43 protein-coding genes and 6 pseudogenes (2 of these 49 only partly in view) are annotated in these 57,671 nt (G+C 58.7%); 38 read left to right on the forward strand and 11 right to left on the reverse strand.

The window, feature by feature from the left end; all coding sequences use genetic code 11:
* From bioD to ACZ89F_RS22995, 4 genes are all read left to right on the forward strand, one after another.
* Window positions 1–183 carry the 3' portion of a dethiobiotin synthase gene (gene bioD / locus ACZ89F_RS22980; RefSeq protein ID WP_476094370.1) on the forward strand. It extends 453 nt beyond the left edge of the window, so the window shows 183 of its 636 coding nt (coding positions 454–636); its start codon lies beyond the left edge, outside the window; it ends in the stop codon at window positions 181–183.
* Complete coding sequence (locus ACZ89F_RS22985; protein WP_476094371.1) at window positions 183–1,448, forward strand: adenosylmethionine--8-amino-7-oxononanoate transaminase; 1,266 nt, start codon at window positions 183–185, stop codon at window positions 1,446–1,448. Before bioD ends, ACZ89F_RS22985 begins: the two co-directional genes overlap by 1 nt.
* Window positions 1,445–2,428, forward strand: coding sequence for a beta-ketoacyl-ACP synthase III (locus ACZ89F_RS22990; RefSeq protein WP_476094372.1), 984 nt, complete (start codon window positions 1,445–1,447; stop codon window positions 2,426–2,428). Before ACZ89F_RS22985 ends, ACZ89F_RS22990 begins: the two co-directional genes overlap by 4 nt.
* Window positions 2,429–2,777: 349 nt before the next feature.
* A complete protein-coding gene (locus tag ACZ89F_RS22995; RefSeq protein ID WP_476094373.1) occupies window positions 2,778–4,424 on the forward strand; it encodes an MFS transporter in 1,647 nt (548 codons plus the stop codon).
* Between the two features lie 198 nt (window positions 4,425–4,622).
* Here ACZ89F_RS22995 and hemN read toward each other — a convergent pair whose 3' ends face one another.
* Window positions 4,623–5,951 (reverse strand): oxygen-independent coproporphyrinogen III oxidase, encoded by a 1,329-nt coding sequence (gene hemN, locus ACZ89F_RS23000; RefSeq protein WP_476094374.1) that lies wholly within the window; start codon window positions 5,949–5,951, stop codon window positions 4,623–4,625.
* Window positions 5,952–6,827: 876 nt separating this feature from the next.
* On the opposite strand from hemN, the gene ACZ89F_RS23005 reads away from it, so the two are divergent.
* From ACZ89F_RS23005 to ACZ89F_RS23050, 10 genes and pseudogenes are all read left to right on the forward strand, one after another.
* Window positions 6,828–7,985 (forward strand): porin, encoded by a 1,158-nt coding sequence (locus ACZ89F_RS23005; protein ID WP_476094375.1) that lies wholly within the window; start codon window positions 6,828–6,830, stop codon window positions 7,983–7,985.
* 777 nt (window positions 7,986–8,762) lie between these two features.
* Window positions 8,763–10,070: a TolC family outer membrane protein gene (locus tag ACZ89F_RS23010; RefSeq protein WP_476097342.1), complete on the forward strand. Its 1,308-nt coding sequence runs from the start codon at window positions 8,763–8,765 to the stop codon at window positions 10,068–10,070.
* A 568-nt stretch (window positions 10,071–10,638) separates the two neighbouring features.
* Entirely contained in the window at window positions 10,639–11,391 is a 753-nt protein-coding gene (locus ACZ89F_RS23015) for a carbonic anhydrase (protein WP_476094376.1), read from the forward strand.
* A 529-nt stretch (window positions 11,392–11,920) separates the two neighbouring features.
* A complete protein-coding gene (locus tag ACZ89F_RS23020) occupies window positions 11,921–12,250 on the forward strand; it encodes a hypothetical protein (RefSeq protein WP_476097478.1) in 330 nt (109 codons plus the stop codon).
* A pseudogene (locus tag ACZ89F_RS23025) lies at window positions 12,238–12,401 on the forward strand (transposase domain-containing protein); the annotation flags it as partial. The gene ACZ89F_RS23020 and the pseudogene ACZ89F_RS23025, both read left to right, overlap by 13 nt.
* A 756-nt stretch (window positions 12,402–13,157) precedes the next feature.
* Entirely contained in the window at window positions 13,158–13,829 is a 672-nt protein-coding gene (locus ACZ89F_RS23030) for a winged helix-turn-helix domain-containing protein (protein WP_476094377.1), read from the forward strand.
* A 92-nt stretch (window positions 13,830–13,921) separates the two neighbouring features.
* A pseudogene (locus ACZ89F_RS23035) lies at window positions 13,922–15,335 on the forward strand (type II and III secretion system protein family protein).
* Window positions 15,336–15,345: 10 nt separating this feature from the next.
* Window positions 15,346–15,792 (forward strand): CpaD family pilus assembly lipoprotein, encoded by a 447-nt coding sequence (locus ACZ89F_RS23040; RefSeq protein ID WP_476094378.1) that lies wholly within the window; start codon window positions 15,346–15,348, stop codon window positions 15,790–15,792.
* Between the two features lie 5 nt (window positions 15,793–15,797).
* The gene (locus tag ACZ89F_RS23045) at window positions 15,798–15,914 is read left to right on the forward strand and encodes a hypothetical protein (RefSeq protein ID WP_476094379.1); all 117 of its coding nucleotides are present in this window, start codon (window positions 15,798–15,800) and stop codon (window positions 15,912–15,914) included.
* 303 nt (window positions 15,915–16,217) lie between these two features.
* Window positions 16,218–16,624: pseudogene (locus tag ACZ89F_RS23050) on the forward strand (transposase); the annotation flags it as partial.
* Window positions 16,625–16,675: 51 nt separating this feature from the next.
* Here ACZ89F_RS23050 and ACZ89F_RS23055 read toward each other — a convergent pair.
* From ACZ89F_RS23055 to ACZ89F_RS23065, 3 genes and pseudogenes are all read right to left on the reverse strand, one after another.
* Window positions 16,676–16,857 (reverse strand): annotated as a pseudogene (locus tag ACZ89F_RS23055) (IS110 family transposase); the annotation flags it as partial.
* A 132-nt stretch (window positions 16,858–16,989) separates the two neighbouring features.
* A complete protein-coding gene (locus tag ACZ89F_RS23060; RefSeq protein ID WP_476094380.1) occupies window positions 16,990–18,642 on the reverse strand; it encodes an HrpF/NolX family T3SS translocon protein in 1,653 nt (550 codons plus the stop codon).
* A 291-nt stretch (window positions 18,643–18,933) separates the two neighbouring features.
* A complete protein-coding gene (locus ACZ89F_RS23065) occupies window positions 18,934–19,635 on the reverse strand; it encodes a nodulation protein NolW (RefSeq protein WP_476097343.1) in 702 nt (233 codons plus the stop codon).
* A 185-nt stretch (window positions 19,636–19,820) separates the two neighbouring features.
* On the opposite strand from ACZ89F_RS23065, the gene ACZ89F_RS23070 reads away from it, so the two are divergent.
* Window positions 19,821–20,327 carry a nodulation protein NolB gene (locus ACZ89F_RS23070; protein ID WP_476094381.1) on the forward strand — a complete coding sequence of 169 codons (507 nt, stop codon included), beginning with the start codon at window positions 19,821–19,823 and terminating at the stop codon, window positions 20,325–20,327.
* A gap of 9 nt (window positions 20,328–20,336) precedes the next feature.
* Entirely contained in the window at window positions 20,337–21,200 is an 864-nt protein-coding gene (sctJ, locus tag ACZ89F_RS23075; protein ID WP_476094382.1) for a type III secretion system inner membrane ring lipoprotein SctJ, read from the forward strand.
* A gap of 127 nt (window positions 21,201–21,327) precedes the next feature.
* Here sctJ and ACZ89F_RS23080 read toward each other — a convergent pair whose 3' ends face one another.
* A complete protein-coding gene (locus ACZ89F_RS23080) occupies window positions 21,328–21,690 on the reverse strand; it encodes a hypothetical protein (RefSeq protein WP_476094383.1) in 363 nt (120 codons plus the stop codon).
* A gap of 146 nt (window positions 21,691–21,836) precedes the next feature.
* Here ACZ89F_RS23080 and sctL point away from each other — a divergent pair, with 146 nt between their 5' ends.
* The 9 genes from sctL (at window position 21,837) to ACZ89F_RS23125 (ending at window position 29,832) form a co-directional block, all read left to right on the forward strand.
* Window positions 21,837–22,460 carry a type III secretion system stator protein SctL gene (gene sctL / locus ACZ89F_RS23085; protein ID WP_476094384.1) on the forward strand — a complete coding sequence of 208 codons (624 nt, stop codon included), beginning with the start codon at window positions 21,837–21,839 and terminating at the stop codon, window positions 22,458–22,460.
* Window positions 22,457–23,815 (forward strand): type III secretion system ATPase SctN, encoded by a 1,359-nt coding sequence (gene sctN / locus ACZ89F_RS23090; RefSeq protein WP_476094385.1) that lies wholly within the window; start codon window positions 22,457–22,459, stop codon window positions 23,813–23,815. The genes sctL and sctN overlap by 4 nt, the downstream gene beginning before the upstream one ends.
* Entirely contained in the window at window positions 23,791–24,339 is a 549-nt protein-coding gene (locus ACZ89F_RS23095) for a hypothetical protein (protein WP_476094386.1), read from the forward strand. Before sctN ends, ACZ89F_RS23095 begins: the two co-directional genes overlap by 25 nt.
* 61 nt (window positions 24,340–24,400) lie before the next feature.
* On the forward strand, window positions 24,401–25,420 hold the full coding sequence (sctQ, locus tag ACZ89F_RS23100) for a type III secretion system cytoplasmic ring protein SctQ (protein WP_476094387.1): 1,020 nt from the start codon (window positions 24,401–24,403) through the stop codon (window positions 25,418–25,420).
* Entirely contained in the window at window positions 25,413–26,078 is a 666-nt protein-coding gene (gene sctR / locus ACZ89F_RS23105) for a type III secretion system export apparatus subunit SctR (RefSeq protein ID WP_476094388.1), read from the forward strand. Before sctQ ends, sctR begins: the two co-directional genes overlap by 8 nt.
* Window positions 26,079–26,107: 29 nt before the next feature.
* Window positions 26,108–26,356: an EscS/YscS/HrcS family type III secretion system export apparatus protein gene (locus ACZ89F_RS23110; RefSeq protein ID WP_374120420.1), complete on the forward strand. Its 249-nt coding sequence runs from the start codon at window positions 26,108–26,110 to the stop codon at window positions 26,354–26,356.
* A gap of 8 nt (window positions 26,357–26,364) precedes the next feature.
* A complete protein-coding gene (gene sctT / locus ACZ89F_RS23115; protein WP_476094389.1) occupies window positions 26,365–27,183 on the forward strand; it encodes a type III secretion system export apparatus subunit SctT in 819 nt (272 codons plus the stop codon).
* Window positions 27,180–28,217 (forward strand): EscU/YscU/HrcU family type III secretion system export apparatus switch protein, encoded by a 1,038-nt coding sequence (locus ACZ89F_RS23120; protein WP_476094390.1) that lies wholly within the window; start codon window positions 27,180–27,182, stop codon window positions 28,215–28,217. The genes sctT and ACZ89F_RS23120 overlap by 4 nt, the downstream gene beginning before the upstream one ends.
* 979 nt (window positions 28,218–29,196) lie before the next feature.
* Entirely contained in the window at window positions 29,197–29,832 is a 636-nt protein-coding gene (locus tag ACZ89F_RS23125) for an effector protein NopP (protein ID WP_476094391.1), read from the forward strand.
* Between the two features lie 726 nt (window positions 29,833–30,558).
* On the opposite strand, the gene ACZ89F_RS23130 is transcribed toward ACZ89F_RS23125, so the two are convergent.
* On the reverse strand, window positions 30,559–32,553 hold the full coding sequence (locus ACZ89F_RS23130; RefSeq protein ID WP_476094392.1) for a hypothetical protein: 1,995 nt from the start codon (window positions 32,551–32,553) through the stop codon (window positions 30,559–30,561).
* A gap of 2,468 nt (window positions 32,554–35,021) precedes the next feature.
* Here ACZ89F_RS23130 and ACZ89F_RS23135 point away from each other — a divergent pair.
* The 3 genes from ACZ89F_RS23135 to ACZ89F_RS23145 all read left to right on the forward strand — a co-directional run bounded on the left by ACZ89F_RS23135 (window position 35,022) and on the right by ACZ89F_RS23145 (window position 38,760).
* Complete coding sequence (locus ACZ89F_RS23135) at window positions 35,022–35,912, forward strand: SctD/MshK family protein (protein ID WP_476094393.1); 891 nt, start codon at window positions 35,022–35,024, stop codon at window positions 35,910–35,912.
* 223 nt (window positions 35,913–36,135) lie between these two features.
* Window positions 36,136–38,187 (forward strand): type III secretion system export apparatus subunit SctV, encoded by a 2,052-nt coding sequence (sctV, locus tag ACZ89F_RS23140; RefSeq protein WP_476094394.1) that lies wholly within the window; start codon window positions 36,136–36,138, stop codon window positions 38,185–38,187.
* Window positions 38,188–38,250: 63 nt separating this feature from the next.
* Window positions 38,251–38,760: a tetratricopeptide repeat protein gene (locus ACZ89F_RS23145; RefSeq protein ID WP_476094395.1), complete on the forward strand. Its 510-nt coding sequence runs from the start codon at window positions 38,251–38,253 to the stop codon at window positions 38,758–38,760.
* Window positions 38,761–39,219: 459 nt separating this feature from the next.
* On the opposite strand, the gene ACZ89F_RS23150 is transcribed toward ACZ89F_RS23145, so the two are convergent.
* From ACZ89F_RS23150 to ACZ89F_RS23160, 3 genes are all read right to left on the reverse strand, one after another.
* A complete protein-coding gene (locus tag ACZ89F_RS23150; RefSeq protein ID WP_476094396.1) occupies window positions 39,220–40,743 on the reverse strand; it encodes a hypothetical protein in 1,524 nt (507 codons plus the stop codon).
* 696 nt (window positions 40,744–41,439) lie between these two features.
* Window positions 41,440–43,023, reverse strand: coding sequence for an alpha,alpha-trehalose-phosphate synthase (UDP-forming) (locus ACZ89F_RS23155; protein ID WP_476094397.1), 1,584 nt, complete (start codon window positions 43,021–43,023; stop codon window positions 41,440–41,442).
* A gap of 1,509 nt (window positions 43,024–44,532) precedes the next feature.
* Window positions 44,533–44,766 (reverse strand): hypothetical protein, encoded by a 234-nt coding sequence (locus tag ACZ89F_RS23160; protein WP_476094398.1) that lies wholly within the window; start codon window positions 44,764–44,766, stop codon window positions 44,533–44,535.
* A 70-nt stretch (window positions 44,767–44,836) separates the two neighbouring features.
* Here ACZ89F_RS23160 and ACZ89F_RS23165 point away from each other — a divergent pair.
* The 7 genes and pseudogenes from ACZ89F_RS23165 to ACZ89F_RS23195 all read left to right on the forward strand — a co-directional run bounded on the left by ACZ89F_RS23165 (window position 44,837) and on the right by ACZ89F_RS23195 (window position 51,773).
* Window positions 44,837–46,172, forward strand: a pseudogene (locus tag ACZ89F_RS23165) (serine hydroxymethyltransferase).
* Between the two features lie 54 nt (window positions 46,173–46,226).
* The gene (metK, locus tag ACZ89F_RS23170) at window positions 46,227–47,402 is read left to right on the forward strand and encodes a methionine adenosyltransferase (RefSeq protein WP_476094399.1); all 1,176 of its coding nucleotides are present in this window, start codon (window positions 46,227–46,229) and stop codon (window positions 47,400–47,402) included.
* A gap of 101 nt (window positions 47,403–47,503) precedes the next feature.
* Window positions 47,504–48,496, forward strand: coding sequence for an adenosine kinase (locus ACZ89F_RS23175; protein WP_476094400.1), 993 nt, complete (start codon window positions 47,504–47,506; stop codon window positions 48,494–48,496).
* A gap of 463 nt (window positions 48,497–48,959) precedes the next feature.
* Entirely contained in the window at window positions 48,960–49,700 is a 741-nt protein-coding gene (locus tag ACZ89F_RS23180; protein ID WP_476094401.1) for a DNA-processing protein DprA, read from the forward strand.
* A 121-nt stretch (window positions 49,701–49,821) separates the two neighbouring features.
* Window positions 49,822–50,352, forward strand: a complete 531-nt coding sequence (locus tag ACZ89F_RS23185) for a phosphoribosyltransferase (protein WP_476094402.1) — start codon at window positions 49,822–49,824, stop codon at window positions 50,350–50,352.
* A gap of 657 nt (window positions 50,353–51,009) precedes the next feature.
* Window positions 51,010–51,557 (forward strand): annotated as a pseudogene (locus ACZ89F_RS23190) (zinc-binding dehydrogenase); the annotation flags it as partial.
* Between the two features lie 69 nt (window positions 51,558–51,626).
* A complete protein-coding gene (locus ACZ89F_RS23195) occupies window positions 51,627–51,773 on the forward strand; it encodes a hypothetical protein (RefSeq protein ID WP_476097344.1) in 147 nt (48 codons plus the stop codon).
* Window positions 51,774–51,848: 75 nt separating this feature from the next.
* Here ACZ89F_RS23195 and ACZ89F_RS23200 read toward each other — a convergent pair whose 3' ends face one another.
* Entirely contained in the window at window positions 51,849–52,901 is a 1,053-nt protein-coding gene (locus tag ACZ89F_RS23200; protein ID WP_476094403.1) for a cytochrome-c peroxidase, read from the reverse strand.
* Between the two features lie 573 nt (window positions 52,902–53,474).
* Here ACZ89F_RS23200 and ACZ89F_RS23205 point away from each other — a divergent pair.
* Window positions 53,475–53,939, forward strand: coding sequence for a Ros/MucR family transcriptional regulator (locus ACZ89F_RS23205; protein WP_476094404.1), 465 nt, complete (start codon window positions 53,475–53,477; stop codon window positions 53,937–53,939).
* Window positions 53,940–54,143: 204 nt separating this feature from the next.
* Here ACZ89F_RS23205 and ACZ89F_RS23210 read toward each other — a convergent pair whose 3' ends face one another.
* Window positions 54,144–54,356, reverse strand: a complete 213-nt coding sequence (locus ACZ89F_RS23210; RefSeq protein WP_476094405.1) for a cold-shock protein — start codon at window positions 54,354–54,356, stop codon at window positions 54,144–54,146.
* A 1,670-nt stretch (window positions 54,357–56,026) separates the two neighbouring features.
* On the opposite strand from ACZ89F_RS23210, the gene ACZ89F_RS23215 reads away from it, so the two are divergent.
* Both ACZ89F_RS23215 and ACZ89F_RS23220 read left to right on the forward strand, forming a co-directional pair.
* The gene (locus ACZ89F_RS23215; protein WP_476094406.1) at window positions 56,027–57,229 is read left to right on the forward strand and encodes a cytochrome P450; all 1,203 of its coding nucleotides are present in this window, start codon (window positions 56,027–56,029) and stop codon (window positions 57,227–57,229) included.
* Window positions 57,230–57,320: 91 nt separating this feature from the next.
* A protein-coding gene (locus tag ACZ89F_RS23220) for a cytochrome P450 (protein WP_476094407.1) crosses the window boundary here: on the forward strand, window positions 57,321–57,671 show its start. It continues 942 nt past the right edge of the window; only the first 351 of its 1,293 coding nucleotides appear in the window; it begins with the start codon at window positions 57,321–57,323; the stop codon falls past the right edge of the window.

Genomic DNA, 57,671 nt, shown 5'->3' on the forward strand with positions numbered 1-57,671 from the left:
ATCCCGCTTATCGGCATCGCCTTCATCGGCGAAGAGGTAGCCGATACGCAAAGGACAATCAGCGAATTCGGCGCGGTGCGTCAACTCGGCAGGCTGCCACACCTAGCTCCGCTGACGAGCGAAACGTTGCGGAAGGCGATGGTTGCCGGCTTCGACCTCGCCCAGATTGGCGGAGGCGAATGATGTCGCGGTCGCCGGTCTGGCACCCATTCACCCAGCACGCGATCGAGCCGGCCATGCCGTCCGTTGTCCGCACTGAGGGGGCTTGGCTACAGACGAATGACGGAAAGCGAATCCTCGATGCAATCTCCTCCTGGTGGGTGGTCACTCACGGCCATCGCCATCCCCGCATCATGGAAGCAATCCGGAATGCGACCGAGATGCTCGACCAAGTGATCTTCGCGGGTCTCACCCATCAGCCGGCAGAGCAATTGGCCTTGGCGCTGATCGAAATAGCGCCCGAAGGCCTCAACTGGGTCTTCTATTCCGACAGTGGATCGACCTCCGTCGAAGTCGCGCTGAAGATGGCGCTCGGCTATTACCGCAACATCAGCGCGCCGCGTTCGCGCATCGTCGTCATGGAACACAGCTATCATGGCGACACAATTGGCACGATGAGCGTCGGAGCCCGCGGCGTGTTCAACGCCGCCTACGAACCGCTGATGTTCGAGGTCGATACCATTCCCTTTCCGGCCGCAGGGCGCGAGCAGGACACGTTAGATCGGTTCGAGGCAGTCTCCCGCGACCGGCGGGCAGCCGCGCTGATCGTCGAGCCGCTCGTGCTCGGCGCCGGCGGCATGCTGATGTATCCGGCCTGGGTTCTGACCGAATTGAAAAAGATCGCCGAAGCCTCCGGCACGCTGCTGATTGCCGACGAGGTGATGACCGGCTGGGGGCGCACTGGGACCATGTTCGCCTGCGAGCAGGCGTCCATCTCTCCGGACATCCTGTGCACCTCGAAAGGCCTGACCGGTGGCGCCATCCCGCTGGCGGCCACGCTCGCCACCGATGCCATTTTCCAGGCCCATTACTCCGAAGACCGGCAGAAGACCTTTTTCCACTCGAGCTCCTACACCGCCAATCCGATCGCTTGCGCGGCCGCACTCGCCAATGTCGAGATCTGGCAGGACGAGCCGGTGACCGAGCGGATTACGGCCTTAAGCGCCGGGCAGGCCGCCGGGCTTCGACGCTTTCGCAACAACGCCAACTTCACAGATTGTCGGGCGACCGGCACGATCGCAGCTCTCGATCTGTGCGCCGCCTCGGCCGGCTATCTGGCCGAGATCGGACCAAAGCTGCGCGCTTTCTTCCTGGAGCGCGGCCTGCTCGTGCGCCCGCTGGGCAATGTGCTCTATGTTCTGCCGCCCTATTGCATCACCGGAGAGGAGCTCGATGAATTGTATGACGCGTTCGAAGAGGCCGGCGAACGCTTCGGTCCGAGGGCATGAGCAGATCGTCGCGTTTTCTCGGGTTCGGCCATCATGCGCCGGCCCGAAAGGTGGAGAACCCGGAAATCGAGACCCGTCTCGGACTCGAACCCGGCTGGATCGAACAGCGCACCGGGATCCGGTCGCGCTTCTGGGCAACGGATGAAGATACGCTGTCGGGCCTTGCGGCGCATGCCGGCGACATGGCGTTGGCGAACGCCGGCATCAACCGTGGCGACATCGGCCTGCTGTTGCTTGCGACGTCGACGCCCGACCATCTCCTGCCGCCGAGCGCGCCACTGGTCGCACATCAGTTGGGACTAGGCCGCGCCGGTGCGGTCGACCTGACAGGCGCCTGCGCCGGCTTCATCTATGCGCTGGTGTTCGCGGACGGGTTCACCCGCCTGCATGGCAAAGCGGCCCTTGTCATCGCCGCCAACATCCTCAGTCGCCGCATCAATCCTGCCGAGCGCGCAAGCGCCGTGTTGTTTGCCGATGCCGCTGGCGCCGTGGTGATTGGTCCGTGCGAGGAGTCGGATCGGGGCATTCTCGGCGCCGCGGTGGCTTCGGACGGCTCGGGCTACGGGCTGATCCAGATTCCCGCCGGAGGAAGCAACACACCGTTCCACGGCGGCCTGGACCTCGAGCAGACCCGCATGACGATTGCCGACGGCCGCGAAGTGTTCGCCAAGGCCGTGGAGATGATGTCCCGCTGCTCGCAGGACGCGCTCTGTGCTGCCCGAATGCGGTCGCAAGACATCGATCGGTTCGTGCCACACCAGGCCAATATCCGCATTTTCGATGCCGTCGGGCGCTACATTGGGATCGCCGACGGTGCTGTCGTCAAGACAATCGCCGAATACGGCAACTCTTCCGCCGCGACGATCCCGCTCTCGCTCTCGCTATCGCATCGGGCGCAGCCATTTCGGCCCGGCGAAAAAATTCTCCTTGCGGCGGCAGGTGCCGGTCTCAGCGGAGGCGCCATCGTCGTTGGAATTTAGCCGTACGGCCATGAACAGGATTGGTCACGAATGACATTAGCAAAACGGGCCCAATGCGAAAAAGTAGTCGCAGGCAAACCTCATGGGTGCTGGTTCGGTGACGCGAGAGCGATGACCTGCCGGCGATTCTTTTCGAGCAGGACGATCGGCAAGGCTACCTTGTTGGGCGCGAGGACTGGTTGGCCAGTCTAGGGGAGCGGAGGTGACCGAGCTCATGCACGGCTTCTTCATTGCGATGAAGTCATCCTAAATCGATAGGCTGCCCCTACCCCTCCATTGATCAACATCGTAACGGCAGTAGTGGCAGCCGTGAATTGAGTAACAGGCCCCTCGAAGGCAACCGATCGTCATGCAGTCCGAAACAAATACTCATATGCCCATCTCAGCGACGCTCGCTCCATTTCGAAACCAAGTGTTTCGCTCGATCTGGACGGCCACCCAAATATCCAGCCTCGGGTGGCTCGTGCAAACGGTCGCCATCAGCTGGCTGATGGCCACCATTTCAGCGTCCGATTTGATGGTTGCACTCGTGCAGGCCGCATCCACATTGCCGGTATTCTTCCTCTCAATCCTTGCCGGAGCCATCGCCGACAACTTCAGCCGCCGACGGGTGATGTTTGCGGGGCACTGCCTGATAGCGTTGGCATCAACGACTCTGATGATTTCCGTGGGACTGGGATTTGCCAGTCCATGGCTAATTCTCGGATTAAGTTTCCTGGCCGGCTGCGGCTTTGCCTTGAATGATCCGGCCTGGCACGCTTCTGTTGGCGATATCCTTCCCAAGCGCGACATCCCAGCTGCGGTGACGCTTATGTCTGTCGGATACAACATTGTGCGCAGCGTTGGTCCGGCTTTGGGGGGCGTGGTCTTGGCATTTTTTGGACCGCTGGCCGCTTTCGCCCTGGCCGCGCTGAGCGATCTGGCGCCTCTAAGCGCAATATGGCGCACTAAATGGAAAGTTCGCTCTTCGCCTCTCCCTCGTGAGCGAATGACGATGGCAATTCATGACGGAGTGCGCTTCACGGCGATGTCCTTGGAGATCAGGGCCGCGATTGTCCGTGCAACGCTTTTCGGGTTGGCAAGCATCTCCATCCTTGCGCTGCTCCCGCTCGTCGTCCGGGATCAGTTGAAGAGCGGGCCGATCGTCTACGGCATTTTGTTGGCCGGTTTCGGAATAGGGGCTTTCTTCGCGGGGATGAGCAATAACTTTCTAAGGCGGATCACGTCTCAAAACAGGCTGATCGCATTCGCCTCTCTCGCCTGTGCGGCATGTTGCCTTTGCCTTGCACTGACATCGTCGGTCCCTGTGGCCGCCATTTCGCTGGCGCTCGGTGGCGCGGGTTGGCTTATCACCTGGACGGGCATTGACGTATCGGTGCAGCTGGCAAGCCCAAGGTGGGTCGTCGGCCGCACACTCTCGATATACTACGCCTTGAGCGCAGGCGGTATGGCGGCCGGCAGCTGGATCTGGGGTACTGTAGCACAGAACTACTCCTTAACCTGGGCCTTGGAGGGCGCCGCAGGCGCTCTGTTGCTGGTTGCAGCTGCGGGAATACTGTTGCCGGTCCGTCCGTGGGAAGAAACGGATCAGGAAAGTTCGGATTTTCACCCACCGGAGTTGGCACTCGAGTTGAAGCCCAGGAGTGGCCCCATCGTCGTGAAGGTCGAATATCTTATATCCGAACAGAATATCGAGACCTTTCTGGGCTACATGCGCGCAAGGCGCCACGTTCAGAGCCGTGCCGGTGCACGAAACTGGACACTCCAGCGAAACATTCAAACGCCTTCGATTTGGACGGAGACATTCCGCACGCCAACCTGGATGGATTTTCTTCGGCTGAATCATCGGCTCACGGCAGCTGATCAGGAAGTCGCACAGCGTCTCCTAGCACTGCATGATGGAGAGCTTCCTCCGCAGACAGTGCTTTCGATTGAACGAACGACTGAGGCAGCTCGTACCCGTCCCTCAACAATGTTTTCTCGTCCTCCGCGGTGACGTCACGACGAAGAGAGCACATGGTTCACAATGTGCCCAAGCGGCGATGAAAAGGTCGTGCAAGAACCAAGCCTTAACCCACTAAGAACCATAACGCCGTAGACGGCCAGGGGCGGCCCCCGCTGCCGTTGCTCTGAAGGCCGGCCAGCTTTCCGCCCTGGCGGGTGGTAATTCCATTGGGTTCCCCTTGGCCTTCGCTCAGCGATTCGCGAGAAAAGCATCGAATGCGGCAGCAACAGCACGAACCACAAAGCGATGTTCCTGCCGCACGCGGATGAAACCATCTTCGATGTCCACAATCCCATCCTTGGCCAACATCGCCAAGCGTTCAACGGAATCGACAAAACGGAGCGGATCAAATTGGTGGGCGGCACAGATGGCCGGCACGTCGGCCTCCAAATCGCACATCAGCCGCTCGATGATTGCGGCTCGCACGCGATCTTCGTCGGTGAGACGATAGCCCTTTGACGTCCCCGGACGGCCCGCCGCGATGTGCCGGGTATAACGATCCCGTGTGACCTCGTTCTGGACGTAACCCCCGCCGATTCGGCCGATAGCGGACGCGCCGAAACCGATCAGAGTTTTGCACGTATCGGCCGAATAACCCAGCGAGTTGCGGCGCAGGCGACCGGCTTTCTGCGCCAGGGCAAGTTCGTCGTCCGGCAAGGCGAAATGGTCGAGCCCGATCTCTCGGTAACCGGCGGCTATCAGCGTCTCGGCCACGGCCGCAGCCTGTTCGGCACGGGCATCGCTATCCGGTAGAGCTGCCTCCTCGATCAGGCACTGATTCTTTATCACGGAAGGAATGTGCGCGTAGCCGAACACCGCGACCCGGTTGGGGCGCATGGCGACCGCCGCCGTCGCGGTCTGGACACAGGACTGCACAGTCTGTTTAGGGAGACCGAAGATGAGGTCGAAATTGATACGGCTGATTCCATGCCCGCGGAGATTTTCGACGGCGGCCGCGGTCTGCGCCTCACTCTGGACCCGGTTGATCGCTTTTTGAACTTTGGGGTCAAAGCTCTGCACGCCAAGGCTTGCCCGGTTCACGCCGGCTACCCCTAAGGTTTCGGCCATCTCGGCCGTGAACGCGCGTGGGTCGATCTCGACTGCGACGGCGGTCGCTTTCCTGAACGCGAAGCTGCGGCGCAGGAGTACCATCAAGTCCAAGAACTCCGCTGGCCCGATGAGGGTCGGTGTTCCGCCGCCGAAATGGACGTCGCTCACGGGCAGCGCCTGCGGCGCTTGCTCAGAGACCAAACGAATCTCCTCACGCAGCACCGTCAGATAGTTAAGAATCGGCCCATCCCGGCGGGTGATTGTGGTAGGGAAGCCGCAATACCAGCAAATCGATCGGCAGAACGGAATGTGGACATAGAGCGACACCGAATCGCCGGCAGGCAGGCCCCTCAGCCATTCCTCATAATCCTCCGCACCGACCGTCGTGGAGAAGTCCGGCACAGTCGGATAGATGGTGTACCAAGGCAGTCGGGCCTCGCGATATTTTGTCAGGATCGAGGTCTGCAATAGCTATCGTCCCATGCCGCGGACCAACATCCTTGTCGCTGCACTCTCCTTCTGTCCTTGAGCTATGTCAGTCCGTCCGGCTTTTCGCCGCGAACTTGTATGGGTTAATGTCAGTCCTGACACGGCGATTTACTACCGCTCCCCTTCAGGCTGCCCCTTTCTCGACGAGACGCCGTAGCGCGGTATCGCTATATGCTGCGAGATGACCGGGATCATTTTGCCTTGCTCTCCGACTGGTAGCGCGCCCTCGGGTAGCGATTACCAGCATCTGGCGAGCTCTTTTTTCGATTGCCCGCCAAGACCATTTGGCTCTCGCGCGCTGTCTATCAGGGGATGTGGTCGACGTAATCACCAGGTCCGCCGCGATCCTAAGAGCCTGCTGACCGGTCGCTGAAAGCAGCTGCGCCCCTAGGCGCATGATCGACGCCAGATCGGGCTCGGCGCAAAGCGCCAGGTGAGTCGCACAAGGCCAGAATTCGCATGTGCCGCTGCAAAACGGAACGCGCCATGCTCGGCACCGCGCAACGGGGCTTCCGCCTGACTTACCGATCGGCGACGGCGCATGATGTTTCGACCCAGAGGCTTCACGGCGAACAAATGCTGTCGGAATCCAACGAAAGTGTCACAGATCGAACAGACGAACCGTGCCCCTACGTCTGCTTTCGCGCGCAGCCTGCCCCCCAAATCAAAAAGAAGGGAGCGCGACGAAGTTGCGCCGGCCATCCAAGTGTCAGCACGGAGTTACGTCTTCAGGATGGCACGTCGCTTGCTGCTCTGCATTGAAGACCGACGGATGCACATCTTTTTTTGCTCGCGGGATGGCCAACGGCTCGCCCTTTGACGCTCACCGCATTTAATTTTGATTGGAGATCCAGAATGAATGTAAGGAGCCTTTTTCTCGGCTCAGCTGCGGCCCTGATCTCCGTTTCGGTCGCTTGCGCAGCTGACGAAGTCTCCGCGCCGGACCCGACCGAATACGTCAAGATCTGCGACGTCTACGGTTCGGGATACTTTTATATCCCCGACACCGAGACCTGCCTGCGCATCGGCGGCTACATCCGTTACGACATCGGCCTCGGCGATGTCCGAAATGACGGGGCAAGAACCTCCGATCTGAGAACTGGCGAGGCTCAGGGGACTTGGCGAAAGAACGCGCGTTTCACGTTCAAAACTTGGACCGGCCAAGAGACCGAGCTCGGCGCGTTGAGGACCTATACCGAAACCCTCATCAACTTCGGCAACCGCAACGCTTATTCGGGTCCGGAGAGTCCTCAGAACCATGCATTCAACAGCGGCGTCAAGTTGGCTTCCGCCTGGATGCAGCTTGGTGGCCTCCGAATTGGTAAGGACGGGCCGGCGTTCGACACGTTTACAGGCTACGCTGGTAACGTCCTCGATAACATACTCGTTCCGTACGGCGACTTCGATGCCAACGTGGCTCAGTACTACTTCGATGCCGGTAATGGCTTTTCTGCAGTGGTTTCCCTCGAACAAGGATCGGGTGCAGTCGGTACTATCGACAGCCATGTTCCGCACGTCGTCGTCGGCGTGAAGCAGACGCAGGGGTGGCGCGCGATCACCGGCGTGATCGCTCGTGATAGCAACTACGAAGCTTGGGCCGGCAAGGTCCGCGTTGACGTCCAAGTCACAGATGACCTGTCGCTATTCGGAATGTTTGGCTACGGCTCCATTGGCAATCTCAACGATGACCCAACCAACCCGGTCGCCGCTCATGGTCGCGGCTTCTACAAAACCTGGGGCGGCAACTGGGCTTTCTGGACCGGCGCCACTTACGAGTTCGACGAGAAAACCTCGTTCAACCTTCAGCTATCGGGTGATCAGTTCAGGAACGCTGGTGTGGCTGCAAACATCGCCTATCTGGTCGTTCCAGGTTTCACAGTCACAGCCGAAGTCGACTATTACCATTACGGCCACTTCGGCCTCTGCACGGCCGACCGTTCCGGAGTGAATTGGACTGGCGCCTGCAAAAAGAACAGCCTCGCCGGCATACTCCGTTTCCAAAGCTCATTTTAACCGAACGAAATCTGCGTCTTGGTGGTTGACGGAAAGCTGCAAGTCCTAGTGCAAGCACCACGGCATCAATGGAACGACAAAGCAGCGTGTGAGTGATCACGTTCGGTCGAGCGCTGCCGATCTCGTTCGAGATTGACAAGTCTGCCTTCATGCGCCGGCGTTGCAGGCCGACCTGGGCGAATATCAGAACACGTCAATAACCACTGTCCGACATTGGCTGTTGCCCGTCCACTCTATCGCCTAAGCCGAATTTGGGGCCTCAATCTCCTCGTTGCGTTCGACGCTCTGAAAGTGAGCGCGCGCACACGGCCGCGGCACGAAGCATAAACCTGGGTGAGGTGGTTGTGAGTGCGGCCATCGCGCGCGCAGTCGCCCCAGGGTCCTCCCTTATTGATGAATCGAGCTCCGCTCCACCAGGAGGTCGGAGACGATCTTGGACAACAGTCGCAGGTGTCGCGATCGAGCCGCCCTTTGGTGCGAATGTCTCGTCCAACGGCAGCTCAGGGAATGTGCTGAATGTATCCATGATTTGGATGATCCAGTTCCAAACAATCTATTTGTTCAATTTATCAGCCTTCGCGAAAAGCTGACCGCGGTACCACAGCGTTGCAGGCGCAGATACGCACGCAGGTGGCGCCTCAGCCACTCGACAGCGTCTTAGTTGCGGCCCGGGCATTCTGGGTGCGTTCAACGCGGGGGGCGTGCACCCCTGGCCCGTGATTGTCCAGCGTTCATAATTGGAGAAAGAATTTGCGACCAAGTAAGAGACTGGCCGGACTGGCATTCTTGATTATAGCGACTGTACCGCTCTCCTCGAACGCTTCGGCCGAGAGCATTTTGAGGGCCCTATCGAAGGCATACGAGAACAATTCTTCTCTGAATTCGGCCCGCGCCAATGTTCGCGTCACCGACGAGAGCGTGGCAATCGCAAAGTCAGGGTGGCGCCCGACGATTGAGGGTTTCGCGACCATCGATCAGTCCAGCAGCCATGTTAACGGGAAGAATAAAAACAAGCGCACGACGACCGGCGAATATGGCGTGCAGGTCAAGCAGACGCTGTTCGACGGTTTTCAGACTAGGAACAATGTCGCGGCCGCCGAATCGCAGGTAAGAGCTTCGGTAGAAAGCCTGCGCGACACCGAAGAGAACATCCTGTTCAAAGCAGCCCAGGCCTATATGGACGTCGTTCGCGACCGGCAGGTAGCGGTGCTAACGCATCAAAACGTGCGGTTCCTGACCGAGCAGGCGCGAGCTGCGCGTTCACGCTTCAAGGTCGGCGAAGTCACGCGAACTGACGTCGCTCAGGCCGACGCTTCGCGCGCCTCTGCCGTGGAGCAATTGGCCGCCGCCCGCGAGCAGGTCCTGGTAAGCGCGGCGACTTATCGTCAGTTAGTCGGCCACGAGCCGGGGAGGCTCAGGGCCGCTTCGCCGCTGTCGAAGCTGTTGCCGGCGAGCCTCGATGCGGCACTCGTGACTGCATCACGCGAGCACCCCACCATCCTCGCCTCGGAACATCTGGTCGACGCGGCAGCGTTTTCGGTGAAATCGGCCGAAGGTGTGCTGCTGCCGCAGCTATCCGCTTCCGCCGGCGTCTCGAGCGCCTATAGCAACACCTCGCCTATTGCCAGCCAGCAGGACGGTACGACCAATTCAGCTACTATCGGCGCGAAATTGACCATACCGATCTATTCGGGTGGCCGCACTTCGGCGCTTGTACGACAGAATAAGGAATCGCTCAGTCAGGCCCGGATCGATATCGACGTCGGCCGAGACCTGGTGCGTCAGCAAGTGACTGCAGCGTGGACCACGTATACCGCAGCCCGGCAAACTCTAGCGGCCAACAGGCAGGTGATTGCCGCTGCGCAGCTTGCCTTGAATGGCGTCGTCGAGGAGCGCGATGTCGGCCAGCGCACCACGCTCGACGTTCTCAACGCCCAGGCCGCAGTCATCACCGGGAAGATCAATCAAGCCAAAGCCAAACATGACGTGGTGGTGGCGAGTTATGGCATCCTACAGGCAATCGGTCACCTGTCGGCCGAGCGTCTCAACCTGCAGGTGATAAAATACAGGCCGGAAGAACACTAAAACGATGTCAAAGACAAGTGGATCGGCCTACGCCGGGTGTGCGATAAACTGCCGAGGGGATGTACCCACATGCACTTAGGGTCTCTCCACCGATCCGAGCACAGGGGCGTCGTCAGCAGCGCCGCGCATGGTCGTGAATGCATCCATATCGTCGATGTAGCAATCGATTTCTCTAGTTGTCCGATGATGAATATGAAGGCGTAACTTGGCGTGGTGGGCAACATCGGAGTAGTTGGAGGCCCGGGTGCCGAGACCATCTTCGGAAGAGAGGTCGTATGATTTGGATTGCCAGGGCAAACGGTGGTGGTGGAGGCAACGACCACGTATTCGGCACAGATAGCTGGAACCATCTAGCGAGCGACAATGGCCGCGACAAACCGGCGGTGAGGATGGCGGTCCCGGCGACGATGTCCTGTATGCGGTGACGTGAAGCCCTGCGCGACGCGCTGGTCGTATACCGAGCTGTTCGGCGCAATTGCGACGATGTTGCCACATCATAGTTGCGACTGCAGCTCCCGCCATAACAACCTCAATTAAAAGCTCGGTTCAAATCCAGGAGCGAAGCAATATGCATCGTCGTAATCTGATCAAAGGGTTCATTGCACTCGGCGGGTGTGCCATTTGCGCTGAAGCCGCGCGGGCGGCCAGTACCCATTGGGGATATGCCGGCCCGGCAGGACCCGAACACTGGGGCGATCTGGATGAGAGGAATTTCGTCTGCTCGACGGGCACGCAGCAATCGCCGATCGATATCAAGGGCGCCATCAAGGCGGATATTCCCTACATCGCCATAGGTTGGCACAAGGGCGGCGGCAGGATGGTGAACAACGGCCACACCATTCAAGTCAACCTGCCGCAAGGCAGCACGCTCACCCGCGGGGATCGTGTCTACGACCTGCTACAGTTCCATTTCCATGCGCCGAGCGAACACCACGTCGCGGGCAGGAGTTTTCCGATGGAAGCGCATTTCGTCCATAAAGACGCCGACAGCGATACTGTGGGTGTGCTGGGCGTATTTCTGACGCCGGGCGCGACAAATGCCAGCTTTGCCAGCCTTGCCGCAGCATTTCCCGCAAACTCAGGCGAGGAGACAGCGGTCGACGAGGTCGACCCCAACGAGCTTCTACCGGCTTCGCTTGGCTACTGGACATATGAAGGATCATTGACGACGCCGCCATGCACCGAAAACGTCGAGTGGATGGTGGCAATGGAACCGGTTGACGTCGACCCAGCAGACATGGAGCGATTTACCTCACTCTATCCATTGAACGCGCGACCTATCCGTTCACCCAATCGGCGCTTCATCCTAGGCCTGGGCTGAGGTCCCGCCACCGTCACGGGGCAATGCCCGGCTGACGCGCTATATCGACGTCTATCGCTCCGCGTCACAGAGGCCCTTTGGGAGCTCAGCCACACCTTGGTGCGGACGAAGACCAAGTTGGTCGGTCGCGCTGCAATGTGTGGGCAAGCGCGGCAGGAAACGCCCGGAAACGATCTAATTTCTGGGCCTGACTACGAACTGCACGCGTAACCTGAAGATTTTGATCGGCGCGTCGATATCGTTGGTGTAGTAGAGCCGGTCGACCCCGATCGCAAGCTTCGCGCCATTGAGTTTCTTCTGCAGGACGAGATGTAGGCGTCCTGTTTCCCACGCGACTCCGAAGCACATTGTGCGACCTGCCTGGGATCGATACCGGTCGGAATTTTTTGGCAAACGCGTATGCACCAGTCCAAAAGGGCTTTTCTGGCAGGCATGGAAGTTGTTGAGGTGCCAAATGGGGGTTGTGCATCAGACGACCTCCCTCCCCTGCAACCTCTCTCTGCCGTTGTCTCACGCGGACCGACCTCGATTGCAGGACACCGAGACGAACTCTTCCATCTACGGCACTTTGCTTTCCTATCATCGCGGTAACGATGCGGCGGTATCAGTACGCCCGAAATGGAGTTCGTCGCCGTCCGCGAGAACCTCGGCCTTGAAGATTGAACGCAAGCTGCAGCACGACGGGGAGCCATTCGGCGCGATGCTTCCTTATTCGCCGCACCCGAATTGGTGCCGTGCGAAATGCGCCGGTGCCGATTGGTACCGTCCAGCTTTACCAGGGCTCGAGTCGAACCTGACCAAGACCGGCGTCAGCTTGCTTTTGATGCCGATCGACTGGCCAATCCGCTTCAGAGCCTGATTGCGACGGCCAAGACGAACGATATCGACCCGTAGGTCTGGCTCGCCCACGTCCTAGCCCGACTGCCCGCCTAGCCGGCCCATCGGATCGATGATTTGCTGCCGTGGAATCGGCGATCCGCAAAACTGCGGGCCCACCAGCGGCGGCCTGATTATGCAGCGCAATAAGGTGCATCACGTTCTACACCGTCGAACGTGTCGCCAGGGACCTCGGCGACCGCGAAGCGCTCATCCAGGAACTGGCCCTCGGTCTCGAGCCCGAGGACGGGGTCATCTGGGTGTACGGCGCCAACGATGACGACGGGGATCTTGGCCCTCACCGATGAAGGCATCGAGGAGATCACACTCCTCCTCGAAGAATATCATCGCGTCTCCTCATCGAAAGCTTGACCCAGCACCGCGGTGCTCAGGTGCTCATGGCCACCAGAATACGCACGTCTGCGTATTCACCGGCTTCACCGGATGCGTACGGCTCAAAGCCGCGGCACGAAGCATCAGCCTCACAGCGCGAGCTGGGTGAATAAGCGCACCCATCCAGCATGTGGATGCTTACGATCCGAACAATCGATTTGTTCAAGTCACTTGTCGAAAGCTAACCCGTCCCAGGATGGAATCATGGACCCTGGAGGCGCCGCTGGTCTGACGAATGCAGGGCCGCAGTTAGAGATCAATGCGCAGACACATTGCAAGCAGAGTTGGTGGCATTTTCGGCTGGCCAAACGGCGTTTCAGCCCAGCAACACGATCTTCCGACGTTCTATCCCCGCCTACTGCAGGCGTGCAGCTCGCATGCTCCTGCGACTGCCCGTCCCAAAGAGGACTACGAACACTGCGACGAGTGCGCGACTTCTGCTGCCGCCGGTCTCAACGGTACTCGGTGACCTGTCCTACCATTGATAGGAGATGAAAATGCGAACGCTATTCGTTGACCACCATGCGGATCTTACGCAAGCCGTGGGAGTTGCACTCGGGGATGGGGGTTTCACCGTTGATGTCGTTCGCACACTGGAACAGGCATCGAGTGCTTTCTTTTGCGCCAGTTATAAAATTCTCCTGCTGGAGTTGGCTCTGCCGGATGGCGATGGCCTGGATTGGCTGAGGCAGCTAAGGAGTGAAGGACATTCAGTTCCTGCTCTCGTTATGAGTAACGTTGACGATCTTGAGATGCGAATTGCGATCTTCAATGGTGGCGCGGACGATTTTCTGCTCAAGCCCGTGTATACCAATGAACTCATTGCCAGAATGAGAGCCGTTCTGCGCCGGTCGACACAGATGACCGACCCCATCATTGTATTTGGCAATCTCCACTTCGATCCGATCGGCCGACAGGTTTCCGTCGCTGGTCATCCGCTGGCGGTCGCACGCCGTGAATTATGTATTCTAGAGCATCTGCTCAACCGTGCAGGCCGCGTCGTGCCGCGTTCGCAGTTGGAAGATCACCTCTATTCGTTCAACGATGAAGTATCGGCCAACGCGCTTGAAGTCGGAATTTATCGCTTACGTGGGTATCTGAGCAGGTCAGGCGCAACGCCACGGATAAAAACGGTGCGTGGCATTGGTTACATTCTTGAATGTGACTAGAGCCACATTCGTAAAGTTGGCCGAACTTGAAAGAAAAGACCGCCTTGAAAATCATTCCAACTCATTCTGACACCGATCGGCGGCCCCCGCACATGGTATGCCCGAGACGTGCTATTGTTTCTCCTTACTTGAGCCGCCTCCTCTGCGCGGTAATTCTGTCATTTCCAGTTTCTGCCCCGGCCCAAAACATGGAGGATAAAGGGGCGCCGCGTGCCGCTTCCAATAGCATCGACGGCACGCTGGACCTTTCCTCTTCGCTCGGCAAGACGGTTCATTTGCCCGCGCCAGCCAAGACCATCTTCGTTGCTGACCCGACGATCGCTGATTATCAGGCAGCCTCGAACACAACCATCTTCGTCTTTGGGAAGAAATCCGGGCGGACCAGCCTGTTCGCCTTGGACGATAAGGGCGAGGCTCTCGCCGCGTTGCGTATTGTCGTTACGCAACCGATCGAGGAATTGCGCGCCATGTTGATGGACCAGGTCGGCGACTCTTCAATCCATGTGAGCTATACGCCGCGCGGCGCAATCCTTAGCGGTACAGCGCCCAATGCGGAGGTCGCCGACACCGCAAAAAGGGTCACCGAGCAATATCTCGGTGACGGCGCGCAAGTCGTCAATAACATTAAGGTCGCTGGTTCCTTGCAAGTTAATCTCAGTGTGCGCGTAGCGGAGGTCTCCCGCAGCGCCATGAAGGCGCTCGGCGTTAACCTGTCCGCCTTTGGTCAAATCGACAATTTCAGAGTGGGCTTGTTAAGCGGCGGAGGCGCTGGGTCTAGTGCAGCGCAGGGTGGCGGTACAGCAGAAATCGGATTCAACAATGGTTTCGTCAACATCGGTGCGGTTCTCGACGCGCTCGCCAAAGAGCACATAGCTTCCGTTTTGGCTGAGCCGAATCTCACCGCGATGTCCGGTGAAACTGCCAGTTTTCTCGCTGGCGGCGAATTTTCCCATCCCTGTCCTGCAGGAAAACGGGCAAGTGTCGGTTGAATTCCGTAACTTCGGGGTCAGCCTGGAATTCGTGCCGACCGTTCTCAGCAACAATCAAATCAACATTCGCGTAAAACCGGAAGTCAGTGAACTAACGTCCCAGGGTGCCGTCCAAATCAAGGGTATCTCCGTACCGGCGGTTTCCACGCGCCGGGCCGACACAGTCGTCGAACTCGCCAGTGGGCAGAGCTTTGCAATTGGCGGTCTCATCAGGCGCAACGTGAACAATGATGTCCGTGCGTTTCCCTGGCTCGGCGAAATGCCGATCCTTGGCGCCCTGTTTCGTTCCTCCTCGTTTCGAAAGGAAGAATCAGAACTGATAATTCTGGTTACGCCTTACATCGTAAGACCAGGCTCCAGCCCCAACCAGATGAGCGCACCCACAGACCGGATTGCGCCGGCTTTGGACGGAGCGGGCACTCGGACGAATTCGCCGGCAAGTCCGCCGCGAGGCCGCGCTGCTGCCCACACGGGCGCGCCGGGGGCCAAGCACGGTCCCGGCTTCATAATCGAATAAGGTGATCGAAATGACTTTGCGGATCAAAGTTCTCCTGATCGCCCTGACGGCCAGCGCAAGTGGCTGCATGAGCACTGCGCCGATCTATGTCGAGCCATCGGCTCCAATCCTTATCCGACCGGAGACCACCGTCCTGACATTAGAGAGTCTTGGCGCTTCCGAACGGCAGCGCTTGCGTGTTTTCCTTGATAGGACCAGTCGCGGCCGGCGCGATGCCCTTCACCTCCTTATCTGGGGCTCTTCCCGGCTCAGCGCAGAGGTGGTGCGTCAGGCCAGGCAGATGGGTATCGACACTTACAAGATCCATTTGCTCGACCAACACGACAGCGGCGCAGTCCAAGTAGAAGCAATTGTGTATCATGCCCGCCCACCTACCTGTCCGTCGTATTCCGGTCCTTTACTCAGTGACAAATCCTTCGAGCAGCCGCTTGGCTGTTCGACAGACGACGTAACCTAGCTGCAATGGTCAACGATCCTCGCGATTTGCTCGACAACAAGGCTGTCGGGCCAAGTGATGGTGAGCGTGCGGCCATACCAGTTGCCACATACAGGACATTCGCGGCGCGCAAAGGTGGCTAACATGGGATCCTATGCTCTTTAGCTCAAAGCCCGTCACCCGCTCCAGCATGTAACCATTGCCGATCGTTCGGGTCTGGTGATGCACGAGCCGTCACAATACACGATCATGACTTGATCGAGATAGTGTGCCCTCGCCTCTCCAGGGCGCTCCCCAGTCGCGCTTCGACCGTAACCTTGCCTAAGTGATTAGATGGGGTATTCGGCTTGACCCTGTCCCGGAGGGCGATGGTTAGGAATGCAGTGCTTCGAGCTGATGATAGCCTGAGGGTGTCGCTTCACAAGCATTCCGGAAAGGAAGGCAGCATGAAGCAATACGCTGGACTGGACGTCTCTCTCAAAGAGACTTCAATCCGCATCGCGGACGAAACGGGTTCGATCTGCCGTGAGCTGAAGGTGGCAGCCACCCGGAAGACCTCGCTCAGGCGCTCAGGCTTCCGCATTGCAACTGGTCGGGATCGGGCTGAAGCTGGACCACTGCATCGAGACCCGCCACTCGAAGGCGTTCCTCAAGGCGCAGGTGAACAAGCCCGACCGCAACGATGCCGCGGCATCGCCCAGATGATCGCGGGCGAACCTGTCCCGGCCAGTACAGGGCAAGACAGTGATAAGCCCAGCAGGGCCGAGCTCTGCTCACCGCTCGAAAGCTGCTGCAGGAGAAGGCCATCGCGGTCGAGAACGACATCCGCGTCTTGCTGCGTAACTTCGGCCTTCTTTAAAAGTTCGGCCAGCCACTCGTGGACGCGTCCGGCAAAGCCGCGCGGCCCGAAGCCGCGCAAGATGCCGCGCACTCTGTTCTCGATATCCTAGCTTTGATTGAATGAGCTTGCGTGCGTCAGCACCGCCCGCACCTCTTGCGCGGCCAGCGACTTGCAATGCACCGGTCGCAACAGCCAAGCAGCATCAGCTTCGCGATGCCGCGCGCGTCATTGCGGTCCGACTTCAAGTATCGCCTTGAAGGCGGAGCGGCTGAGCCCGCCCTTGGGCGGGCTCGGTCGCCTTAACGCACGCCTGACCACTCGACGTGCGGAAAGGCAGGTTCGCCGCAAGGCGTGGCGAGGAAGTCGCACATTTGTTGTCAGGCCACGATATGGGATAATGGCATGCCCATCTGGCTGGGCAGGCCGGCCTCTTGCACAGGGGCGGCCGGAAGCTGTGCGTGCAGGTTGTGCAGATATTCTTGTGCATAGTTTTGCGCCATGGAAATCGGCAGATCGATCCCCGCCGTCGCGGCCTCTTCCAGCGCCTGCTTCACCAGCCCGTTGCGAATGGCAAGCTTGACCTGGGGGCCTGCGACAAGGCTGAGCGCCTGCGCTCCGATATTGATGCCAGCATCAATCAGCGCCTGCTTCATGTTGCCTCCGGTAATGGCTGTACGGACAAGATTTGCCGCTTGCGCCTCGAACGCGAGCGTCATCGACACGGCATCGGCCAATTGGCCCACGACCGGAATGAAGCTCAACAGACCCACCGCCGTCGCTGCCCAATCAGCCACTGTCGAGTACACCTTGAGCACGTCGCCGACTGCGTGGATGAAGGCCCCGCCATTCTTTTTGGCTGACTTGGTATCAGGCTGGTCCGCCCGGCCCATCATCATCTCCGCGGCGGCGTCCTGTTCCGCAGCGGTTGCGGGCTCATGGGTCTTTGGCTGCTGAACGGTGCGGTTGGCTGACGACATGCTGTCGTAGAAGTGGGCAAAGTCTTTTTTGCTGATGTTGCCGGAATCGACCGTGTGTCCGCCGCCGAAGTCGAAGAACGAATTGTGGGTCTTATAGCCCGTAATCGAATTGTTTAGCAGACCGAACAGTAGAGGATCCGAGAGCAGCTGGGAGGCCGCTTCCCGTACGTTCGGCTTGAGGCTCTCGTCTTCTGCCATGCTCGCGAGCTTGTCACGAGTCAGGACACCGCTCCCAAAAAAGGCTCTCTGATTGCTGTTGATAGTCTTAAGGGTATTCAGCTCAGTCTGCGTGAGGCTCATCGACGATGAAGCGGCTTGTAGAAAATCCTCTTTGTGGACCTTATCTGAAGTGCCACCGCGCAGCTGCTTCCACTCATCTGGGTGATCGATGAAGTATTGAGCCGCTGCAATGACCTGGGGGGGACATTTGCCGGTTTTCGCTTCGCCGTGGACGATCTGCTTGAAACTGTCCTGACTCAGCTCCTTGGGCAAGTTTTCGGAGTACCGGTAAAACTCGCGCAAGGCATCGCTCCGGGTCATTAGCGAAGGCGGAACGTTTTTGGTGCTGTCGGATGGTATGTAGTTCTGGACGTAGCTTTGCGCCTGGCTTTCCTGAAATGCGGCAACTTGCGGATGATGCTTGGAGAATTTAGACAAATCCTTGGCGGTGATCGTACCCCCGCCGTCTAATTTATAGCGATCGCCCTGACAGTTGATGGCCTGCAAAAGTTCTGGATCCTGCTGCAGCCCCTCGATCGCCTCTTTCAGATCCGGTGGTGTGGAAGGATCGTTGGCTTTCTCCGCCAGCGAACTCGGACTGAGGGGCATATGGTCCTTGTGACGGTTCAGCACCGCCACGATTTGCAATTCGGCCTGGGTCAGCTCCCCGCCCTTCCGCGTGACGCTCGGGCTTGAGGGTTCGCGCGTGCAATTCCTCAGTATTGCTTCGAAGGGCGATGCGCTTTGCTGGGGCTGCAGAAAAGCTTTCGAGAGCAGCAAGGGTCCGGACATTCCGGGATTGGCGTTGATGATAAAGGAAGATATATTCGACATTTGTACATCCTCAAACGATGTGAAAATTCCCACAAGAGCCCCCCCTCGGGAAGCACTTGGGTTCACGAGCTTTGACAGTTCAGAGCTCGGCTGGGACCAATACCCCTGCTGTGCTTCAAATTGCCTCGCGCCAGGTCCATGCGCAATCCCAGCACAATGGCCGGAGATATCACTGAAGCTGCCGGTTCCCACGATGAGCTGTTTAGCTTTCGGCAAACTGACGAGTTCAGAAGAATTCACAAATTGGGGTGGCGACGGTGACATTTTGTCCCGAAGCTGCGACCGCAGATATTATTTGTGGGCTGGCTCTGGCTTCCCGCCAACGCGATCCTGCTGCGGCACGTCGGACGAATAAGCGGCTTCAGGTAGTCCGTTGCGGACGACCATGGTGGAGGAGCCCCGAAACAATGTTAGGACCGATTCGCTTGGCGGCGTTTCAGGTGCGCGAGGCTGCGCCTGTGCCTCCGCGACGAGGCCATTGAAGGTCTGCTCCACGAGCGCGGTGAAGCGCGGCGGACCGGAAACCAAAACGAGTCCGTCTCCCGGCGCGGGTCTCACGACGTAGCGGTCATCGGAGATCTCAAGCTCATCAAGTGCACCCTTGAACGCGTCGAAGCGAATCGACGTCAACACAAGCATGCGAGTTTGCGATTCTTTTGCGGCTGACACGTAGAGGACAAGCCCATCGAAGTACCATTGCAGACCGTAGAGATTGGCCAAACGGTCCAGGAACTCGCGCGGTGGCAAATCCGGCATACTCCCGCGGATCCGCCCCTTCACCTCGGCGCTAATGTTGATTCGGATATTCATGTTGTTGCCGAATTCCTGCAGCGCGGCAGAGAGATCCTGATCGAGAACCGTATACCTGTAGGGTGTCTCGGAGAGCGATAAAGGGACGCCGAGAGTTCCGTGGATTCCGGCGGAGAGAAAAAACCCGGCACACAGAAGTCTCAAAACGTGCAGGCGGACGGATGGGATGAGCGCTCTCAACATTTCGCACTGATAAACCAAAGCCTGAAATTTGCACAAGTGACTAAGTCGCCCAGCATGACTTTTAGATGACTAATAGGGCTTCGTTAGTCAGCTTGTCGTCAGCTCGGCCGCCTAGACGTCGACCCGATAACGAATGATGAAGGGCCGGGCTCGCTCGGTCAAAGAGGAAGCTGTCGGGTCCTTGCATGATGATGCCTATCACGTCGATCACTACCACTTTAACGGACTGTCTCCCCAAGACCGGGTCACCGTCGTTCAGCGAGCAAGCGCAGTTTGAGCGCGCACTGGCGCACGCGGCCGACTCGCTGAAAAACGACGCACCCTCGGCGCCACCGAGGGTGCCAGTTCCTCCGGCGGCAATTGGTGTTCAACGCGAAGCTACGCATGTGAGTGCCTTGGGCGACCGCGTGTTGCAGACCATTTCTGCGATGTACCCTGACCATACTGTTAGTTCGGCCGCGCTTGACCATCGGGTAGGCCTTTTGAAGGGTGCTCTACCTGCCCCGCAGAAGCTTCCTGCCGAAGGTGGTGCGGGAACCGGAGTGTCGGGCGTCCCGCAAGAAGGGCATGATTTCGAAACAATGATTGCTGGTCTGCGGGATCTTTACAACGGCGTCACCCAGGTTTCTCTTCTTTCCAAAGGCGTCAGCGGCATCACCTCATCTGTGAATAAACTTCTAAAGGAAGGCTGAACCGCGCGCATGATTGGCTCAGCCAAACAAATCATGCGTGGCGCGTCTGGTCGGAGATCACTTCGCCTTGTCGTGCTGCCACTTCTCGTGGCCCTCAGCAGTTGCAAGGTCGATCTCTACACGCAACTGCAGGAGCGCGAGGCGAATGAGATGCTCGCCCTTCTGATGGACAACGGGGTTGATGCGGTCCGGGTGGCCGCCAAGGATGGGACCAGCACGATCCAGGTTGACGAAAAGCTGCTCGCTTACTCAATCAACCTCCTGAATGGCAAGGGATTGCCGCGCCAGTCCTTCAAGAATCTCGGCGACATATTCCAAGGATCAGGCCTGATTGCCTCGCCAACCGAGGAACGTGCCCGTTACGTCTATGCGCTCAGCGAAGAGTTGTCCCGCACGATCAGCGATATCGATGGGGTGTTCTCTGTACGTGTCCATGTGGTTCTGCCGCATAATGACCTTTTGCGAGCAGGCGCCACACCGTCCTCGGCCTCGGTTTTTATCAGACACAACGCCAAGGCTGAACTCTCGGTTTTGGTGCCGAAGATAAAGATGCTCGTGGCCGACAGCATAGAAGGGTTGTCCTACGACAAGGTCGAAGTGGTTTTGGTGCCGGTGGAACGTTCCGCGCCTGAGCAACGCTCCGTGCCGGCGACTGTTTTGGCCCAGCCATCCAGGCCCGTTGCAGCGCCACTTCTAGCGGCCGTGATCGGTATTGCCGCAGCTGTATTCGCAGTGGCGTCCTATCTCTTAGCCAGCGCCCTTAACCGCCGGCGCAGGCAATCATCGGGCGAATTTTCCAACATCGAGCGGCAGTCGGGTATTTCCGTTCTCGAGGCCGTTCGCAAAAAGATCCCGGCGATAGCGCCTAAATGACATGTCAATGCCAGTGCCAATAGAGCCCCCCCAACTCGACGGTTTGTTCCAATTGCCTGCCTTGGGCCGGAGCGGACTTGCTGCCTCGGTCCACCCGACTCGTCTTGCCGCGCGTCTTGATCCGGCGTTATCGGCTGCGACGTTGGCTAAGTTGCAGAAATGTCCCAGACTGCAGCGAAAACTTACAGAATTGTTGCTCGACAATGATTCGGATTCGAATGGCGTTGACTGGGGGCCGGACCTTCTGCGCGGTAACGATCCGCATCGGGCTGCCCTCCTTGCAGGTAGTATATGGCATGCCCGTTCGCTGCTTAAGCTTGTCTCTCAGCCTCACCTCACAGTGCTTATTGAACGCCTCGGCGCTGATGCCCATGCGTTTGGAATCCGACATCTGGCGCATGCCATTGCGGACAGATTGATCGCTGATCCGGAAAAACTCGCGCGCCAAATCGAACACGATGGACACGCCTGTCTTGGTGCCTGGCTTCATCACTGTCCAGTGATGGAGCGCAACCGCGTGCTTCTACGCTTGCCCGTGGGAACCGCCGCCGACGATCCAGAGCCTAAGCACGGGAACGCCGCAGGCCAGTTGTTTTCGCTTGTGGTTCGCCATTTTGAGGCGGAGAACCCCCTGATATGACAGCCGATATTTCCCTGGCGCCCGCAGCGCCGCAGATACGCCCAGTGGGGCCACTGATACCGGCGAGCGAGCTCGAAATCTGGAATAGTGCCGCAGAAGCGCGTGCCGCCGCAGAACGGTATCAGCAGCGGATTCGCAGCTGGGCACGCGCCGCGTATAAGCGTGAGTCAGCGCGCGGCCATACCGAGGGCTTGAATGCTGGCGCCGAGGAAATGGCAGCGCTGATTTCCCAGGCAGTCGCCGAAGTCGCGCGACGAAAGGCGGTTCTGGAGCAGCAATTACCGCAGCTTGTGATGGAAATACTAAGCGATCTTGTGGGAGCGTTCGATCCGGGCGAAATGTTGATTATGGCTGCTCGTCACGCCATCGAGCGCCAATACAGTGGCGCGGAAGTTTGCCTTCATGTGTGTCCGACGCAAGTGGACATGCTTGCGCGAGAGTTTTCGGGATGCGACGGACAGGATGGTCGTCCAATGGTTCGGATCGAACCGGATCCGACGTTGTCGCCGCAACGGTGCGTGCTGTGGAGCGAGTACGGCAATGTCGATCTGGGGCTTGATGCGCAGATGCGCGCGTTGCGCCATGGCTTCGGGTCGCTCTCTGAAAAAGGCGAGCTGTGACCACGCAGGTATCAGAATATAATGACGACGCTGTGATCTGCCCTGCAGATCCGGCGATCTCGTCTTTGAGAGCTACAGCAAAGCGGATCGACACGCGCGGTGTGCGTGGCAGGATCACGCGGGCTGTCGGCACACTGGTCCATGCCGTCATGCCAGACACTCGTATTGGGGAACTTTGCCTCCTACAGGACCCGCGAACCGGACTGTCGCTCGAAGCCGAGGTGATCGGCCTGGTGGATGATGGCGTATTGCTGACGCCGATCGGTGACTTGGTCGGCCTCTCCAGCCGCGCGGAAGTCGTGGCTACTGGACGAATGCGTGAAGTCCCCGTCGGCGGCGACTTACTCGGCCGAGTGATTGACAGTCGTTGCCGTCCACTGGACGGCAAAGGCCAAATCAAAACCGCCGAGACTCGGCCGCTGCACGGCAGAGCCCCAAATCCAATGACAAGGCGCATGATTGAGCGGCCCTTCCCGCTCGGGGTCCGTGCCCTGGATGGTCTCCTGACGTGCGGCGAGGGCCAGCGGATCGGTATTTACGGCGAGCCAGGTTGTGGCAAGTCGACGTTATTATCACAGATCGTAAAAGGTGCTGCCGCTGACGTCGTCATAGTCGCGCTCATAGGCGAACGAGGACGTGAAGTTCGTGAATTCATCGAGAGGCATCTTGGGGAGGAGGGCCTTCGCCGTGCGGTCGTCGTTGTTGAAACGTCCGACCGCTCGGCTGTTGAGCGGGCACAATGTGCTCCGATGGCGACAGCGCTCGCGGAGTATTTTCGCGAACAAGGGCTACGCGTTGCTCTCATGCTGGACTCGCTGACACGCTTCTGCCGCGCCATGCGTGAAATAGGCCTTGCTGCGGGTGAGCCGCCGACACGACGGGGCTTTCCTCCTTCTGTCTTTGGCATGCTGCCAGGCCTGCTGGAGCGCGCTGGCATGGGTGAGCGTGGCTCAATCACGGCTTTCTATACTGTGCTTGTAGAAGGCGATGGCACAGGTGATCCGATCGCCGAAGAATCGCGCGGCATTCTCGATGGCCATGTCGTCCTCTCACGCTCGATTGCAGCGCGATCGCATTTCCCCGCTATCGATATACTGCAGAGTCGCAGCCGCGTAATGGATGCGGTCGTTTCGGGGACACATCGCAACGCAGCATCCTCCTTTCGTGAACTCCTCTCGCGGTATGCCGAGACCGAGTTCTTGATCAATGTTGGCGAATACAAGGAAGGCGGCGATCCCCTGACGGACCGGGCTGTCGCGTCAATCGACGAACTGAGGGAGTTTTTGCGCCAGAGCGAAGACGAGGCGTCAGGGTTTGAGGAAACGGTCGCATGGATGTCGCGTCTGACCGCGTGAATCATATTCAGGCTTCGAGGCTACGGCTCCTGAAGGAAATGCAAGAGCGTCGTGCCCTCAGTGAGCTGTCCAAGAAGGAAGCCCAGCACCATATGGCCACCTTAGCCGCACAGAATGCCTGCCGAGAGCTTGCAATGGCACAACAACATTGCTCAACGGCCGAAGCAGCGCTCTACCAGGAGCTGATGACGCTCGACGACTTGTCTAGCGCCACGCTCGACCGGCACCACCTCCATATTGAGCGGCTTGCGGCTGAGATCACTCGCAGCCGGGAGATGCTCGATAATGCGCGCATCGCCGAAGAAAAGGCCGAGTTAGCGGCGTCCGAGACGCGGGACCTATGGGCCGCATGTTCGGCGGCAACGCAAAAATGGCGCCAAATCGAGGACGACGTCCGGCGCGCCGTCGAGATCCATTCGGAGGCCGCAGGCGAGATCGAGGCCGACGATGAGATACTGCTTCGGTTTGGGAGGGGTCCGCTTACCCAGGTCGCGAAAACAGATTCGATTACCCGCAGGTCCTGAGAATGACAGAACCGTACAGTTTTCGGCAGCCGCTTTGGTGAGCCCCGCTCTATTGGAACCAGTGCTGACACTGTCCCACGAGGTCGCCGCGTGGCTGAATCACACAGCGGCTTCCCGCAGACCGTTTCAGAGCCGGATCAACGACGTGCCGCTATCGGTGCGTATGGCAGGGCTTGTCTTGCAGGAGAAATCTGCTGCCGTCATTCCAATGTTTGACTGCATTTGGAGGGTCGGAGCTGAGACGGTCGTCCTGTCGATATCGCGGTCGCTTGTAGAGGGGCTCTTCGCTACAGTGCAGAAAGGGCTGACTTTCCCTTCCGAGCCGACGGCTTCACTCATTGTGGAACTTGCACTTGAGCCGCTTATCGCTCGACTGGAGTATACGACACAGCTGAACGTGCAACTGGTGCGCGTGTGTGAAGCCGCGACACTGGCTCCCTATCTCGAACTGGATATCGACTTCGGCCCGGTCAGTGGCAAGGGTCGTCTGTTCCTGTTCTCGCCTCTTGATGGCTTGGTGCCGTCCGCGTTTCGCGCTCTGGGCGAACTGTTTGGCCAGTTACCGCGACAGCCGCGCGGATTACTTTCAGACCTCCCGATCGTGGTTGCAGGGGAGATCGGCACGCTGCGCGTTCCTGCGGCGCTTCTTCGAAAAGCATGTGCCGGTGATGCGCTGTTGCTGGACATGGCACCGTTCGGCCGCGGCCAGATCACCTTATCTTTCGGCCAATTGTGGGCCGGTGCAGATCTTGAGGGCGACCAGCTAGTCCTGCGCGGGGCCTTCCGCCCGCGATCATGTTCTTTGGAGAATGCGCATATGACACAACCTGGATCGCAACTAGGGCTGACGGAGGATCTCGACGATGTCGAGATCATGCTTGTCTTTGAGTGCGGCCGCTGGCCTATTCCTCTAGGGGAATTAAGAAGTGCCGGCGAAGGGCATATTTTCGAACTTGGACGGCCGATTGAGGGTCCGGTCGATATACTTGCCAATGGTCAGTGTATCGGGCGTGGCGACATCGTGCGCATTGGGGATACGCTGGGCATCAGGCTCCGTGGCGGGTTGGGATGCAATGACTGAGATCCAGCCGCCAATCCTGGCGCTTCTCGCGGTTACCGCCGGACTGGGTCTGCTGGTTTTAGCAGTCGTCACGACCACGGCCTTTGTAAAGGTATCGGTTGTTCTTTTCCTTGTGCGCAATGCGCTCGGGACTCAGACGATACCACCTAACATAGTGCTGTACGCCGTGGCATTGATCCTCACCATGTTCGTTAGCGCGCCCGTTGTTGAACAGACCTATGATCGGTTGACCGATCCGAAGCTACATTATCAGACGTTCGATGACTGGGTAAGCGCCGCCAAATCCGGGAGCGAGCCCCTACGTGATCATCTTAAGAAGTTCACAAATGAAGAGCAGAGACAATTTTTTCTCTCGTCGACCGAAAAAGTCTGGCCAGAGGAAATGCGTAACAAAGCAACAGCTGACGATTTGTCCATTATGGTCCCATCTTTTCTAATTTCAGAGCTAAAGCGCGCGTTTGAGATCGGATTTCTCCTCTATCTTCCTTTTATCGCTATCGATCTTATTGTGACGACAATTTTGATGGCGATGGGCATGTCTATGGTATCCCCAACGCTTATATCTGTCCCTTTCAAACTCTTCGTGTTCGTCGCTATTGATGGTTGGTCGAAATTGATGCACGGACTTGTGTTGAGTTACACGATACCGGGAGGTTGATCATCGCCGAGTCCAATATTGTCACTCTAATGAGCCAATCGTTGGTGGTATTCATGATCTGGATTCTGCCCCCGCTCATTGCATCGGTGATCGTTGGCTTGGTCATTGGCATCATCCAGGCGGCAACGCAGATCCAGGATGAAAGTCTGCCACTCACCGTCAAGCTTCTGGTTGTTGTCGCGGTTATTGGCTTGGCCGCGCCTGTGCTGAGCGCACCGCTGATAGAGCTAGCCAACCAGATCTTTACCGAGTTTCCCGCAATGACACTTAGCTACTAGTCTCCGCCATGTATTCGTCACCGGCCGAGATTCAAATCCTGATCCATACGGCTATCGAACTCGTCCTAGCAGCCGGCCTTGGCGCAGCGCGCGCGATAGGCATTATGATGATCCTCCCTGTATTTACACGTTCTCAGACCGATGGGCTGATCCGCGGCTGCCTGGCTGTTGCCTTCGGATTACCATGCCTGGCACACGTCAGCGACGGGTTGCAGGCGCTGGATCCTGAAACACGCCTGATCCAGGTAACTCTGCTCGGATTGAAGGAAGTTTTTGTCGGCGCACTACTTGGCACCTTCCTTGGCATTCCCTTGTGGGGCCTTCAGGCGGCCGGTGAGTTTATCGACAACCAACGCGGCGTCACCAACCCATCCGCACCGACCGACCCCGCGACGAACAGTCAGGCTTCCGCCATGGGAGTCTTTCTCGGGATCACTGCGATTGCCATCTTCGTCGCATCAGGGGGGCTGGAAACTGTGATCAGCGCGCTTTATGGAAGCTATTCGATCTGGCCCGTGTACAGGTTTTACCCTATATTGAGCACGCAAGGAGCAATGGAGGTATTAGGGCTCCTCAATCACATTATGCGGACGGCTTTATTAGTATCAGGGCCCGTCGTGTTCTTTATGACGTTGATTGATGTATCTATGATGCTAATGCGTCGCTTTGCGCCGCAATTCAAATTGAACCAACTGTCCCCGACGATCAAGAATATTCTCTTTCCGATTATCATGGTCACTTACGCTGCCTATCTGGTCGAAGGGATGAAACTGGAGATCACACAAGCGAATGGCGCGCTCGAGTGGTTCGATAGTTTGCTGAAATGAGCGACTCGAGTGAAGAGAAGACACACGCCGCCACCCCCAAAAAGCTAAACGACGCGCGCAAAAAAGGGCAGCTGCCACGTAGCTCCGATTTCCTTCGCGCTGCCGGCACTTGCGCTGGGCTCGGGTACCTATGGCTAAGAGGCAGCGTGATCGAAGACAAATGCCACGAAGCGCTGTTATTTGTCGGCAAGCTGCAGAACCTGCCATTCGACTTCGCGGTCCGGCAGGCGATGGTAGTGCTCCTCGAACTCACCCTGGCAACTGTTGGCCCGCTGCTTGGAACGCTTGTCGCGGCGGCGTTTTTGGCAAGCTTATTAGCCAATGGTGGATTTGTTTTCTCTCTCGAGCCAATGACGCCGAAATTCGAGAAAATTGATCCTTTTCAAGGGCTGAAGCGCTTGGCGTCTGCGCGTTCGATGGTCGAACTCGGCAAGACGCTGTTTAAGGCATTCCTTCTCGGCGCAACCTTTTCCTTTTGCCTCCTCGGCATGTGGAAGACGATGGTTTATCTACCGGTCTGCGGCATGGGTTGTGCGGGCCTTGTCGTTACGGGGGCAAAACTGCTGATCGGAATTGGCGCCGGCGCACTTCTCGTCGCCGGCCTCATCGATCTCCTGTTGCAGCGTGCGTTGTTTCTGCGCGAAATGCGGATGACCAAGACTGAAGTCACGCGCGAGATGAAGGATCAGCAAGGGGCGCCAGAGTTGAAGAGTGAACGACGTCGCATTCGCGACGAGTCAGCTGACGAACCTCCCCTCGGTGTGCACCACGCCACGCTGATCTTCAAAGGAACGGCGATCCTGATCGGTCTGCGTTACGTACGCGGTGAAACCGGGGTGCCCGTCCTGGTTTGCCGCGCCGAAGGCGAGCGGGCTTCACACCTGCTGAGCGAGGCGCGGGCGCTACGTCTTGAAATTGTCGACAACGATGTCCTAGCGCATCAGATCATCAACAAAACGCAGCTGGGCAACCCCGTTCCCATGCAATATTTCGAGCCCGTGGCGAGAGCACTCTTTGCCGCAGGATTGGCCTAAACGGTCCCGGGTCCACCCACTCAGTCCTTAAGATGGCGCCGGTGAAACCCGTCCGATCGACAGAGATTTTGATCATCTCGCCGAGCCTGTCTTCGTTCTGCGCCAAGCCATCCCAAAAATACTCGAGCCCGAGCTGGCCGTCACGCTCCGACAGTCCAGGGTGGGTCGCGGACCAATTGCAAGTCGCGGATCTCCGAAATGCGCACACTTCTGTCCCCGCTATTATGGTTGATGGCTGCGATTGGCTCGCTCGGCGATGTCGGTGCACGCGCCATCAATCAAAAGATTCGATGCCGTCGAAGAGCAGGCCGTCGTCGAGGCTGAATGCGACGTAGCCCGAACCGTGGTCGTCACCTCATAGTCGATCAACGCTTCTCGCCTTCGATGCGAACCCGCCGCTAGTTCCCTCTTGCCAGAGCCTCGGCAGTCGGCTGCGCCGTTCCGGCCACACAGTCAGGAAAGGCGCTTTTCATACCTTGCTCGACCGACGCGAGATCGGCGCTTCTTGGCCGAGCCACATCAGGACCGAAAAACCACCCGAGTCGTCGGCGACAACAACTAACGCACTTGCGCTAGGTCGCAGCCTGATTTCAAGAAACGCCAACGGCTGGCCGAATTTACTTCTGCATCAGAAGAATGCCTTCGTCAGCTAGTCGTCAGCAAAACCGGCTACCTATGGCTGTGGCGTCACACCAGCCTCAACCTAATGCCTGAACACAGGAGTGCAATATTATGTATGGTCGAATTGGTGGCTCGTCCGATAGCCACTACACGCGTAGTGCCAACGGGCAAACGGATTCACAAACTCAACAGTTCGCGGACACGTTTGCCCGCATGGACTTAGCTGGATCGGATTCCAGCGGCGGCTCATCATCGCGGGCTACGAAAGCGTATTCCCTTCAATCCAGACCTCCGGTGGTAGAGATCGACAGGTCTACTTTCAGAAGCGAGGTGAGGCAATTTTCATGGGGAAAAAATCATGCACATCGCCGACAATCCGCAAGAGTATTCGGAATTCGTATCCTCACGGGCAAGACGCACTGCGGACGTTGCTAAGCAATACGGCGTGCGTCGCGATACGGAGCGCGCGCGATATTTCAGCTACCAATTGGGAGACCAGAGTGCCGGACTCATGAGAACAGAACGCGGATTCAGCATGGCTGAGTTCGAATCCGAAAATTGGCGGGAACAATTTCCTGGCCGAACTGAGATCACCTCCATAGTGGATCTTCAGGTCGCTCACCCGCTCGTCGAGAATGCAGGCGATATTCTGCTGGAGCATCAACTTCGGATGGACGGCGAACGGCCATTGCTGAATTGGCGTGCGGCTAATCCAGAAGCACAAGCCCGCGCAGCGACGATGGGGTTTGTTGAGGTGGGTGATGGCGACATGGTCCTTGACCCTACCCAGCATCCCGAACAGTGGACTAAGAACAGTGCCGGTGAATGGCAGCGTGCAACAAACCGCCGCTCTATCTTTGCAAAACTGAGGATAGCGAGAGCAGCGATGTCGAGAGCTCACCAAGTTCACCCAGATACTCGTACGAGGATGACTTCATGTGATCAGCCGGCGAGGCCGGCCCTTGCCAACCGTTGCCGTGCGCTCGGTCGCTAAGGATATCTGAATCCGAGTACGCTTGTGGATAGTCGGCGGTGGTTCGATTCATCGCCGTATAAACCCCTCCGGTGCGAATGGCCTGGTTCCAGCACCTTGCCCCCGCGCCAGCGGAGCCGCAGCAATCCAGCCCAGCTCGCCCGGAGGATGAACTGCGGCATGAATGCGGATGGCGGCTGCAGCAGTCGAGCGAATCGCAGTCGGGAGGGGACAGCGCCTCTTCACGTTCAGAACCGGGCTGGTGTCAGCCCTCTCGACCGTCTTTCCCGGACAACATACCATGGGCGAGTTTGGATCCGCTGAAGCCGGCGAACCGGATCGGTTATCCTGTTCCGCGCTCGTCGCCGGACGATCTTCCGGATCGATTTCGGAGCGAGCCGGACGAGGGCGGAGAGCGCTGTCACGTCTAACCTCAGAAAAAGTGGCAGCGCCGCTCAGCCTCTTTTGCCCTAGTTGAGTCGCGTGGCCGGCAACTCGAGCACCTCGCGTGCATTTCCGTTTTGGCTCAAGACGGAAATGCTTTAATTTACTCGTCTGGCACCACAAGTCCCGGGCCCCATAAGCGGCATACTCGCGAGATGCCTCGGCCTTGGCGAACAGCTTGTCTGGCACCACAACTCATGGGGCGCCACAAGCGGCATGCTCGCGAGATGCCTACCTACCGGCCTTGGCGAACAGCCTGCGTTGAAGCTGGCGCCTCGGGAACCAGATGGACGTGCATGGGCTCTAAGCGATCAACAAGGACTTGCAGAACGCGGGAGTGAGCTTGCCCCGGTGGATCACGACGTTTTCGTGACCGATCGCAGCCCGGGCGTCTTGCCACTGCCGATTGTGGCCGCGCTGTTCATTTGATTTGACGTGGCAAGCGGCGAAGGCTGCGTCATCCAGCATTGGCAGCTGTCGGGCATGTACCGGCCGGTTTGTATGGATGTGCACCCACATCGGATTCGGCATTGCACCGTTGTGCAGCGCCTTGGGCTGCAGCCTGATCTCGAACAGATTGCCCGGCTCCCCCCTCAACGCGTGGGGGGAATCCGCAAGCGTCAACTCGTCGGCTGCCCGCAAGCGTTCAAGGTGCTTCTGCGACGGAAATGCGTAGGTCTTCATGCATTCGATCGTAATAATTGCCTTTCGCTCGGTCAAAGTCTTGGCGAGTCCCTGCGCCTGACTCAACATTTCTTCGAGGTGGTCTGTTTTCTCGTGCACTTTGGATAGCTGCGTAGACGGCAGTAGCAGGCGTAGACGAGGATCCTGCAATGCGGCAAGACAGGCCTGCATCTCGGTGGCCTGCGTTTGCAGGCGCTTGACCACGGTGTCGACGGCGTGTTCGGCGTCCTCGGGCTTCATCTGGCGCGCTTGCGAGACGGTTCTTTGCTGACCCGCCACATCGAACTGCAAAAGTTCGTCCAACCGCTCGAGTCGTGACGTCAGGTCCTCCGCGGACGGCGGGGCCTGCCAGATTGCCAAGTGTTCGCCCGCCGCCGACGCACTCGCATTCGCCTCGCTCGCGTTCGCGAGCTTCTTCGTGCCTAGCTCCGAGCGCACGAGAACCTTGGCTTCTGGCGCAGGGTCGCTGACGGCCGCAGCGATTTGCGGTTCCGGCCGCCCGGCCGCCAAACTCTCAGCGCCAGCGGCCGGCTTGTGCTTGCCTTTGACTTTCTTGCGCGCTGCGGTGCCTTCGGCCACTGCAGCCTTGGCGGTGTCGGCCGGTATCGCCGCGCCAGCGTCGGCCGGCAGTGCAACGGCTGGCGGCTTTGGCTGCAGTTCCAGGTAGCGCATGACATCGTGCGCAATGATCCACGCGCCGTCCACGATCTGGCTCAACAGTTCCAATGGCAGGTCGGCACCTGTTGGGTGATCGTTCAGTTTGGTCCGGATGACCTGGAACGCCGACGCAAATTCCGAAAGCCGCTCCATGACTCCTTCCAAAACGGCGCAGTGCTCTGCGTCGAGTGGGCGCCCTTCGTTCTTCGTTACAGCGTCGGCCGCCGAGCGGAATGCCGGATAAACGTCTCCGACGAAGTCTCCCAGCAGACGCACTCGCCCATTCTCACCAATGAGGATTTCCCCGACGGGTGCTTCGAGCGTGCTCACCTGCGGCTCTATCTTAGCTCGCGCGAGCCCGATCCGAGATTGCAGATGCACGAGCTTGGCATACAGTGTGTGGCCGGTGGACAGCCGCAGCGCTGACTCTTCTTCCTGCCGCATCTCGGCTGTTGCACTTGGTAAGTTGCCAGTGGCGGCCCAGGCGAATCGCTCCCGTTCGCGGTGCCCTACCTTCTTTTCCCACCAGTCCACACAGGCCACATGCACCTTCACCACACTGAGATTCGCTCGGCTCAGTTGGTCCGGGGTAGCCGTGGATTGAATCATCCTAAACACTTCTTCCGAAGCTTTTAGTGTTCCTTGCAATTTGTGGATAGTCGGTTCGGCAAGGCTGCTATAGTAGTTCACCGCATCATACACGAGGTAGCGGCAGATACGGACCTGCTCGTCGTCCACAATGGTCCGCGCCGAAGCCGGGGGCAGGCTGGCGTAGTAGTCCAGAACTGCTGAACCTGCATCGATGACCCGATCGAGCAGCTCTTGCGCCTGCGGGTCTTTCGTGGACGCATTATAGCAAATGGTCATTTCCGTAAGCAGACCGCGCATTCGTTGCCGTGCCTCGGAAATGGGGACTGCCGCACCTGAAGTTGGCGGCTGGCTGGCGACGGGCGCCAAGGCTTCACCCTCCGAGATTGAGGGAAGACTGCGCCGCCGCGGACTAGCTGCACGTGGCGCGGCGGCTGCATGCCGCGCAGTGTTCATTGTTCGGTGTATGCCAACCGAGGGGTCGGACGCGCTGTCGCGCGGGGCATCGTCGACACCACGCTGCATTGGAACGGCGGGCGTCCTTCTATTTATCCCCACAGAGCGCATCTGCTCCACGACGGCATCGAACGACTGGCCGCCTTCCCCAGGCGCAAGACTTGATTGCGAGCGCGAACTGCTAGCCTCCCCCGCCCTGCCGGCCCTCTTTTCAGTCCGCGATCTCCCAGATCGGTCAATGCCCGTCATATTCCGTCTCCGTTATAGGCGAGGATGTGTTGTCTATGCCGTTGGGGCTGATGTCGCTGAGCCCTCGCGTATCAAGGCTTTCATGAGTGCAATGCCGCCAATTCACTGAACTAGGATTTGCACTGCCATCTTTCCGTCGCCGTCAGGCCGGTTGGGCACGGCAGGTCTAGATAGATCGCCTGGCTGACGATTATCTGACGAAGAGTTTCTTCTGGGCGCGCAAAATCCGGCTTGGCTCAAGCGTTTAATCGTTGATGGAAACAACCTAGGCATACACCGGCTGCGAAGGCGCCGGATCAATCGTCTGGCGTGGGCGCCGTCACTTTATCGAGGGATCATTCACCACTTTCCAACCTGAAATAGCGTTGAGGCGCTGGGAATGTATGTGGCATGCAGAGCTGTTGCGGTCACACGCGAAAGCCCGGCGCTGGTTGCCAACCTTCGCTTTCCACCCGGCGCCTGGTTCACGAACTCGATGCAATCCTCGCGCCTTGCAGCCGACCCATGTGGATCGCCAGCGACGATGGCACCATCTGACACTACAGTGCTCAAGCCGAGCCCTCGCAACAGGTCATTGTCGACGGCTAAATGGTTGCTTTCGCGATTAGCTCCTGAACGCCCTTGCCGAGAGCGCCAAGATCCAAGATCGCTAATTGGAGCGAGTACTACAATTCTGTTTCCTATAAGTCACCGAAGTACACACCGATTTTCCTGCTCAGGAAGCGATCTCTGGGCGTATTTGAGTCCGTCCCGCGTGCTGAAACGGGGATGCCTGCAGCCTTCCAAGCTCTGATCGGCTGGATTCAGGACGATCTGCCCGCATCCGAGCAACCCTCGTCTCATACGCTCCGCGTCCAATGCCAAGTCATCCTGCAATCCGATCATCGCTGGCCATTAGCAGCGGTTGTCGGATGCGTGATGATATCGCCGGAAGTGCAGTAGCGCTGTCGACGATGCGCTTCGCCTGGCGCAGCCGGTATGCGAACACGCTCCGGTCAACCGGAGCTCGGAGTCTGCCTCCGGCGCCCTCAGCCCGCCATCGTGGGAAAAGCTTGGACACTGCGTGTGGCAGTCATACAATGGTATCGCAAGAAGCGTCGGACTTAGCCCTACGGCGGAGGAAAGTCAGGCTCCTGTCAGGCCGGATCCATGCGGCAGAAACGCACTGCCCACATTGTCTCTTGCCAAGACGCAAGACGTTTGCCGCAGCAGGAGCCCGACCTGTGCCCGAATGATTTTTTCCGGTAGCCCGCTTTTTGTAAAGACTCGTCAGCTTCTCGAAAGCTCCTGCTCGTAGCTTGATGAGATTATCTTTTAGGCGTCGCCGCCAATGGAAAGGATGCAGGAGTACTGATGATCACAGGAATTGGGAGTGGAGTTGGTAACCTCGGGTTTTCCTTGGCCCGTAGACCGAACGACCGACCAGAGCACCCGTCCACCGGCCAACCTAACAAGCCGGTTGGCGGGAATGATGCCCCCAACAAACCGGTAGGCGGGAATGATGACCCTAACCGGCCAGGCGGGAATGATCGGGTGGACGGTCCGACCACGTCTGGGGATGGCCCGCAAGATTTAAGTGCAGCCTTCCAAGAAGTTCTCTGCTCCGTTGCGTTGACTATTATGAACGATGCCATGGCGGATGCCGAAGAAACTATGGCGGACACTGAAGAGAATGCCTGACGCTGGATGGTCCGGCGTGAGGATGTGTGTGCTGTAGGTTACGGCACGAATTTAACAGAAAGGAAATGACATGCCGATTTTAGGTGCGGGCGCAGCTGGAAGTGCAGCTGGAGGTGCAGGTGCAGCTGCAGGTGCAGGTGCTTCTATTGCTGGTACCGCGGCGTCAACTGGTAGAAACGCACTGGACCACGCCGCTTCGGAACTCCAATTTAACGCGCAAATGGCGGAGCTAAAGGCCGCTTCGGCAGAGGCGACGGCTAGGAGTATGGAGCTGCGTACCGTTACGACTAGTCTCACCACAGTCAAGAAGGTGGCCGACGAACGCGTTTCGTAATGTCGAAACGGGGCTCTAGGTTGCCCCCTACCGCGTCACTCTGGTAGCGCGACGTGGCACTGAAATGAGCCGCACGGCAATTGCCGTGCGGCTTCTATCCTTGTTTGAGAGATCCTCCGTGGATGACGCCGTTTCCCTCCATTTCGAAGTGCTGTCGGGGCTTTATTGCGGAACGACCGGTAAGGCTGCTCTCGACACGAGCGTAGTCGGCAGCGGCTTAGACGCCGATATGATCTTCGTCGAGCAAGGACTGGCACCGCATCATCTTCGTATAACTCTTCTTGGCAGCTCGATCGAGGTCGAGGCACTTGCAGCCGGACTCAGCATCGAGGGCAAGCGGAATATTGCCGCGGGCGAGTGCGTTGTGGTGCCCCTTCCTGTCGTCATTCATGCAGGCGAAATGTCCGTTCTCTGGTCAGTGCAGGATGCAGCGCCGGCTGGTTCGATCGGCATACCACGCCTCTCCATCTCCATGCTCGCCTTGGTGTTACTTGGCTCTCTCGGGATCGGCGTGCTCTCGGCCATTTTCTCCTACTACGGCAATGCTGGTGCATTGAGCGCCAATTCACCCGGTGCCGAACATGAGACGAAGCTGACCAGTCAGCGCTCTAACGACCAGATTGCGGAGGCAGCGGCCAAAGAGTTGCAGGAGGAGGTCGATAGAGCGGGTCTTCTCAATGTTAAGGTCGGCTCCGCAAATGGCGCTGTGACAGCGGAGGGTACCGTCACATCGGAATCGGTCATCAGCTGGCAGAAGCTCCAGCAGTGGTTCGATCATCGCACCAAGGGCACTCTAGCACTGGTCAATGGAGTGCTCATCAAAGACGAAAAGGCGCCATCCGCAATCGCAGTTGAAGCCGTTTGGCATGGCCCGCAACCGTATCTTGTCATCGATGGCGAGAAGTATTTTGTCGGCGCCATTCTGGATGATGGGTGGACAGTCGACCGGATCGAGGACGGTCGTGTGCTGCTGAGCCGCAATGGCCGCCTTGCTGCTCTTCCGTATTAGTCCGCAGGCCCTATCAAGCAGAATTGCATGGTCAGCAACCATTCTGCCGCGCCCGGTACTGACAAACCTGGACAGACTGAAACACCTGCTGACCAGCCAACTTCGCGCATGTCTCTGGTTCTCATGCAAAGCCTGCCGACTGGCCGCCCAATGCGGACGAGGCTCTCAGACTTCGAATGCTGCGCTTCTCTGCGTAGCAAAATAAATCGTAAAGGGGGCCTCGATGGCCGACGTCCTGCGTAACTTCATCAAGCGTTCGCCGGCCAACCCGGACCTAATGGTCGCGTTGATGCTGCTTATGGCTATCGCTATGATGGTCTTGCCTATCCCGATCGTGGTGGTCGACGCGCTGATAGGATTCAATATGGGACTGGCCATCCTGCTGATGATGGTTGCCCTGTATGTCAGTACTCCACTTGATCTTTCCTCTTTGCCCGGCATCATCTTGCTTTCCACGGTATTTCGCCTCGCGCTCACCGTCGCAACGACGCGCCTGATCCTGGCCGAGGGGGAGGCAGGCGCCATCATCCATACGTTCGGCGAATTCGTGATCTCGGGCAACATCGTGGTGGGTTTCGTCATATTTCTGGTCGTCACCATGGTGCAATTCATGGTCCTCGCGAAGGGCGCCGAACGCGTAGCAGAAGTGGCGGCGCGCTTCACGCTCGACGCTCTGCCGGGTAAGCAAATGGCGGTCGACGCAGAGCTACGCAACGGCCACATCGATGCCAACGAATCTCGCAGGCGGCGCGCCGCATTGGAGAAGGAAAGCCAACTTTACGGCGCGATGGATGGCGCGATGAAATTTGTGAAGGGCGATTCCATCGCCGGACTGGTGGTTATCTTCATCAACATGCTGGGTGGAATTTCGATCGGCCTGCTCTCGAAGGGCATGTCCTTCGGCGATGTGCTGCATCACTATACTCTGCTAACGATAGGCGACGCATTGATATCGCAGATTCCGGCCCTGCTGCTGTCAATTACAGCGGCGACCATCGTTACCCGTGTCACAGGGGCGGCAAGGGTCAATCTTGGTACCGAAATGGTAAATCAGCTCACGGCCAGCAAGCGAGCGTTGCGGCTGGCAGCTTGCGTCCTGGTTTTAATGGCGTTCGTTCCTGGCTTCCCCCTGCCCATCTTCTTGATGTTGGCCGCAGTCTTCGCCGCGGCAAGCTTTGTCAAGGGCGATGTTGTCGATGCTACAAGTGCAGCTGCAGGGGACACTCAAAAGCAAATCGCGCCCGCGCAGGAATGTCCGATCGCTTTCTTCCTTGCGCCAGACCTGATGCATGCGATCGAACAAGTCGAATTGCAGCAGGAGATTGCACGCGTTTCGCAACTAGTCTCAGCCGATCTAGGCATTGTCGTTCCCCCCATCCCTATCACGGTCGACCAGCAGTTGCTGGAGTCGCAATTTCGGATAGATATCGAGGGGGTGCCAGTCGAACAGGATGTGTTAGATCCGAGCCAGCTAACGCTCAAAGACAATGTAGCGAACATCGAGTCGAGCGGTATCCCCTTTCGGCGTGATCCAAAAACGGACAGACTCGTGGCCGAACAAAGCCATGCACCGGCTCTCAAGGGCGCCGGCATCACGCATTACGGTCCTGGCGAATTCCTCGCGTTGCGCGTCCATGCAGCGTTGACCCGTTTCGCACCGCGGTTGATCGGTATTCAAGAAACCCGCCAATTGCTAGGCCGAATGGAGCAGGACTATTCTGATCTGGTGAAGGAGGTGCTGCGCACCACGCCGATCCCTCGGATTGCGGATGTGCTGCGCCGGCTCCTAGATGAAGGTATCCCGATCCGCCATACCCGCCTTCTCTTGGAAGCATTGGCGGAGTGGAGCGAACGTGAGCAAAACGTTGCCCTGCTCACGGAATATGTTCGTTCTGGTTTGAAGCGGCAGATCTGTCACCGCTATGCCAATAGAGAGGGCGTCGTGCACGCCTTGGTCGTCGAACGTGAGAGTGAGGATGTGATGCGTAGTGCAGTTCGAGATTCGGCTGCAGGTCCCTACCTCGTACTAGAGGATCGGCAAAGCGAAGCGCTGCTGTCACAGATGCGTCAGATCCATTCGAACGCAGCACCGGGTCAGACCCGCCCTGTCGTTTTAACCTCAATGGATATCCGACGCTTCGTCCGCGGCTTTTTCACCCGAAACGGGATCGATCTTGCCGTGCTGTCTTATCAAGAACTCGCTTCCGACTTTACGATTAAGCCCGCCGGGTCCGTCAAACTCCAACCTGCATCGAACAGTGGGCTATCCGAGTAACGGCAATATCCGCCCTGCCAACGACTGAACGTCATAGCACTCCGTGATAATTGGAAACCAAGCATGAATTCACACCAGAATACAGACGTCCGAGCATTTAGGTCTTTTCGACTGAACTCACTTCTCTTCTCTGTACTCGCCATGCTGCCTCTCGGCGGTTGCGCCACCTTGGACAAGCCCGCTCTTTCAGTGAAGGAGACGTCATCCCCACAGCTGCTCAACGCCAACCAAATCGATCCGGCTATGCGCGAACGGATCTTGCGGGCAGTCGGCCAGGATGCTCAAGAGCGGGCTTTGCGCGATGAGCTGAAGCAGCAACCGGACAATGTCGATGCCGCGATCCGTCTTGCGAATGCTTTGGTGGCCCAGAAGCGCCCGGATGAGGCGCTTCAGGTAGTCGACACGGTCTTGGTTGCGGCCCCAGGAAATTTGCGCGCATTGAACGCGAAGGGAGTGATCTTGGACCTTGAGGGGCGGCATGACGCGGCACAGGTGCTGTATCGGCAAGCTCTCGAATCAGAGCCTGGGAATCAGATGGTGCAGCACAATCTCAACCTGTCGCTTACGCTTTGAAGGAAGTCCGGACGGAGTGCGTTGGCGCGGTTGCGCTAGCTGTGCACATGCACCGGATTGCATGCACATATCAGAGCCTCGCAAATCCGGTCCTATGTCATCGGGTGGCAACGGCCAGCTACTGCCATTCGCCAAGGCTGATTTCGGAGCATTCACCAGAAGTCTCAGCTCAGCGCAGCTCGTTTTGTGGCGTTTGCTGGGACGCAGCGCAATGGAGGGCCACAAAGGTCCGGGAACGAAAGGTGACGCGGTCGCTCTTGAAGAGAGATACTCGATGCCCTCACAGTGACGCTGACCCGCAAGCAAGATCGTCGCGGGGCGGCGGCTTAACCTGTGCGTCCTTCTCGGAGCCACGCCGCTGGGCCTCGAACCTCGAGCACCGCATCGTTTATCGGCATCTGCTTACGGATCATGGCGTCGCGCAGCCGAGCGAGACGCCTCGAGGTCGATCCGCAGGCTTCAACTCCTTGGCCGCCGCCAAGTGTTCAAGCTACTTCTGCGTGGGAAAGGGGTATTCTTCATGCAATCGATGGAAATAGCGGCCTTTCCGTTATCCAAAGCCTTGGCCAGTCTCTGTGACTCGGACAACATCACCTTGACAGTTTTGTCGTGCTCTTCGCGCATTTGCACAGGGGTGAGTAGGTCGCGTCGACGAGGATCGTCCAGTGCGGCAAGACAGGCCTGCATCTCGGTGGCCTGCGTTTGCAGGCGCTCGACCACGGTGCCGACGGCGTGTTCGGCGTCCTCTGGCTTCATCTGGCGCGTTTCCGGACCAGCTTGATCGAACTGCAAAAGTTCGTCCGCCAGTGTGAGTGTTTGCTTCAGGGCCTCCATCGACATCGTGTGCCAGATCTCCAAGTCTGCCGCCCAACTCGCATGCGCTTCATTCGGGCTCACGAGCTTCTTCGTGCCTAGATCCGAGCCCACGAGAATCTTGGCTTCTGGCACAGAGTCGCTGACGCCCGCAACGGCTTGCGGTCCCGGCCGCCGCGCGGCCGGAGGCCTGGCGACGGGTGGCCCCTTGATGATGGCTGGCGCGTTCGCCTGCAGCGCGAGGAAGTGCATGACCTCGTGCGCAATGATCCTGATGTCGTCCACTATCTGGCCCAAATGTTCCAATGGGAGGTCGGCACCTGCTTGGGGATCGTTTAGTTTGGTCCGAATGAGCTGCAACGCCGACGCAAATTCCGAAAGCCGCTCCATGACTCCTCCCAAAACAGCGCAGTGATGTGCGTCGAGTGGGCGCCCATTGCTGCGCAGGACAGCGTCGCCCGTCGAGAGGAATGCCGGATAAACGTCGCCAATAAAGGTTCCCAGCAGACGCACTTGCTCGTTCTCACCAATGACAATTTCCTTGACGGGTGCTTCGAACGTGCTCGCCTGCGGCTCAATCGTGACCTGCGCAAGAGCGATCCGAGATTGCAGATGCATGAACTTGGTATTCAGTGCCCAGCCGGCGCGCAGCCGCAGCGCGGCCTGCTCCACCTGCCGCATCTCAGCCGTTGCACTTGGCAAGTTGGCAGTGGCGACGCAGACGGAGCGCATCATTTCGCAGCGGCGTGCCTTCTTTTGCCACCACTCCATGCAGGCCGCATAGTGCGTCGCCACGGTGGAAGCGGCTTGGCTCAGCTGGTCGCGTGTGGCGTTGCTTTGGAGCAGCATGAACACTTTAGCCGCACGGTTCCTGTGCGCTTCCAGGGAGGAGATAGTGCTGGAGCCTTTTGCGTTGCATTTGTCCCCCACGCAAAGGGCATGATCGCGGAGTCGACGGGCCTGATTGTCGGACAGAATGCTACGCGCTACAGGCAAGGGCAGGCTCGCTCGGCAGCCCAGAACCGCCGAGGTTGCATCAACGACGCGATCGAGCAGTTCTTGCTTCTTCTCCGAGTCCTGGGCCTGCCCGGCCGCATCACGGCAAGCTCGGAGTTCCTCAAGCAGGCCTTGCAATCGTCGCCTTGCTGCGGTGACATCTTCGTCGGTCACGGGAGTGGCACCGACCATACCCGAAACAGACACCTGGCTCGTGACCGGCGCTGCGGCTCCACGCCCCGGCACTGAGCGAAAACGGCGCCGCCGCTCAGTACCTGAGCCTGGCGCCGAGGTTGCACGTAGCGCAGTATCCAGGATCCGGGGTGTAGCAGCCGGGCCAGCGAAGAGCTGTCGCCAAGGGGATCGTCCGAACAGCGTGCATTGGGAACGGATGACGTCGTTCTGTCGAGGCACAGAACGCATCCGGTGGGCTCCCCACGGATGCCACCTGATTCCCAGCGTGAACTGCTCAATCCGGCTCCAGCATTGCCAATGCGCGATCTCCCAGTTCGGCCACGGCCCGTCATATTCAATCTCCAGGTCGGCAAGAGGCTGTCATGATGTTGAGGGCTGATGTCGCTCAGCCCAGTGCCTCAGGGTTTCACCCGAAACTTGGTGCGTTGCCTTCAAATTTGCTGAGCTAGGAGCGGCTTGGTCGCACACCGCCTTCACAGGCACTGTTGCTCGCCGTTACGCCGAAGATGGGCTGCCCACTGGAACCTGCACCGGCTAGGTGTATCCGGCCGAACGAACGGTCCGCAAATCCCTTCCGACGTCTTTGCTGTACCGCTACCAACTGATTTGTTTCGTCAGCTTCACCAATGGGGCTGCGGCGCGGCGTACATTGCGGCCGCGTTAGACGGCCCATGCCTAATTGATCCAACCAGGGCCGAGGTCAGAACAGGTCGCCCGCACCGTGACCCGGCTTTTGTCCAGCTCCTGAACGAAGTGCGCCGACCAATCGTGGATGGTATATGCTTCAAGTTTATCCATCATCGCCCGCCAGCGTTGGACGCGCTCTTCGCGCGGCATATTGGCCGCTTTGGAAATTGCGGCAGCGATCTCGTCAGGGCGGGTCGGATCCACCAGCAGCGCCTCATTTTGATCAAAGTCTTCGGCCGCGCCTGCAAACTTCGATAGGACCAAAACGCCGGGATCGTTCGGATCTTGCGCCGCGACATATTCTTTCGCTACCAGATTCATGCCGTCACGCAGTGGCGTCACCACGCCAACCCGAGCAGCGCGGTAGAGACCTGCCAATTGAGCCTGGGTGAAAGGACTATTCTCATAAAGGACGGGCCTCCACTCGTTCGTGCCATGCTTGTCATTGACACGTTCGACCAGGCTCTCAACGTCGCGCTTATAAATTTTATACGCTTCGATTTCGGTGCGCGAGGGGTTGGCGATCTGCATCAGCACTATGCTGCGCGGCTCGGCTGCCAAGACCTGATCGAAGGCTTTAATCCGTTCGTCAATACCTTTGGTGTAGTCGAGCCGGTCGACCCCGATTGCAAGCTTCGCGCCGTTGAGTTTCTTCTGCAACGAGGAGATATAGGGATCCGGTTTCGCAAGCGACTCCGAAGCATTCCGTGCGAACTGTTTGGGATCGATACCGATCGGAAATGTCTGGCAACGCGTGTGCCCGCGCGCCGAGATCACTACACCGTGCTCGACTTCCAGCCCTAGATGGGTACGGAGGCAGGCGCGGAAGTTGTTCAGGTCGCAGTTGGTCTGGAAGCCGAGCAGATCGTAGGCGAGCATCGATTGCATGAGCTCATCATGGTTGGGCACCTGCTCGATCATGTCGGGTGCTGGCCATGGTGTATGCAGGAAAAAGCCGATCGGCTTGTCGACGCCGAGATTTTGCAGACCAGCTCCAAGTGGTAGAAAGTGATAATCATGGACCCAGATTGCATCCCGATCCCTGAACTGGAATGCGGCTCCCGCCACGAACTTGTTGATCTCCTGGTAGCTTTTATAGTGATTTGCGGAGGCGGCCATCCGGTCAGGCAGCGAGTGCAACGCCGGCCACAATATCGAATTCGCGAAACCTTCGTAGTACCCAGAATAGTGCTCGCGCGGCAGATCGAGCTTCGCCACTTGGCCCTCGCCGTGCTGCCCGATGTCCAAGGGCTCGCTGCCGTCGCCTAACTTGCCCGAGGAGCCCATCCAGACCGCGCCAGAGCGTTCCACCACAGGCTCGAGGGCCGCAGCAAGCCCGCCCGTCTTCGGTTGAAGCGGGTCGAATGTCGCAACGCGGTTTGAGATGACGACAAGTTTTGGCTGCCGGGCTGCCGTGCCGAGGTGATGCTCCAGTTCAGGAGTGGCTGAACCTACAAGTGATCCCTGCTGTGCTGCCTCGCGCAGGTGCTGATCAAAGTCTGCTTGCTGAGTGGCGAATGACGTTCCGGGGTAACCTGCGGCTCTTTCACGGCCAGCGATATTGATATCCATCCGCCTCAACCTCCGATCGCAACCAACTGTCGATTGCTCATCTTAGGAGGTCTCAGCTGTCGAGAAGCTGACGAGCCGAAGAGACAGTCACGGCCACGTTGCTCGCGTATAAAGGGTTGTCTTTACGGGCAGCCTCCTTGCCCGGCAGGCAAACGGTGCTTGAAACGCTGATCGGTCCGACGGGCTGTATCGCGAGCGGCGCTGTTTGAGCATCAGCGTGAGCGGCTCGCCCCATTGCGAGCTGGCGTCGCAGTCCAGGTCCCTGCCCTCGCCTGATGCCGGCCCGAGATGCGTTTTCGCCTGACGGCCCACGCCCACATCAAATCATTGTTGTATGCAGGTCTTTGGCACGCTGTGCAATTTGGGGGAACATGTATCTATCAATGAAGCGGATCAGCTCGCTTCTGATGCCGCCATTTGCTTGTCGGGCGGCGCACCTGATTTCTTTCAGAAGAGATGCAGGGTGGTTCGATCCGGCACTGACCCTTGAGCGGGGGGGCTGGTTTGAGCCGGTGCCGGATCGAACCGTCTCAGGGCAACGCCGGCTATCTCGTGGAAGATTGGGACAACGCCGCGGCTAAACGGTGGCGATAATGTGTCACGGATTCACCAATTCCAACACGCACTTCGCAAAAGTGACTAGACGTTTCGGAAACGGCGCAGTGCAGCTGGCTTTGGCCAGAGCTCTTCAGTTCGGGCACGAAAACGCGAACCTTGGGTGTGGGACTGACCGATCACTGCGGTCGGGTGGAAGATAGGGAACACTCGCAATTGATTCCGCCGATCGACGGGCGACACACACCACCGTGACCAGCAGGTGCGGCTCGACTCGCGCGAAATCGACCAGATCCTCAGGAAGGACTCACACTGGCAGCCACTGAGTGGCGCGATCATCTTGCCGGTTGCCTTAGCTACCTGAGCGACGCGGATGAACGCCACACTTGGCTGTTCAGGCAATACGCCGTGGCACCATCGCCCCCTGTCGCGTCGGACCCAGGTCCTCACAGGCATGCTGCGTTCTGGGGCAACGAGATGCTCCTCGAAGGTCGACCAGAACTCCTGAATGCTGAGACGATCGCGAGCGTGGGGTCAATGGTGGACCTGTATTATATCCTCATCGGACCAGCCGCCCATCTTAGCCGATGGCCGGCTTGCAACAGATCCTTTAAAGAAAATCGCAGACTCTTAGCACTCCAAACCGCTGGGAATGGTTATCCTTTCATCTGACGCCAGTGGGTCGAGACTGTGGCGCCGTGTACCGAGCCAAAAACCTGCAGCGCGGGTTTAAAGCATTGCCGGCAAGAGCACCCATGTTGGCCGGGAAAACGAGTTGCCATGCTGGTCGACGTATTGCTCTTGTCGGACAATTTCCTCTGAAGGCCTGGAGGACGCGAAGTGGACGGAATCAATAGGACGACCGCCCAACCGATGATGAAACTGGTCAGGAGCCTAAGGGCGGCGGCTCATCTTGATCGGCTTCGGATCCTGGGACTTTGCGCGCATGCGGACCTAACCGTCTGCGAGCTGGCAGAAGTTCTGGCTCTGCCCCGTGACCACGTTATGGGACATGTCCGTCAGCTCGCCAGAGCCGGCTTTCTTCTCGGCAACGAACAACGTCCGCAGTCCTCGTACCGCCTCGAAGCAGCACGCAGGGACGGTGGCTTGTTGCAATTGTTGGTTGATCTCCTGCCCCACGGCGATGGCTATCACAGACAAGACCTGCAACGCCTTGAGGCGATACAAGTCGCGCGGTCCAAGGTGACCGTCTGCTTGTCTTGAAATCGAATCAGTCCAATTGGAGCGCGAAACTGCCATGGACCATTCGGCGAACGGCACCATACCGCAGTGCGACATTTACGGGCGGCCCCACCTGGCCGCCACAGATCGTCGCGTTCACGAACTGCTTCTAAGACAGGAGCGCCAGGAGCGGACAACCCTCAAACTTATCGCCTTCGAGAACTTCGCCTCCTCGGCGGTGTTGGAAGCGACCGGGTCGATTTTCACCAACAAGTATGCCGAGGGATACCCCGGTGCGCGCTATTACGCCGGAAACGAGATCGTCGATGAGCTTGAGAACCTCGCTATCGAGCGTTTGAAGGCGCTATTCGGCTGTGAACACGCTAACGCCCAGCCATATTCCGGCTCGCCGGCCAATCAGGCTATCTATCGAGCACTGTTGAATCCGGGAGACAAGGTAATGGGCTTGCCCCTCCCCGGTGGCGGCCATCTGACTCACGGTTGGGCCGTCAACTTCTCCGGCACTGACTATCAGCGAGTGCCTTACGGGTTGCACGAAAAGACGCAGCAGATCGACTATCACCGGTTGCGGGAGACGGCCAAGCGGGAACGCCCGAAGCTCATTTGGGTCGGCGCAACTGCTTATCCGCGTGTTTTTGACTACGCGGCAATGGCCGAAATCGCTTCTGAGGTGAACTCCTATCTGGTGGCCGACATCGCCCACCTCAGTGGCCTAATTATCGCCGGAGTGCATCCAAACCCCGTGCGCCATTGCGACGTGGTCAGCAGCACCTCTCACAAGTCGATGCGCGGGCCCCGCGGTGGCTTCATTCTATCGAGGAATGAAGACCGTTATCAGCCCCTCTATCATCCGAAGAGCAAACACAATCTGGCCACACGTATAGACCGCGCCGTGTCCCTCTCCTGCAAGGCGGACCACATATGAATACTATCGCCGCGCTAGCCGTCGCTTTGCAGGAAGCAGCGAACCCGTCATTTCGTGTCAACGGTCACCAGATCATCAAGAACGCGAAGTCTCTGGCCCAGGCGCTTCTGGAGCGAGGTTATGACCTGGTCACCGGCGGGACGGACAATCACATGCTGATCCTTGATCTTCGTGACCGGCCGCTGTCAGGCAAAGCCTATGCCGAGCGCTTTTCGCAAGCAGGTATCATTGCGAATTTTAATATGGTGCCGGGCGACCGGCGGCATCCGGCGCTCACAAGCGGCATCCGCCTAGGAACACCAGCGGTGACGTCCATGGGCATGCGCGAGACGGAAATGATGCAGATTGCCGCTTTCATCGACCTGGTTTGCCGCCAGCCCGATGATCCGGGTGTCATGCCTGCGTGCGGAGAGACGTCGCCGACTTCTGCGCTGCGTTCGACGTGCCTGGCATCCCCGAGAGGTAAGACGGCCAATGCAAGTGTCACACCTAACTCCAACATTTCAAGCGAGGGCATTTTATGACCAGGCAATTCGTGTTCTCTTCCGAATCCGTCGGCGCGGGACATCCCGACAAGATGGCCGACAATATCTCAGATGCCGTCCTCGATGCGATCCTTCGTAAGGATCCTGAGGCTCGTGTCGCCTGTGAAGCGTTGGTGAAGACAGGGATCGTAGTTCTGGCTGGCGAGATCACCAGCCATGCGCAGATCGATTACAGCCAAGTTGCCCGAGACACCATTTTGGATATTGGATATGACGACGACGCCATCGGCTTTGACGGTCGGCGTTGCGCCGTGATCCTGGCCCTAACCGAGCAGTCGCCGGACATCAGCCAGGGCGTTGACGAGGGACGAGGGCAGGATCTCGAGCAAGGAGCGGGGGATCAAGGCCTCATGTTCGGGTACGCATGCAACGAGACCGAAACCTTGATGCCGCTGCCAATCCAACTAGCTCACGATTTGACAAAAAGACAGGCAGAGGTGCGGAAAACGGGGCGGCTTAGCTGGCTGCGCCCGGATGTGAAATCTCAAGTATCCGTCCGCTATGAAGGTAAGCGCCCTGTGGCGCTGGATACCATAGTCCTGTCAACGCAGCATGACGAGGAGGTCTCACAAGCCACGGTCCGCGAAGGCGTGATTGAGGAGATCATAAGGCCAGTCCTGCCCCCCGACTTCGATACGACGGGGATAAGATTCCTGGTCAATCCAACAGGCCGGTTCGTGGTCGGTGGGCCGCGCGGCGACTGCGGGCTCACCGGACGCAAGATCATCGTCGATTCCTACGGTGGGATGGGGCGTCACGGTGGCGGCGCCTTTTCGGGCAAGGACCCGTCCAAGGTTGATCGCTCGGCCGCTTATGCGGCGAGGTACGTCGCAAAAAACGTTGTTTCCAGCGGCCTGGCGGAGGTCTGCGAGGTTCAGCTTGCCTACGCGATCGGTGTGGCCGCGCCGGTGTCTATCCTGGTCAATACCTTCGGAACAGCAAAGATCGACGAAAAAAGGATCGAGCGCGCTGTTCTTGAGCTTTTCGATCTCCGACCAAAAGGCATCATCAAAATGCTTGATCTCTTACGCCCGATATACCGCAAGACCGCGACATACGGACACTTCGGTCGCGAAGAGCCGGAGTTCACCTGGGAAAGGACGGACAGAGCAAACGACCTGCTGCGTGAGGCAGGACCGGCAGCTGCGTGATGCGCGGATGTTGGGTCAGCGGCATACGGCAGCCTTCGCCAAAAAAACCGCCCGCGGCCGGCATGCCAGAAAGCCGGTGGTTTTTCGCGGAGACATGATTGATGCCGAACTATGACGTGCTTTGTATCGGTAATGCCATTGTCGACATCATCGCCCAGTGCGACGAGGCATTCCTTGAGACGAACGGCATCATCAAGGGCGCGATGAACCTGATCGACACGAGGCGCGCCGAGCTGCTCTACAGCCGCATGGGCCCGGCAATCGAAGCCTCCGGCGGCAGCGCCGGCAACACGGCGGCGGGCGTCGCCAGCTTCGGCGGCCGCGCCGCCTTCTTCGGCAAGGTCTCGAATGACACGCTCGGCGAAATCTACGCCCATGACATGCACGCCCAGGGCGTGGCCTTCGACACCAGGCCGCTCAATGGCGAACCGCCGACGGCGCGCTCGATGATCTTCGTCACGCCGGACGGCGAGCGCTCGATGAACACCTATCTCGGCGCTTGCGTCGAGCTCGGTCCGGAGGATGTCGAGGCGGACAAGGCGTCGGGCGCCGCCGTCACCTATTTCGAGGGCTATCTGTGGGACCCGCCGCGCGCCAAGGAAGCGTTCCGGCAGACGGCGAAGCTCGCCCACGTAGCCGGGCGCGAAGTGTCGATGACATTGTCGGATTCGTTCTGCGTCGACCGCTACCGCGAGGAGTTTCTGGAGCTGATGCGCTCGGGCACCGTCGATATCGTCTTTGCCAATAGCCACGAGATCAAGTCGCTGTACCAGACCGCCTCGTTCGACGAGGCGCTGGCCCAGATCCGCAAGGATTGCAAGATCGCCGCCGTCACCCGCTCCGAAAAGGGCTCGATCATCGTGCGCGGCGACGAGACCGTCACTATCAATTCGACCAAAATCCGCGAGCTGGTCGACACCACCGGCGCCGGCGACCTCTATGCCGCCGGCTTCCTCTACGGCTACACACAAGGTCGCAGCCTGAAGCATTGCGGCGATCTCGGCTCGCTGGCGGCCGGGCTGGTGATCCAGCAGATCGGGCCAAGGCCGCGGCAGAATCTGCGCCACGAGGCTGAGCAGGCGGGGTTGCTGTAGCAGCGCGTTTTCCGCAACGTGCTGGCCACCTTCCCCTTGTGCAGGCGGTCCAGGCAAGCGCGTCTAAATCCAGATATCGCATGCGGTCCGTAAAAGATGACGGCTTTCCTCTGGAATTTTGAGGCTCCGTAACGTTGTCGCACCGGCGGGTAGCAGTTCCGGGCGATCGTGATCATCACCACACCGCCGTCTGGCGCAAGTTCGTTCAGAGCTCCACCCAAAAGCACCTGGTCGGATGCGTCAAAAAATAGGTCGACGGATACAATGCGCTTCGTGGCAGTTCAAAACCTGATAGGGAACTTCGGCGCCATGCGATGTGGTGTCATTTGCCCCATGACCATATCTGTCATATGATTCTCCACAGAAGCCGTCATGGATCGGCCTGTCTGCCGCTGACGAATCGCGATAAACGTCAGCTCGGCGATGGCGTCGGCAAACACAGGGGGTCGTGTTGCTACAGCGAATGGCCAGAGGCAAAGAACGAAGCGCTCCCTCTTCAGGTCGACCGTTTCGCTATGCTCCACCCCACGACGTCCATGCGATCTTTCTGCACGACCTGATTGCGTTTACAGGCAGACCGGTCGACGCAAAACAAGAAAGCCTTTTCGACAAAGCTGGCGATGCGGATCTAACAGTCTTCTGGTCTGGCGATTTGTCGCTCCTGAAACGGAAGTGTGTTTGCGTAATCGGCGCCCGTGACGTGAGCGAAGCCGGGGTGATGCGAGCGCGCCGGGTAGCCAGGGAACTTACAGAAGCAGGAATCGTGGTGACCAGCGGCCTTGCGAAGGGCGTTGATATCTCTGCTCACAGGGGGGCGATTGACGCGCGCGGTAGCACAATCGCGGTGATAGGCACTCCGCTCGACAAGACGTATCCGGCGGAGCATTCCGAGGTGCAGATGGAAATCTACCGGGAGCACTTGCTCATCTCGCAGTTTCGACCCGGCCAGAGAACCTTCCCGTCGGATTTTCCGAAGCGAAACAAATTGATGGCGGCCCTCACGGACGCGAGCGTAATCGTTGAAGCCTCTGACACGTCTGGAACGCTACATCAGGCGGCAGAGTGTGTGCGACTCGGCCGTTGGCTCTTTATCATGCGGTCAGTTGCCGAGAACCGGGATTTGGAATGGCCTTCCAAGTTCCTGAAATCGCCGCGTGTCGCTGTCCTATCGTCGGTGCAGGAAGTGCTCGACGCCATCGGCTGATGCTGTGAAAGTTCACTATCTTTGTTGCTATTACAGTCACTGGGCGCACAAGAATTTGGCGCCAAGGCCGAATGAGCTCTGGCAATCTTACAAGTTTTGCGGCGCAGTGAAGAACGGTGAAATGAATGGATATCTGACAGTTCCGTTCAAAAAAGGGCCTGAAAGAATCGAAGAGAATAACGCGAAGAGAGCGCGAGAGATTTTCGGTCGCTTTCTCGCGGAAACGATGAGAGATCACTACCCAAATGAGGCGATGATCCCAGTCCCGTCGAAGGACTCGTTTTCGATCGCTCATTTTCGGTCGAGAGTGATGTTGGAGGAAGCCAAGCCGGATTCTATGCCGAATCTCATAATGCCCATAGCAACGTTCACAGCGGAGTTGCTCCCGGCTTCCGAAGGCGGCGATCGGGGCTTTGACGCTGTTTATCCCTTTTTGGGAGTGCGCGACGCGGTGCGCCCACGAAGCGTGGTGCTTGTCGATGACATCGTGACGACCGGCGGCACGCTCCTGGCCACCAAAAAGCGGCTTGAAGAGAAAGGCTTCGAGGTGAGAGCCGCATTGGTTTGTGGTCGTACTGTATCGACCACGGAGAAAGCCTTTTTCCCGCGGAGCTTCGAGCTGGCAGAGGACGAAGGACAAATCGACCTCTGAGGTCTGCTTGTTTCTCAAATGGCAGTTCAGGGTGCGCGCTCGTCGCCGCGACGCCGCGAAAGGAGCGCGGCCTGCAGAGGAACAGAGTAGCGATAATCGTGTGTATCGCTACTGCCGCCACTCAGATCACCCAGCGACGCTGGAGATCTTGCATGCGATGCCAATCGGTATGAAGCTTCTAATCGTCGGGCTGACGGCCATACTGATCGGCAGTTGAGGAATGACCTTGTAGTTCAACACCGCCTCGGGCTGGACGCCATGCCCATTCTGGATTGATCCCGGCGCGCAGATGATGGCGATCTGAGCAGTCCAGCCGAGGAGCCAGAAAGGCTGAGTCGTTCGGTGAGTTGTGTCTGCCCGGCCAAGCCGAGTCGCAACGAATGCCATCATTGTCCTGACGGATGACGCCGGGCCAAAGGCTACCCTGCCAAGCTTTGAAACCTTCGTCGATGGCCGAGTGATCGCTTCGCGGTCAAATACTCGAGGTACAAGCGACGTGCGGGAAACTCGCCGGCGGCGCCGGCTTTCGGGGTCTCGTGGTCGCGGGCGCCGGGTTAGCTCCCGGCTTCGGAATTTTCACGCGCGGCATGAACGTGCGTTGGCGATCTTTCTACAACTTCAGTCCGCGTCTGCCACCATGCTGAAAAACTATTTGCCACGGGCGAGGGCCATATCGTTTGCGGCCATTGCCGCAACGGGCGGGCCGGGGGCATCTGTGCCGCAACACGCTCGGCGTCGGCGTCAACCGGCCGGGCGCCTTTGGCGAATACCTGGCGATCCCGCAGCACAATGTCGTGCCGATCCCCGACGATGTGCCGGATGAGATCGCGGCGATCTTCGATCCCGTGGGCAATGCGGTTCACACCGCATTGTCCTTTGATCTGGTCGGCGAGGACGTGCTGGTCGCCGGCGCCGGGCCGATCGGCATCATGGGCGCACTGGTGGCGCAGTGCGTCGGCGCGCGAAAGTGGTCATCACCGACATCAACCCGGTGCGCCTGGCATTGGCAAAAAGCTCGGCGTCCGCATGTCGTCGACGCGTCGAAGGAAAAGCTGCGCGATATCATGCCGGCGCTCGGCATGACTGAGGGTTTTGACGTCGGCCTCGAAATGTCGGATGCCGCGCCTGCCTTCCGCGACATGATCGACGCCATGAACAATGGCGGCAAGATCGCCATTCTGGGCATCGCGCCGACCGGCTTCGAGGGCCCAGAGACTATTCTCTCCTGATCTTTTGTACGCAATGACCTACCCCGCTCCGAAGCCTGCCGCCAGATCGCGCTCGCCGTCGGCGTTGAAGTGCCCGATCTTGACAGAGCCCGCGCAAGGATGATCCGGATCGACGAGGCCGCGATTAGCAATGGCTTCCGCTGCGCGAGTCCGGCCAATCGCTGGGCTGTCGGATGCTTCCGGGTTGCCTGAAGGGGCGGGGTACAGGATGCGACCCAGATCCAAACTGGTGCTATTCGGAATGGCTGAGGTCATCGCCGCGATCCTCTATTTCCCCAAGATCGGCGATTGAGGTCGAGGTGTTGCCGCCGTTTCAGCCGGCAATATGGGATAGGTTATCTCCGGTAGCTTTCCGGTCAGCGAATTGAGGAAGGCGACGATCAGGTCGACTTCCCTTTCCTTCAATTTTACGCCAAGCTGGGTGGTCGCCATGATGGCGACGGCCTGTCTCAGGTCCCAAACCTTGCCCGAGTGAAAGTATGGCGCTGTGATTGCTACGTTGCGCAGCGGTGCCACGCGGAAAACATAGGAATCTTCGGCTGCATTGGTGACGGCAAATCGGCCCTTGTCGTTCTCCGGCAGAACGTCGGCGCTAGGCTTCTCAACAACGCCGAATGGGTGATACCCTTCCCCTCCAACGTTAATACCGAAATGGCAAGACGAGCAGCCCTTTTCGATGAAAAGAGTCAGGCCCTGTTTCGCTTCGGAACTAGTGGCGGCGTCATCGCCATTGAGGAAGGCGTCGAAGGGGGCCGGCGTGACCAGTGTCGTCTCAAAGGCTTCGATTGCCTTGGCTACGTTTTCGAAGGTAATGCGATTGGCTTCATCCGGGAAAGCTGAATTGAACAACTCGACATATTGCGGCATCGACTTGAACGTCTCCACCACTCGCTCCGGTGTGTTGGCCATTTCGACAAGGGCCTGTATGGGTCCTTTCGCCTGAGCCTTCAGGTCTGGAGCGCGACCGTCCCAATCCTGCGCTTTGTTAAAGACACTGTTAAACACCGTCGGAGCGTTGCGGTGTCCATTCTGCCAACCATGGCCAATCGAAGTTTCATGATTATCGTCGCCTCCGGTCGCCAAGTTGTGGCACGAGTTGCACGAGACGACCCATGATGACGAGAGGCGTGGATCGAAGAACAGCGCCTTGCCCAGGGCGATCTTATCCGGTGTGATCGGGTTGTTGGCGACCGTCGGCGTGGATGGTAAAGCCTTGAAGGTGGCCAGTGCCGCTTCTCTGGGGTTTACGGGGATCAGTCGCGCGGCGAAAGCGGTGGCTGCCAGCAGGGCAACAGCCGTCGCAGTGAATAGAATTTTCATAAATGTCTCGCTGCATTGTGGCACGGAAGCCATCCTGCATCTGCGGCTCGCAAACGCCTTGCGCTAGATCAGTCGATCGAGAGGATTCTGGCCTGCCCCGCCAAGTCGCGTACGCAATCGAGCGGCAGAAACCGCAACTACGGCGTGCTCATCGCTACGACAGTGGACTCCAATAGGTGGGCGCGCCTCGCTGGTTGCTGGCCCCGATGGCTTGGTGGGTTTCTGCGGCCGTCGCGACAAATGCCACGACAACGCTAACGTGTTTCATACGGCCGAAGGTCTTGTACTCAGCGGACACACGGCTCGTGGTGCTTAACTAAGCTGTCTGCGTCTTCCGCTCCTCCTTTTGCAAAATTCAAAGGGGCGAGATCGGGAATGAAAGCCAATACTGAACCAGTTATGGAACAGCCATCACCGGGCAGATCAGCGTTCACGACCGCCTGGTACGACGCTATAGACCTCGATGTTGGACGAGCATCGAATAATCCTGCCGAGACGTTTATTGCTTTCATGGGCAAGCACCACTAGAAGCGACGCTTCGCCGACTAAGGTTCAATCCGCCTGGAGAGTTTCATGACAGAAGAAGCCCACAAAAACATCGACAACCTCATCCAACTTACCGCCGATGTCGTCTCAGCCTATGTCTCCAACAATCCCGTCCCGGTGGGGGACCTCCCTGCACTGATCGGCCAAGTGCACGCGGCACTGGAAGGCAGGGTCGGAAGTGTCTCCGCAGAACAGCCGCAGGTCCTGAAGCCTGCTGTCCCGATCAGGAAATCGGTGACACCGGATTACATCATCTCCCTTGAGGACGGCAAAAAATTCAAATCGCTAAAGCGCCATCTGTCGACCCACTATGGTATGATGCCGGATGAATATCGCGCCAAATGGGGGCTGCCCGCGGATTATCCCATGGTCGCGCCGAATTACGCCGCCTCGCGCTCTGCGTTGGCTAAGACGATGGGGCTCGGCCGCAGACCGAAAGAGCCGGAGACGAACACGCCGCCGACTAGGACCCGCAAGAAGGTCGCAGCGTGATTCCATCTATTCTAGATTCGTTCCGGAGCGCGCGGCCGCCACAGGTGTAAATCTGTACAGAAAAAAGGCGGGGACCAACCCCGCCTTCCCTTCTAGAAAAGCAGCCATCTGCTGCCCCGGCCTTTCGGTCGATCAACGTTTCTCGCCCGCTCCTATCAGCGGCCGTCAGAACATACTCCGGCACCGCCCGGCGGAGGAAAAAGTTCAGCCAGCTTTACTGAGATTAGCAGCAGAGGACTTGCCAGTGCGGCGGTCCTGTTCGATCTCATAGTTGATCTTCTGGCCGTCAGTGAGGGTCGAGAGGCCCGCGCGTTCGACAGCAGAAATATGGACGAAAACATCCTGACCGCCATTGTCGGGCTGGATAAATCCAAATCCCTTCGTGCTGTTGAACCACTTTACCGTTCCGGTCGCCATAGTCGTATCCTTTGTAACCATTTCAATGTGGACAGGCTTTAATCTAAGCCGTCCGCTTCATATCCGAGATTGTCGGGGCAGCAAAAGCCAAAACTGCAAAAAACTGCGGTTCAATCGCAAAGCGGCTCGCAAGGCACATCATGACCGCCTGTCGCCAGAAGCATCTCCAGCGCGGGGCGCTCGGAATGGCCCCAAAGGAAAGCGATGCCTGTAATGCTCGGGAAGAAAACTGCAGAACCGCGTCTGTCGCTGCTCGTCGAGTCCTATCAGGCACCTGAGATCTACCCGCGTGAGCAAGGATGCGCTGACGACCGAGCAACGGACGGGCGCGCTGACGCCACGGCCGCTGATCGTCGGACCATCAGGTCTCCGACGGGTAGTTTAGCTCCAGCACGCTCACCGGCATGACGTCGAGCTGTGCAAGAACCACAATCGCCGGCATGGCCTGACTTGAGTTCAGGGTTTGACCCTCTTGAGCCAGCACAACCAACGACGACACCGTCCCATCGGCGCGCTGAGCTTCGTATCGTCGAGCGTTGCACGAGCCTCAACCGCGAGCGCGCTTCAAATTGCTCGGCTTTCGCCTCTTGCACAAAAAACGTCGTTTGCGCTTTCACCAGGTCCGCGGCCGATCCTGCCTTGCTCCGGCTTAGAGTCTTGTGTCTTCGGAAGGCCAATTAAGCGGCATTGACTCTCATTTTGAACCGAATTGGCTTCGGCAACAGATTTTTCTGCTGAGAAGTCGCAGCGGGCGAGCATTCATTGTCCCTTTCCTAGGCAGTTAGCAGCAGCAGCAGTCCCAGGGCCAAGGCGATGGACCCAAGAGAAGGCACGCCGGAACAACGCTCCTTGCCATGCAATTGCGAATTTGGACGTTTGCCTTGGCGCATTGTGGAACGGTGTCCTGTCAAGCGACGCAAGCGCTCCAGAAGCTGGGGCGAGGAGTGAACGACCCAGCGGTGCACAGCCGGATGATCCGCGTTCACCCACCATCTCCTCCAGCCGCGCAGGCTGAGACTGTGGCCAGATACCAGCGCACTCACAGCAAGATCACGGGCGTTTAGACTTGCGAGCGCGCTCCCCGAAAAAAGGGCCTCGTGCCGAATATGGGTTGCTGTTCCGTTTGCGACAGAACCGATGCATGCCCACAATCCGACAACGGCAGACAAAAATCTCATGTTCAAAAACAAACATTGTCGAAAATGTCAGGTTCACTACCACAGGCAATCTGGGCAATGTGGAGCTTTGTCAAAGCGAACAAGCGCTTACTGCGGGCTGAGCGTGTTGGCACAGGCCTTGCTCATATCAGTGCGGCAACACTGAGTGAGGGTGACTGCACGATGGCCGATACAGCACGTAGTTTACTGCGGCCAACCCTAATGTTGATGTGAGGGACAGAATTGGCCAGGTTGGATGTGAACGGCGAAAAACGTCAACCTCCCAAATTCGCCTGGTCCGATCACTTGAGCGTACAGGGGCTGCCTGGGCGCTGCGCTGGCGCGCCTGGAATTGCGCCGCGCTCCCCGCGCTGTTCGTGCGGCTGGAGGAGCTGGGCGCTGACTATCGCCGCGGAGGACGTCGTCTACGTGCCGTCTTACGTCATTCGCTGCCCGCCGCAGTGCCTGCCGTCACCTTCCGCCCTTCCATCGCTTAGAAAGTGAAGTGCCACCATGTTCGAACAACCCTTGCCGACGCTGCCGATGTGGCGCGTCGATCACATCGAGCCCTCGCCCGAGATGTTGGCGCTACGCGCCAACGGTCCGATCCACCGCGTGCGCTTCCCGTCCGGGCACGAAGGCTGGTGGGTGACAGGCTACGACGAGGCCAAGGCGGTGCTGTCCGACGCGGCCTTCCGCCCCGCGGGAATGCCGCCGGCGGCATTCACCCCGGATTCGGTGATGCTCGGTTCGCCGGGGTGGCTGGTCTCGCACGAGGGCGGCGAGCATGCCCGGTTACGCACCATTGTTGCACCGGCCTTCAGCAACCGCAGGGTAAAGCTGCTCGCGCAGCAGCTCGAGGCGATCGCCGCGCAGCTGTTCGAGACGCTGGGGGCCCAGCCTCAGCCCGCCGACCTGCGGCGCCATCTCTCCTTTCCGCTTCCGGCCATGGTCATCAGCGGGCTGATGGGCGTGCTCTACGAGGATCACGCCTTTTTCGCCGGGCTGTCCGACGAGGTGATGACGCACCAGCATGAAAGCGGCCCGCGCAGCGCGTCGCGTGTGGCCTGGGAAGAACTGCGCGCCTACATTCGCGGCAAGATGCGGGAGAAGCGCCAGGATCCGGGCGACAACCTGCTGACCGATCTGCTCGCGGCCGTCGACCAGGGCAAGGCGACCGAGGAAGAGGCGATCGGGCTGGCGGCGGGTATGCTGGTGGCGGGGCACGAGAGCACTGCCGCGCAGATCGAATTCGGCCTGCTGGCAATGTTCCGCCATCCCCAACAGCGCGAACGCCTGGTCGGCGATCCATCCCTGGTGGACAAGGCGGTGGAGGAAATCCTGCGCATGTACCCGCCGGGCGCGGGCTGGGACGGCATCATGCGGTATCCAAGGACCGACGTAACTATTGCGGGCGTGCATATTCCCGCGGAGAGCAAGGTGCTGGTCGGCCTGCCGGCGACGTCCTTCGATCCGCGCCATTTCAAAGACCCGGAAATGTTCGACATCGGACGCGAAGAAAACCCGCACCTGACGTTCTCCCACGGGCCCCACTACTGCATGGGCTTGGCGCTGGCCAGGCTGGAACTCAAGGTGGTGTTCGGTTCGATCTTCCAGCGCTTTCCCGCGCTGCGCCTGGCGGTGGCGCCCGAAGAACTGAAGTTGCGCAAGGAGATCATCACTGGCGGGTTCGAGGAGCTCCCGGTGCTCTGGTGATGCGTTGACGCCGCCGGAAATCGCAATTTTCTCCGCATTTACCCTCGCGCCTGGCGCGCCGGTCAGATCAGCCAGCCAAGAGGTAACCAAGATGGACGTGCAAGAAACCACGGCAGCATGCCGGGACGCCTTCGCCGAACTGGCGTCGCCAGCGTGTATCCACGACCCGTATCCGTTTATGCGGTGGTTACGCGAGCACGATCCGGTGCATCGCGCGGCCTCGGGTCTCTTTCTGTTGAGCCGCCACGCCGATATCTACTGGGCGCTCGAGGCCACGGGCGATGCGTTTCGGGGACCGGCGCCGGGCGAACTGGCGCGCTATTTCCCGCGTGCGGCCACCAGCCTGTCGCTCAATCTGATGGCGTCCACGATAGCGATGAAGGACCCACCGACGCATACGCGTCTGCGCCGGCTGATCTCTCGTGATTTTACCATGCGCCAG

Source organism: Mesorhizobium sp. USDA 3734, assembly GCF_056279665.1.

Excerpts from the sequence above, each read along its gene's own strand:
- ACZ89F_RS23120 (WP_476094390.1), top strand. The coding sequence starts at position 27,180 with ATGAGCGACTCGAGTGAAGAGAAGACACACGCCGCCACCCCCAAAAAG.
- ACZ89F_RS23180 (WP_476094401.1), top strand. The coding sequence starts at position 48,960 with ATGGCCAGAGGCAAAGAACGAAGCGCTCCCTCTTCAGGTCGACCGTTT.
- ACZ89F_RS23210 (WP_476094405.1), bottom strand. The coding sequence starts at position 54,356 with ATGGCGACCGGAACGGTAAAGTGGTTCAACAGCACGAAGGGATTTGGA.
- ACZ89F_RS23060 (WP_476094380.1), bottom strand. The coding sequence starts at position 18,642 with ATGTCGAATATATCTTCCTTTATCATCAACGCCAATCCCGGAATGTCC.
- ACZ89F_RS23125 (WP_476094391.1), top strand. The coding sequence starts at position 29,197 with ATGCACATCGCCGACAATCCGCAAGAGTATTCGGAATTCGTATCCTCA.
- sctT (WP_476094389.1), top strand. The coding sequence starts at position 26,365 with ATGTATTCGTCACCGGCCGAGATTCAAATCCTGATCCATACGGCTATC.
- ACZ89F_RS23080 (WP_476094383.1), bottom strand. The coding sequence starts at position 21,690 with ATGAAGCCAGGCACCAAGACAGGCGTGTCCATCGTGTTCGATTTGGCG.
- sctL (WP_476094384.1), top strand. The coding sequence starts at position 21,837 with ATGACAGCCGATATTTCCCTGGCGCCCGCAGCGCCGCAGATACGCCCA.
- sctR (WP_476094388.1), top strand. The coding sequence starts at position 25,413 with ATGACTGAGATCCAGCCGCCAATCCTGGCGCTTCTCGCGGTTACCGCC.
- sctV (WP_476094394.1), top strand. The coding sequence starts at position 36,136 with ATGGCCGACGTCCTGCGTAACTTCATCAAGCGTTCGCCGGCCAACCCG.
- ACZ89F_RS22995 (WP_476094373.1), top strand. The coding sequence starts at position 2,778 with ATGCAGTCCGAAACAAATACTCATATGCCCATCTCAGCGACGCTCGCT.
- ACZ89F_RS23185 (WP_476094402.1), top strand. The coding sequence starts at position 49,822 with ATGAATGGATATCTGACAGTTCCGTTCAAAAAAGGGCCTGAAAGAATC.
- ACZ89F_RS23155 (WP_476094397.1), bottom strand. The coding sequence starts at position 43,023 with ATGGATATCAATATCGCTGGCCGTGAAAGAGCCGCAGGTTACCCCGGA.
- ACZ89F_RS23095 (WP_476094386.1), top strand. The coding sequence starts at position 23,791 with ATGGATGTCGCGTCTGACCGCGTGAATCATATTCAGGCTTCGAGGCTA.
- ACZ89F_RS23175 (WP_476094400.1), top strand. The coding sequence starts at position 47,504 with ATGCCGAACTATGACGTGCTTTGTATCGGTAATGCCATTGTCGACATC.
- ACZ89F_RS23045 (WP_476094379.1), top strand. The coding sequence starts at position 15,798 with ATGGTCAACGATCCTCGCGATTTGCTCGACAACAAGGCTGTCGGGCCA.
- ACZ89F_RS23070 (WP_476094381.1), top strand. The coding sequence starts at position 19,821 with ATGATGATGCCTATCACGTCGATCACTACCACTTTAACGGACTGTCTC.
- ACZ89F_RS23110 (WP_374120420.1), top strand. The coding sequence starts at position 26,108 with ATGAGCCAATCGTTGGTGGTATTCATGATCTGGATTCTGCCCCCGCTC.
- ACZ89F_RS22990 (WP_476094372.1), top strand. The coding sequence starts at position 1,445 with ATGAGCAGATCGTCGCGTTTTCTCGGGTTCGGCCATCATGCGCCGGCC.
- metK (WP_476094399.1), top strand. The coding sequence starts at position 46,227 with ATGACCAGGCAATTCGTGTTCTCTTCCGAATCCGTCGGCGCGGGACAT.
- ACZ89F_RS23215 (WP_476094406.1), top strand. The coding sequence starts at position 56,027 with ATGTTCGAACAACCCTTGCCGACGCTGCCGATGTGGCGCGTCGATCAC.
- ACZ89F_RS23205 (WP_476094404.1), top strand. The coding sequence starts at position 53,475 with ATGACAGAAGAAGCCCACAAAAACATCGACAACCTCATCCAACTTACC.
- ACZ89F_RS23040 (WP_476094378.1), top strand. The coding sequence starts at position 15,346 with ATGACTTTGCGGATCAAAGTTCTCCTGATCGCCCTGACGGCCAGCGCA.
- ACZ89F_RS23065 (WP_476097343.1), bottom strand. The coding sequence starts at position 19,635 with ATGTTGAGAGCGCTCATCCCATCCGTCCGCCTGCACGTTTTGAGACTT.
- ACZ89F_RS23200 (WP_476094403.1), bottom strand. The coding sequence starts at position 52,901 with ATGAAAATTCTATTCACTGCGACGGCTGTTGCCCTGCTGGCAGCCACC.
- sctJ (WP_476094382.1), top strand. The coding sequence starts at position 20,337 with ATGATTGGCTCAGCCAAACAAATCATGCGTGGCGCGTCTGGTCGGAGA.
- ACZ89F_RS23030 (WP_476094377.1), top strand. The coding sequence starts at position 13,158 with ATGCGAACGCTATTCGTTGACCACCATGCGGATCTTACGCAAGCCGTG.
- ACZ89F_RS22985 (WP_476094371.1), top strand. The coding sequence starts at position 183 with ATGTCGCGGTCGCCGGTCTGGCACCCATTCACCCAGCACGCGATCGAG.
- ACZ89F_RS23015 (WP_476094376.1), top strand. The coding sequence starts at position 10,639 with ATGCATCGTCGTAATCTGATCAAAGGGTTCATTGCACTCGGCGGGTGT.
- ACZ89F_RS23005 (WP_476094375.1), top strand. The coding sequence starts at position 6,828 with ATGAATGTAAGGAGCCTTTTTCTCGGCTCAGCTGCGGCCCTGATCTCC.
- ACZ89F_RS23145 (WP_476094395.1), top strand. The coding sequence starts at position 38,251 with ATGAATTCACACCAGAATACAGACGTCCGAGCATTTAGGTCTTTTCGA.